This is a genomic window from Bradyrhizobium sp. Pha-3, from assembly GCF_042258325.1.
GTDB classification, from domain to species: domain Bacteria; phylum Pseudomonadota; class Alphaproteobacteria; order Rhizobiales; family Xanthobacteraceae; genus Bradyrhizobium; species Bradyrhizobium elkanii.
On record NZ_CP170151.1, the window covers coordinates 9309299 to 9364577 of the forward strand.

Here is a 55279-nt window from a genome sequence, read left to right on the forward strand (position 1 = left end):
CGCGCCCAAACGCCGGACGAACCTATTAGCACATGATGACGATCATGCCTCAGACGGTCTTCTCCGGCCACCGACAGAGATCATTGATCAGACACACTTCGCAACGTGGACCGCGGGCGAGGCAGGTGTAACGGCCATGCAGGATCAGCCAGTGATGGGCGTGCAGCATGAACTCGGTCGGGATCACCTTTTCCAATCCCAGCTCGACCTCGAGCGGTGTCTTGCCGGGTGCGAGCCCGGTGCGGTTGCCGACGCGAAACACATGGGTGTCGACCGCCATCGTGTGCTCGCCGAATGCCATGTTGAGCACGACATTCGCGGTCTTGCGGCCGGCGCCGGGCAACGATTCGATTTCGGCGCGCGTGCGCGGCACCTCGCCGCCGAACTCGGCGATCAGCTTCTGCGAGAGCGCGATGACGTTCTTCGCCTTGTTGCGATAGAGCCCGATGGTCTTGATGTAGTCGCGCACCCTGTCTTCGCCGAGCTCAAGCATCTTCTCCGGCGTGTCGGCGCCCGCGAACAGCGCCCGCGTCGCCTTGTTGACGCCGGCATCGGTCGCCTGCGCCGACAGCACCACCGCAACCAGCAGCGTGTAGGGGTTGAGGTGCTCGAGTTCGCCCTTGGGCTCGGGATTGGCTTTGCGGAACCGGTCGAACGCCTCGTAGACCTCCTCCGCTGTCCATGGCTTCGGCTTTACGGTCCGCTTGGCGGCCTTCTTGGCCGGCTTCTTTGCCCCGCGTTTGGGCAGCAGCCTTGCCGCTTTTGCGGCTTTCTTCTTCGGTGCGGAGCGAACGCTTGACGTGCTGGCGCGTTGAGAGCGAATGATTTTGGCCATGAACCGGATATACTGATACGTCATGACCGCAGGCAACGACTTTGATCCGGGCGAAGATCTCAGGGCCGATGACCTCGCGGCTGATGCCGCTGAGGCCGAGCCCAAACTGTTCTCGGCATTGCTGACGCCGCACCGCTCGTTGAATCGCACCGGCTTTATGGTGCTGATGTCGTTCGTCACCGCGGTCAGCTTCATCGCCGGCGCGGTGTTCTGGTGGCTCGGCGCCTGGCCGATCTTCGGCTTTTTCTGCCTCGACGCGCTGGTGATCTATTGGGCATTCAAGGTCAATTTCCGTACCGCCAAGGCGAGCGAGGAAATCACCGTCACGCCGTCGGAACTGCGGGTGCGCAGGATCAGCCATCGCGGTCATGTGGCGGAATGGGTGCTCAATCCGCTCTGGGTGCGATTCGAGCAGATCTCGCACGAGGAGTTCGGCATCGAGCGGCTCTATCTGGTCTCCCGGGGCCGCCGGGTCAGCGTTGGCAGCTTCCTGGGTCCGGACGAAAAGGCAAGTTTCTCCAAGGCCTTGACGGCGGCGCTCAACGCCGCGAAACGCGGCCCGACTTACAACCCCATCCACTAGTCGAGCTTATTTTTGAGCATGATCTTGTCGGAAAACCGGTCCCCACTTTTCCGGATCATGCTTGTCAGAAATCGGGTGGTTTGGACGCGCCATGGCTCCTAAATCAGACACCATGATGACACTCGCCATACACGATCAGCGCCTGGCCAAGCCGGGCTTCCAGAGCGCCGCACTGCGCGACTATGACTCGGTTCGGCGCGCCATCGCGTTCATCTCGGAGCACTGGCGCGCGCAGCCGACCATCGAAGCGATGGCCGATGCCGCCGCCGTCACGCCGGATGAACTGCACCATCTGTTCCGGCGCTGGGCGGGGCTGACGCCGAAGGCCTTCATGCAGGCGCTGACCCTGGACCACGCCAAGAACCTGCTGCGCGATTCCGCCAGCGTGCTCGATGCGGCACTCGACTCCGGCCTGTCAGGACCGGGACGGCTGCACGACCTGTTCGTCACGCATGAGGCGATGTCGCCGGGCGAATGGAAGACCGGCGCCGGCGGCATGACGCTGCGCTACGGCTTCCATCCCTCGCCGTTCGGCACCGCGATCGTGATCGCAACGGATCGCGGGCTTGCGGGGCTTGCCTTCGCCGACCACGGCGACGAGCAGACCGCATTCGCCGACATGAAGCGGCGCTGGCCGAACGCGACCTATGTCGAGGACACCGACGGCACCACCGCATTGGCGCAGCGCGTGTTCGATACAAGGTTGTGGCGGGCGGACCAGCCGCTGCGCGTCGTCTTGATCGGCACCGACTTCGAGGTGCGGGTGTGGGAGACGCTGCTCAAGGTCCCGTTGGGCCGCGCGGTCAGCTATTCCGACATCGCCTGCAAGATCAACAGCCCGAAGGCCTCGCGCGCGGTCGGCGCCGCGGTCGGCCGCAATCCGGTGTCGTTCGTGGTGCCCTGCCATCGCGCACTCGGCAAGAGCGGCGCACTGACCGGCTATCACTGGGGCATCACCCGCAAACAGGCGATGCTGGGCTGGGAAGCCGGCCAGGTCGGATTGCATTAGGGTAAGCCGTTCTCGGTCCCGTCACCCTGAGGAGCGCGAAGCGCGTCTCGAAGGGTCGACGGCCCGGCTGGTGGCCGTGCATCCTTCGAGACGCGCTTCGCGCTCCTCAGGATGACGGAACAATCAGGTCGTCTACCCCGCCAGATCGACCTTGGACGCAACGGTGGAATCGGCATTGAGCCGATAGACCACCGGCGCGCCGGTGGCGAGTTCGCGCTTGAGGATCTGCTCCGGCGTCAGCTTCTCCAGCACCATGATCAGCGCGCGCAGCGAATTGCCGTGGGCGGCGATCAACGTGCGCTGGCCGCGCAGCACGCCGGGCAGGATCTCCTGCACGTAATAGGGCAGCGTGCGCGCCAGCGTATCCTTCAGGCTTTCGCCGCCGGGCGGCGGCACGTCGTAGGAACGGCGCCAGATCAGGACCTGGTCCTCGCCCCATTTCTTGCGGGCGTCGTCCTTGTTGAGGCCGGAGAGATCGCCGTAGTCGCGTTCGTTAAGCGCGAGATTCTTCGTGGTCGGCAATCCGGTCTGGCCGATCTGCTCCAGCATCAGCTTCAGCGTGTGCTGCGCACGGGTGAGATCGGAGGTGAACGCGACATCAAACGACAGGCCCTGCGCCTTGAGCTTGCGGCCGGCCTCGTTGGCTTCGTTGACGCCTTGCTCGGTGAGATCAGGGTCCTTCCACCCGGTGAACAGGTTCTTCAGATTCCAGTCGCTCTGACCGTGACGAACGAGCACAAGAAGACGATCACTCATTTCAGATTCCGTTTTCGCTTAGCTGGATTTCATTCCGTCGAGCAGTGTCAGTCGCCCAGCCCCAGCACATCGGCCATCGAATACATGCCGGGCTTCTTGCCATGCGCCCACAGCGCCGCCTTCAGCGCGCCCTGCGCGAACAGCGCGCGATCCTCGGCATGATGCGAGAGCGTGATGCGCTCGGAGGGGCCGGCAAAGATCACGCTATGATCGCCGGCCGCGGTGCCGCCGCGCAACGAGGCAAAGCCGATATCGCCGGCGCGCCGCGCGCCGGTGAGACCATCGCGACCGCGCGCCGAATGCTGATCGAGCGCGATCTTGCGTCCCGCGGCCGCGGCTTCACCGAGCATCAAGGCGGTGCCCGACGGCGCATCGATCTTGGACTTGTGGTGCATCTCGAGAATTTCGATGTCAAAGCTCTGATCGAGCGATTGCGCGACGCGCTTGACGAGCGCGGCGAGCAGATTGACACCGAGGCTCATATTGCCTGATTTCACCACGATGGCGCGGTTGGTCACGCTGCGGATCACCGCATCGTCGGACGGCGACATCCCGGTGGTACCGATGACGTGAACGAGGCCGCGCTCGGCCGCGATCGCGACATTGGCGATGGTCGCGGCCGGCACCGTGAAATCCAGGATGCCGTCGGCGCCCGCCGACATCGACCACAGATCGGCCGACAGCCTGACGTCATTGGCGGGGAGGCCGGCGAGCACGCCGGCGTCCTTGCCGAGCAGCTCCGAGCCCGGCGCTTCCAGCGCACCGACCAGCACCGCCCCCGGGGTCTCGGAAATCACCCGCGTCAGCGTGCGGCCCATCCGGCCGCCGGCTCCCGCAACAATCAGACGCATGTCAGCCATGGCTCACCTCTCCACGCGATATAGCGAGCCAAGGCTGTTCCGGCAACCGAACCGGCCACCCGCAATCAGGGCTGCGGGCCGTCATAGCCCTCGATGATGATGAGGTCGGCGATCGAATGCGGCTGCCGCACCTTGATGTTGGCCTGGTACTCCGGGGAGTTGTAGCAGGCCATCGCGGTTGCATAGTCGGGGAATTCGATCACGACATTGCGGGAGCGGCTCTCTCCCTCGACGCAGTTGAGCTGGCCGCCGCGCACCACGTAACGGCCGCCGAACTTCTTGAAGATCGCAAGGTTGGCCACCGCGTAGGGCTTGTAGCCCTCGTCATTATGAACGTCGACGCGTCCAATCCAGTATCCCTTCGCCATCTCTGTTCTCCCTCTTGTTGTTCAGGCAAGCGCCTGGGCGATTTCGGCGTGAATGGCTTCGGCTGATGCCTTCGGATCGGCGGCTTCCATCACCGGACGTCCGACCACCAGATAGTCGGCGCCGGCGGCAATGGCGCGGGCCGGCGTCATGATGCGCTTCTGATCGCCGGTCGCCGAGCCCGCGGGGCGGATGCCCGGCGTCACCAGGTTCATCTGATTGCCGACGATCTTGCGCAAGGCGGCCGCCTCCTCGGGCGAGCTGACGAGGCCGTCGACGCCAAGCGCCTGCGCCTGTTTGGCGCGCGCTTCGACGAGATCGGAGACGTTGAGGCGATAGCCCGCCGCATGCAGGTCAGTGTCGTCGTAGGAGGTCAGCACCGTCACCGCGAGGATCTTCAGGCCGGAGCCGGCGCGGGCCTCGACCGCCGCCTTCATGGTCTGCGGGTAGGCATGCACAGTGAGAAAGGTCGCGCCGAGCCCGGCGACGCTTTCGACCCCGCGCGCGACGGTGTTGCCGATGTCGTGCAGTTTCAGATCGAGGAAGACCTTCTTGCCGCTGCCTGCAAGCTGCTTCGCCAGGATGAGGCCGCCGGCATAACCGAGCTGATAGCCGATCTTGTAGAAGGTGACGGCATCGCCGAGCCGGTCGATCATCGCCTCGGCGCCGGCGACCGACGGCAGATCTAGCGCCACGATCAACCGGTCTCTTGGAGCGATCCTGACTGGCTGCATGTCACCTCACATCATGCGTTGGGAATGGTCGATCAGCTGCCGCACCAGCGCCCGCATCGCGTCGATGTCGGCCTGGTGCTTCAGATGATCCATATCGTCGTAGGCCTGCTCGGCGAATGACAGCGCGAGCTGGTTCGGGATCACGGTGGCGTGGCACGCCGTCAGGATCAGGCGAAGCGCAGCCAGCGCGCGCGTGCCGCCGAGCCGGTTGCCGGATGCGGCTGAAATCGCGAACGCGCGGCCGTGGAACACTTGACCTCGCACCTCATGCGGATCCTGCACGCGGCTCACCCAGTCGATCGTGTTCTTCACCAGCGCCGGCACCGAGGAATTGTATTCCGGTGTCACGATCAGCACGCCATGATGGGCGCCGATCATCCGCTTCAGATTCACGGCATGCTGCGGCACGCCGGATTTCGCCTGCAGGTCGCCGTCATAGATCGGCAGCGGAAAATCGCCGAGCGAGATGCGGGTGACGTCGGCGCCGGATTGCGCCAGTTCGTACGCCAGCACGGCGGCCAGCTTCGCATTGAGCGAGCCTGACCGAAGCGATCCGGGGATCACGAGGATTTTCAGCGCGGACATCTTGAAATCGCAGGTATTGGGCGCAGGCCCGGCGCGACGGGCGCTGGGTGGTCAGCCCTTGCGATACACCCAGACCCGCGCGGGCGGAAGGTTCATCCAGATCCGCTCGGAGGCCTCTGTGGACACGCCCGGCAGCGACTTCGGAATCGGAGGCACCACCGAATAGGTAAACTGAATGAACGGCGCGCCGGGTGCGAGCGCCAGGAAGGCGTCACGGACCAGCCTCAGGCGGGTCAGCATCGGCTTGGTGACGAGCGGCAGACCGGAGACCACGGCCGAGGCGGGAGATTTCAGCACCTCCCACACAGTATCGCGCAGCGTGTAGGCGTCCCCCTGGACGACCCTGGCCTGCGGATAGCGTTCGCGCAGCAATGCGCAGAAGCCGGGATTGTATTCAACCAGGACGAGACGCTTTTGATCGACGCCGTGCTCGATCAGCGCGTTGGTGATCGCCCCGGTGCCGGGTCCAAGTTCGATGACCGGCCCCTCGGCGTCGCGATCGACATATTGCGCCATGGTGCGGGCGAGCAGCCGTCCGGACGGCATCACCGCGCCCATATGCAGCGGCTTCTCCATCCATGAACGGAGAAATCGAACCTCGTCGTCGAGACGGAGGGGCTTCTTCGACGCACGCACGGACGATTGCAAAGGCATGTCGCTACCAGGCGGGGACCGCACAATCGAGCGGTTGTCAGAAAACAGTCACAAAGACGTATAGGTCGAAGTCGTTACGGTCAAGCATAACGACTGCGGCTAGACGGAGCGATTGCCAAAGAAGTCCTTGACCTTAGAGAAGAAACCCGCAGCCTCCGGCTGGGTTGCGCCGGACGACAGTTTTTCGAACTCCATCAGCAGTTCTTGCTGCTTCTTGGTCAGATTTTGCGGCGTTTCGACCACGACCTGCACATACATGTCGCCGGTCTGGCGCGAACGGAGCACCGGCATACCCTTTGATGCGATGCGGAATCGGCGGCTGGACTGGGTGCCGGCCGGCACCTTCACCTTGGTCTTGCCCTTGTCGATGGTCGGCACCTCGAACTCGCCGCCGAGCGCTGCGGTCACCATCGAGATCGGCACGCGGCAGTGCAGGTCGGCGCCGTCGCGCTGGAAGAACTGGTGCGTGGTCAGCGACAGGAAGATGTAGAGGTCACCCGGCGGTCCGCCGCGGACACCGGCCTCGCCTTCGCCGGCGAGACGAATCCGGGTGCCGTCCTCGACGCCCGGGGGAATGTTGACCGACAGCGTGCGGTCGCGCGTCACCCGGCCGGAACCGGCGCAGGAGGTGCAGGCATCCTCGATCATCTGGCCGCGGCCCTGACAGCCGGGACAGGTCCGCTCCAGCGTGAAGAAGCCCTGGGCCTGCCGGATACGGCCGGCGCCGCCGCAATGCGAGCAGGTCTTCGGCTTGGTGCCGGCCTTGGCGCCGGTGCCCGAGCAGGATTCGCAGGTGACCGAGACCGGGATCTCGATCTGCGCGGTCTTGCCCTGGAAGGCCTCCTCGAGCGTGATCTCCATGTTGTAGCGCAGGTCAGCGCCGCGCTCGCGGCCGCCGCCGCGGCGCTGCCCGGCCATACCGAACAGGTCTTCGAAAATGTCGGAGAAGGATGAAGCGAAGCCGGCGCCGAAGCCGGGGCCGCCGCCGCCCATGCCCTGCTCGAAAGCGGCATGGCCGAAGCGGTCGTAGGCGGCGCGCTTGTCGCCGTCCTTCAGCACCTCATAGGCTTCGTTGATTTCCTTGAACCGGACTTCGCTGGTGGCGTCGCCCGGATTCTTGTCCGGATGCCATTTCATCGCGAGCTTGCGGAAAGCCGATTTCAGCTTGGTCTCGTCCGCGTTCCGCTCAACCTCGAGGGTCTCGTAATAGCAGCGCTTGGTGGACATCCTTCAATTCCGTCCGAAGTTCATCGCGATCGCCGAAGCTTGCGCTCAGGATCGCGTCAAGGATTGCGCCTGTCTGGAAGATGCAGCGATCGCCTTAAAGAAAAATGACCCCCACTCCTCCGAGACGCGGCGCGTGCTCATTGGTGTGAGGGTCATGATCGCAAATCCGCTTAAGCAGACTTCTTGCTGTTCTTGTCGTCATCGACCTCGGTGAATTCCGCGTCGACAACGTCATCCTTGGCAGCGTCCTTGGCCGCATCGGCCTCGGCCTGCTGCTTGTACATGGCCTCGCCAAGCTTCATCGAAGCCTGCGCCAGCGTGTTGGTCTTGGCCTTGATCGCCTCGGCGTCGTCGCCCTTCAGCGCTTCCTTGAGGTCGCTGACGGCGTCTTCGATCGCGCGGCGCTCGGTGTCGGCGATCTTCGAACCGTGTTCGGCCAGAGCCTTCTCGGTCGAGTGAACCAGGCCGTCGGCATGGTTCTTGGCGTCGACAGCCTCGCGGCGCTTCTTGTCCTCGGCCGCGTTGACCTCGGCGTCCTTGACCATCTTGTCGATGTCGGCCTCGGACAGACCGCCGGATGCCTGGATCCGGATCTGCTGTTCCTTGCCGGTCGCCTTGTCCTTGGCCGACACGTTGACGATGCCGTTGGCGTCGATGTCGAAGGTCACCTCGATCTGCGGCATGCCGCGCGGAGCCGGCGGAATGCCCATCAGGTCGAACTGGCCGAGCATCTTGTTGTCGGCCGCCATTTCGCGCTCGCCCTGGAAGACGCGGATGGTGACGGCGCCCTGATTGTCTTCGGCGGTCGAGAACACCTGGCTCTTCTTGGTCGGGATCGTGGTGTTGCGGTCGATGATGCGGGTGAACACGCCGCCCAGCGTCTCGATGCCCAGCGACAGCGGGGTCACGTCGAGCAGCAGCACGTCCTTGACATCGCCCTGCAGCACGCCGGCCTGGATCGCAGCGCCGATCGCGACGACCTCGTCGGGATTGACGCCCTTGTGCGGCTCCTTGCCGAAGAACTGCTTCACGACTTCCTGGATCTTCGGCATGCGGGTCATGCCGCCGACCAGCACCACTTCGCCGATCTCGCCGGCGGTCAGGCCGGCATCCTTCAGCGCCTTGCGGCACGGCTCGATGGTCTTCTCGACGAGGTCGGCCACCAGCGCCTCGAACTTGGCGCGGGTCAGCTTCATCGTCAGATGCTTCGGACCGGTCTGGTCAGCCGTGATGAACGGCAGGTTGATTTCGGTCTGCGTGGTCGACGACAGCTCGATCTTGGCCTTCTCCGCAGCCTCCTTCAGGCGCTGCAAGGCAAGCTTGTCGTTGCGCAGGTTGATGCCCTGCTCCTTCTGGAATTCGTCGGCGAGATAGCCGACCAGGCGCATGTCGAAATCTTCACCACCGAGGAAGGTGTCACCGTTGGTCGACTTCACCTCGAACACGCCGTCGCCGATCTCGAGGATCGAGACGTCGAAGGTGCCGCCGCCGAGGTCGTACACGGCGATCGTGCCGGACTTCGACTTGTCGAGACCGTAGGCGAGCGCGGCAGCCGTCGGCTCGTTGATGATGCGCAGCACTTCGAGGCCGGCGATCTTGCCGGCGTCCTTGGTGGCCTGACGCTGCGCGTCGTTGAAATAGGCGGGAACTGTGATGACAGCCTGCTCGACCTTCTGGCCGAGATGCGCCTCAGCGGTCTCCTTCATCTTCTGCAGAATGAAGGCCGAGACCTGCGAGGGCGAATAGGTCTTGCCATCGGCTTCGACCCAGGCGTCGCCGTTCGATGCCTTGACGATCTTGTAGGGAACGAGCTTCTTGTCCTTCTCGACCATCGGGTCGTCATAGCGGCGACCAATGAGGCGCTTCACCGCAAAGAACGTACGCTCGGGATTGGTCACCGCCTGGCGCTTCGCCGGCTGGCCGACGAGGCGCTCGCCATCGTCAGTGAAGGCAACGATCGACGGCGTCGTCCGCATGCCCTCGGCATTCTCGATCACCTTGGCGTTCTTGCCATCCATTACGGCGACGCACGAATTCGTGGTGCCGAGGTCGATCCCAATGACCTTACCCATGGTTTTCATATCCTCTTTGCTACGGCAGGTTGGTTGGGCCCTGACGGCGCTCCGTACCGAACCCCCAGACGTTCACATACTCGCGATATTGCGACGGTGAGCCTGATATAGGAGAGAGGGTCCTGCCCGCAAGGACTGGACGCAACGTTGAGGCCTGAAAAGACTGACGTTTGAAAGATTGTGTCAGCCCGACTGCGGCGCCGGTTCAAGCCCGATCCAAGTTAACAAATCGGCAATGATGCGGCACGCCGTCGACCGCGAACATCCGCTACACGACATCAGCGCTGTTGAGTGAACACTCACAAACGTCGTATGCGGGAGCGGCGCACAGGCCGAGGGCGCGCTGTTTGGCCGCTGGTGGCCGATCGTCGGAAACGTCGGGAAACTGGAAAGTGCCAGCCAATCGGGACGAAAAGCCCATGGAATCGGGCCTGCAGGCCCGGAGCGGGGCTTTGGCGGCCTGTTGCAGGGTCATCAAAACCGCTAAAAGCGGTCCGACTGAAAGAGGCCATCCAGCCCTGCACCGGCCCCGTTGCGCGGCCACCAAGCAAAACCGGTAGATCCCCCATGACGCCTTTTCGACTTCTCGTTGCGGTTGCCTTGCTGCTTGCTGCCACCTGTCGTGGCTTTGCCGCCGACGTGGTGTTTCCGCCGGGCGCGCATGTCGGGATGAAGCCGCTGGTGGGCCTCAACCGCGCCAAGTCGTTCATCGGCTTCGAGACCGAGGACCAGGGCGTGAAGGTCTTGATCGCCGATCTGCCCGCGGACGCCTACAACGAGGTCGTGAGCGCCTTCAAGGCCAACCCGGCCGGTAGCGGAAACATCAAGCCGGAGAGCCTCGAGACGCCGGCCGGCCTTGCCTATTACACCGTGGAGAGCGCGCGTGACGGCACCACCAATGTGCGGCGCTATTCCATGATCCTGCCGGGACCGACCTTCTCCGGCTATGTCGCGGTGCAGGTGCCGGAAAACGCGAGCAAGATCTACACCGACGACGCCGTGCGGCAGATGTTCGCCACCGCCCAGATCCGCAACGAGGTGCCGGTCGACGAACAGCTCGGCATGATGCCGTTCAAGGTCACCGAGCTCAGCAGCTTCAAGAATGTCCGCATGCTGGCGCCGGGCGCCGCGCTGCTGATGGCCGACGGCGACGACAAGGGCCTTGAGACCAAGCCCTTCATGCTGCTTGGCATCATCGGCTCGGCCCCGGCCACACCAGATGATCGCGGTCGCTTCGCCCAGCAGATCGCCACCACGATCCCCGGCGTGCGCGACGGGCGGATCACCATGTCCGAACCGATCCGGATCGACGGCCAGCCCGGCTTCGAGACGCGCATCGACGCCGTCAGCGGCAAGGACAATACCCCGGTGACCATCGTGCAGTGGCTGCGGTTCGGCGCGCAAACATCGATGCGCATCATCGGCAGCTCCCCGCGTACCGATTGGGAGAAGGCCTTCCCGCGCTTCCGCGCGGTGCGCGACGGCATCCAGCCGCGCGGCTGACAGGCCCGCCAAAAAATCGGACTTTCGCAGCTCCACGAACGGAACTAGCCTCCTCGCACGGCTACCAAAGCGAGGAGGGCGCGATGTTGGATCGACGACAGGTCGTTGCAGGGCTCGGTACGCTGGCGCTTGCCGCGCTGGTTCCAAAGCACCTCTGGGCGGCTGCGATCAAGCCCGACGACGGCTCCGCGCTGCTCGTGATCGACGTCCAGAACTGCTTCCTGCCCGGCGGCAGCCTCGCGGTGAAGGACGGCGAGCAGGTGGTGCCGGTGATCAACCGGATCGCCAAGAGCTTTGCCAATGTGGTGATGACGCAGGACTGGCACACGCCCGGACACATCTCCTTTGCCTCGACCCATTCCGGCAAGAAGCCGTTCGAGACCGTCGACCTTGCCTATGGCAAGCAGGTGCTGTGGCCCGACCACTGCGTCCAGGGCACCGACGGCGCTTCGCTGTCGAAGGAACTCGCGATCCCGCAGGCCGAGCTGATCATCCGCAAGGGCTTTCACAAGGACGTCGACAGCTACTCCGCGTTCACCGAGGCCGACGGCAAGACCACCACCGGGCTCGCCGCCTATCTGAAGGCGCGCAACGTCGAGCGGGTTTTCGTGGCCGGGCTCGCCACCGATTTCTGCGTGGCATGGACCGCGCTCGATGCGCGCAAGGCCGGCTTCGAGACCTATGTGGTGGAAGATGCCTGCCGCGGCATCGACACCCAGGGATCGCTCGCCAAGGCCTGGGACGACATGGCCAAGGCCGGCGTCAAGCGCATCCAGTCCTCGGATATCGCGTAGGACGCTGCCTCGCGACATCCGCATGGCCGAGTCGTCACCCCTTGCATTCGATCTCGCGCAGCGCCTGCCATCGCCGCGCCTGGCGGGCCTGATCGTCCGGATCACCGGTTATCGCGAGACCGCGACGGGCCGGTTCGCGCAACGACAGGCCGCGCCGCTGATCGTCCCGCTGATCATCAGTTTCGGCTCGCCGTTCCTGATCGCGCTGTCGCGCGAGCCCAGTGCGACCGATCGTCAGCTCAGCTTCGCCGCCGGCCTGCATGCCGGGCCTGTCTACATCGAGTCCGACGGGCACGCTGCCTGCGTGCAGGTCGATTTCACCCCGCTTGGCGCCTACAGCTTCTTCGGCGGCGCCGTGACCGACCTGGTCGGGCGCATGGTCGATATCGACGATGTGCTCGGCCATGATGGCCGTCGCCTGCGCGAGCAGCTCGGCGCCGTGGCGTGCTGGCAGCGCCGCTTCGACCTGATCGAGGCGTTCGTGCTGCGCCGCGCCGGCCACATGCCGTCTTTCGAAGTCGCGTTCGCCTATCGAAAACTGGCGCGTTCGGCCGGCGCTATCAGCATCACGGCACTGGCCGACGAGATCGGCTGGAGCCGCAAGCATCTGGCCGGCCGGTTTCGGTCCGAGCTCGGCCTCGCCCCCAAATCGCTGGCGCGCATGATGCGGTTTCACCGGGCGAGCCGGCTGGCACAAAGCGGCACCGCGCTTGGCTGGGCGGGGATCGCGGCGGAAAGCGGCTATGCCGACCAGGCCCATCTCGCCCGCGAATTCGTCGAATTCGCGGGCGAACCGCCAACCGCCTGGGCGCGCCGCCAGGCGCTGACCGGCCGCCGGCTGGTTCACGCCGGCGATGGGCTGGCGGACTGGTAACAAACCTTCAAGCCGACGCCGCGTTGCCTCGTGCAGGATGGCGCCGTCAGCCAAGGAGGTGAGCGACCATGACGCACGACATCGAACCGCCCCGCATCTATCCGACCCTGCGCTGCAAGGACGCCGAGGCGATGACCAATTGGCTCACGACGGTGCTTGGGTTCACCGAACACGTCGTCTACCGCGATGGCGGCGTGATCCATCACGCCGAGCTCGCCTATGGTTCCTCGATGCTGATGCTGGGCCAGAGCCGTGACGACGCATATGGCCGGCTGGTCGGCGACCTCGACAACCGTCGCACGGACTCGATCTATATCGCCGTCGACGATCCCGACGCGCTGCACGCGAAGGTCAAGGCTGCCGGCGCAAAGATCGAGATGGAACTGCGAGACACCGACTATGGCAGCCGCGACTTCGCCTGCCGCGATCCGGAAGGAAATCTCTGGAGCTTCGGCACCTATTGGCCGAAGGCACACGAAAAGCCGCGACCGTGAGCCCGCGCAATCCGCGAGCTCACAAACGGGCAGCCGGAATCGGACGGATCAGGCGGTGATGTCCGCGGTCGGGGCGGCCTTGGCGCCGCCCTTGGAGACGCCGACCAGTGCCGGGCGCAGGATGCGCTCGCCGATCATGTAACCGGCCTGCACGACCTGCACCACGGTGCCCGACGGCACCGACGGATCAGGCACCTCGAACATCGCCTGCTGGAAGTTCGGATCGAACTTCTCGCCGATCGGGTCGAACTTCTTGACGCCGTTCTTCTCCAGCGCGTTGAGCAGTGAACGTTCAGTCAACTCGACGCCTTCGAGCAACGCCTTCAGGCCGGGATCGGCGGCTTCCTTGGTCTCGGCCGGCACCGCATCGAGCGCGCGCTGCAGGTTGTCGGCGATATCGAGCACGTCGCGGGCAAAGCCGGTGATGCCATAGGTCTTGGCGTCGGCGACCTCGCGGCGGGTGCGCTGGCGGAGATTCTCCATCTCGGCCAGCGTGCGCAGCGTCCGGTCGCGCGCCTCGGCGAGTTCCTTGGTCAGCGCCTCTGCCGATCCGGCCTCGGGCTCGTCAGGCATGATGTAGGGCTTCGAGACAACGGGCTCACCCGTCGGCGCCGAATTCTCGGTGTTGTCATTGGCCCGGTTCGGATCGGTCATGGCTTGCCTTCTCGAAAACTCGCGTCGGTTCAAATCTTGGGGATTGCTTGCCGGGATATCGTGCTTTGGGCGGCGAAAATCAAGCGCAACATACCGGCCTCGGGAACTGGGATCTCCGGCTTGGGTGAAGAAAACCCGTCAAATGAAAGCGAAATCGCCCTCCGGTCAGCCGCCCAGCATCTTGCTGACGATGCGCGCGGCATAATCAACGGTCGGGATCACCCGCGCATAGTTCAGCCGCGTCGGTCCGATCACGCCGAGGACGCCCACGATCCGCCCCTGGGCGTCGCCGTAGGGCGCGATGATGGTAGAGGAACCCGACAGCGAGAACAGCTTGTTCTCCGAGCCGATGAAGATCCGCACGCCCTCGCCGCGTTCGGCGCGGCCGAGCAGATCGATCACGCCGCGCTTGGTTTCGAGATCGTCGAACAGCGACTTGATGCGCTCGAGATCGTCGAGCGCATGCAGGTCCTCGAGCAGATTGGCGTGACCGCGCACGATCAGCTGCCGGTCCTCGTTCTCGCCGCCGGACCAGCTCGCGATGCCGGCCGCGACCACCTTTTGCGTGAGCTGATCGAGCTCGGCGCGGTTTTGCGTCAATGCCGTCTCGAGCTCGAGCCGCGCTTCAGCCAGCGTCCGGCCGCGGATCCGCGCATTGAGGAAGTTGGTCGCCTCGGTCAGGGCCGAGGATGGAACACCCGGCGGCAGCGCCAGCACGCGGTTTTCGACCTGGCCGTCTTCGCCGACCAGCACGACCAGCGCTTTCTCCGGCTCCAGCCGGACGAACTCGATGTGCTTGAGCCGCGCATTCGACTTTTGCGTCAGCACCACCGCCGCGGCACGGGTCAGCCCCGACAGCCGCGTCAGGGCTTCGCCAAGCGCGGCCTCGACGGATTGCGCGCGGCCGACGGCAGCAAGCTGGGTCTGGATCGATTGACGCTCGGCCTCGGTGAGGTCGCCGACCTGCATCAGCGCATCGACGAAGAAGCGCAGCCCGAGTTCGGTCGGTAACCGTCCGGCGGATGTATGCGGCGCATAGATCAGGCCGAGCTGCTCGAGATCCGACATCACATTGCGGACCGAGGCCGGCGACAGCGGTAATGCGATCAGGCGCGAAATGTTGCGGGAACCGACCGGCTCGCCGGTCGCAAGATAGCTCTCGACGATTTGACGAAAAATGTCGCGCGAACGCTCGTTGAGCTGGGCGAGCCCGGCATGCGGCGCGATCAGGCCAATCGGATCGTGGTGAGTCACACTCCAGTCCCTCACAATTACTGCATAATTTGTCGATCCGGGAGGCCGATGACAAGCATGCATTCGGCCCCGTGGTACCGGACCCTGCCGGGGCCGAAAACCCTTGCCGCTGCCCCTTCCCCCTCCTACAAGCACGGCCAGCCAATTTTCTCGGATTTCTGGAGGATTTCATGCGGCCAAGCCGCCGTGCACCCGATGAACTGCGTCCCGTGTCGCTGGAACGCGGCGTCGTCAAATATGCCGAGGGTTCCTGCATGGTGAAGTTCGGCGACACCCATGTGCTGGTGACCGCCACGCTGGAAGAGCGGTTGCCGCCGTGGCTGAAGGGCCAGGGCCGCGGCTGGGTCACCGCCGAATACGGCATGCTGCCGCGTGCCACCCTGGAACGCACCCGTCGCGAGGCCTCGGCCGGCAAGCAGGGCGGCCGGACGGTCGAGATTCAGCGGCTGATCGGCCGCTCGCTGCGCGCGGCCGTCGATCTCGAGGCGCTCGGCGAGCGCCAGATCACGGTCGATTGCGACGTCATCCAGGCCGACGGCGGCACCCGCACCGCCTCGATCACCGGTGCCTGGGTGGCGCTGGCCGACTGCATCAACTGGATGAAGACCCGCAACATGCTGAAGACCAATGTGTTGCGCGACAACGTGGCGGCGATCTCCTGCGGCATCTACCAGGGCACGCCGGTGCTCGATCTCGACTATGCCGAGGATTCCGAAGCCGACACCGACGCCAATTTCGTCATGACCGGCGACGGCCGGATCATCGAGGTGCAGGGCACCGCCGAGAAGACGCCGTTCTCGGAAGGCGAGTTCCTGGCGCTGATGGCGCTGGCGCGCAAAGGTGTCGCGCGTCTGGTCGACTTGCAAAAGATCGCGGTGGCGTAGTCAGATTGGTAATGCACCGCCGAATCACCGGAAGGCTCGTCATCGCCACCCATAATCCCGGCAAGCTTGCCGAGATGCGGGAACTGCTGGCGCCGCATGGCGTGGAGGTGGTGTCGGCGGGCGAGCTTGACCTTGCCGAGCCCGAGGAGACCGGCGACAGTTTTCGCGCCAACGCGGCGATCAAGGCGATCGCGGCAGCGAAGGCAACTGGACGGCCCGCCTTCGCCGACGATTCCGGCATCGTGGTCGACGCGCTCGACGGCGCGCCCGGGATCTACTCGGCGCGTTGGGCCGGCGAGGGCAAGGACTTCATGGCGGCGATGACGCGGATCGAGCGGCTGCTGCAGGAACGCGGCGCCACCGCACCGGACCGGCGCAAGGCCCACTTCGTCTCGGCGTTGTGCGTGGCCTGGCCCGACGATCACCTCGAGGAGGTCGAGGCCCGCGTCGACGGAACCCTGGTCTGGCCGCCGCGTGGCACTGCCGGCTTCGGCTACGATCCGGCGTTCCTGCCCGACGGCTACACGCGGACCTTCGGCGAGATGACCAGCATCGAGAAGCACGGCCTGCCGCCGCTCGGACTCGGCCTGTCGCATCGCGCCCGCGCCTTCGTGAAGCTCGCGGAGATCTGCCTTGAGCCACGCTGACCGAGCAGCCTTCGGCGTCTACGTGCACTGGCCGTTCTGCCTGTCGAAATGCCCGTATTGTGATTTCAACAGCCACGTGCGGCATGCGCCGGTCGACGAGGAGCGCTTCGTGCGCGCGTTCGCCCGCGAGATCGAGACGACGGCCGCGCGCGTGCCGGGGCGGCAGGTGTCCTCGATCTTCCTCGGCGGCGGCACGCCTTCGTTGATGCAGCCGCAGACCGTCGGTGCCGTGCTCGATGCGATCGGCAAGCACTGGCAGGTCTTGCGCGATGTCGAGGTCACGCTCGAGGCCAATCCGACCAGCGTCGAGGCGACGCGTTTTCGCGGCTATCGCGCAGCCGGCGTCAACCGCGTCTCGCTCGGCGTGCAGGCGCTCGATGATGCCTCGCTGAAGGCACTGGGCCGCCTGCACACCGCGCGCGAGGCGCTCGACGCGGTCGCGATCGCGCGAAGCGCGTTCGATCGCTACTCGTTCGATCTGATCTATGCCCGCCCCGATCAGACGCCGCGGATGTGGGCTGATGAACTGAAGCAGGCGATCTCGGAAGCGGCCGAGCATCTGTCGCTCTACCAGCTCACGATCGAGGAAGGCACGCCGTTCTTCGGACTGCATGCCGCCGGCAAATTGCAGACGCCGGATGAAGCGACCGCGCGCGCGCTCTACGACGTGACACAGGAGGTCTGCGCCCGCGAGGGATTGCCGGCCTATGAGATCTCCAACCACGCCCGTGCCGGCGCCGAGTGCAAGCACAACCTCGTCTACTGGCGCGGTGAGGAATATGCCGGTATCGGCCCCGGCGCACATGGAAGGCTCGACATCGACGGTGTCAGGCACGCGACCGCGACCGAGCGGCGCCCCGAGGCCTGGCTGTTGAACGTCGAGGAGCGCGGTCACGGCGTCGTCAGCGATGACAGCCTCAACAGCGAAGAGCGCGCCGACGAGTTTCTGCTGATGGGGCTGCGGCTCGCCGAGGGCATCGATCCCAAGCGCTATGCGGCCCTCGCCGGCCGAAAGCTCGATCCGCACCGGATCGCCCTGCTGCGCGAGGAAGGCGCGATCGCCGTCGATGCCGACGGACGGCTGCGCGTGACGAAGTCGGGCTTCCCGGTGCTCGACGCGGTCGTCGCGGATCTCGCCGCCTAGCTGCAGGGCGCCAAAATATCGAAAACAACCCCATGCACAGTAGCTGGCAGGTGCCGGCGCTCGACAGGGCAGCTTGACCGCCTGACGAAAATCAAGCGCCAAAACTCTTCGGCGAGCCTGCGACCGGCGTACTGCCGCCTGATGCCACCTTCATGACCGCAAGGCCGCGCTCATTGGTGCCGTCGGAGCGGAAGCGGAACAAACCGTCGATACCGGCGAAGCCGGATGGATTGGTCAGCGTCTCCGGCGCAAAGCGCTGCGCGCCTTGCGTGCGTGCGAGCGCCGCCATCAGCGCCACGGCATCATAGGCAAGCGTTGCAGTGCGCACCGGCTCGCCGCCATATTTGCTGCGGTAGCGGCCGGCGAAGCTGCGGAAGCCGGACGGATCGGGCGCGGCGTAGAGGCCGCCCTGCAAGACGGGGCTCGCGAATACCCGCGGATTGTCCCACAGCCCGGTGCCGAGCAGCTGGATGTTGCGCAGATTGGCGCCGGCTGCGGTCAAGGCATCGGCGGTCGCGACGACCGAATCACCATCGTCGGCGATCAACAGCGCATCGGCCTGGCCGAGCGCCTGCGCCACGGTTCGCGCCGGCGTCGCGCGATCGGCGCCATATTTCTCGAATGCGACGACGCGGCCGTTCTTGCGGCCGACCGCCTGCTTGAACGCGGCCTCGACCACGTTGCCATAGGCATTGTCCGGCACCATCGCGGCGAACGAGCGCTTTCCGATCCCCGCCGAGTAATCGACGATGCGATTGATGTCGGATTCCGGCAGGAAGCTCAGCAGATAGACGCCGCGCCCGGCCACGCTCGAATCGGTGGAGAACGCGATCACCGAGGTTCCGCGCGGTCGCGTCAGTTGCGCGACGGCCGGCACCGAGCCTGCGAACAGCGGTCCCAGAATGATCTCGGCGCCTTCGGATAATGCCTGCTGGGCACCCTGCGACGCGCCCTGCGGGCTGCCGCCATCGTCCTTGATCAGGAGCTGGATGTTCGGGTTCTGAAATTCCGCCAGCGCCATTTCGGCCGCGTTCCGCATCGACTGGGCGGCAAGCCCGGCATTGCCGAACGCCGACAGCGGCAGGATCAGCCCGATCTTGACCTGCCCGGTGCCGACCGCCTGCGGCTGCTGCTGCGGGCCGGCGGGACCGCCTTCCTGGTTGCCGCCGAGCGGGCTGGAAAACTGGCTCAAGCTTTGCTGCACGCCGGAACAGGCCGTCAGCAGCGGCGCGCCCACGAGGAGGCCGAGCGCGGTCCGCCGGGTGGTGCCCGACGGCGGGGACTTGCGGTGATGCGGGCCTTCCATCGTCTCTCTTCTCTTGGCCGACCGTGATCAGCCAGGACTCCATCCAGCTCTGATGAGGCGGGTGGATTCAGGCATATTCTCGGCGAATAGTTAACTAAAACAAAAGGATTATGGCCCCGCGGCGCCCTTGCCGCGGCCTCCATTTCTCCCGTCAGGCAGCGTTCCGTCACCGCCGTTTGCGGATATGGCGCTAGCGCCGCCATCCCTCTAGAGCTTATCCCGTTCCGATTGAATCGGAACGGGGCTCTAGATTCTCGGTTTGACGCGTTTTCGTCACGCGAACCGGTACCCACTTCGCTCGAAAACGCTCTAGATTGGCATTATGCGCGCAAAAGCCAGTTCCCTCCACCATTCGGATGCCACGACGGGCGCTGCGGCCAGAACCTTTTCGATCGGCGGCCAGCAATTGGCCGCGCCAAGGGCCGCACCCGGGCTCCATCTGGTCGCGACCCCGATCGGAAATCTCGCCGACATCACCTTGCGCGCGCTGGAGACGCTGGCCGGTGTCGACGTCATCGCCTGCGAGGACACCAGGATCACGCGCCGGCTGACCGAGCGTTATGCGATCGCCGCCGACCTCGCGCTCTACCACGAGCACAACGCGGCCCAGGCCCGGCCCAAAATTCTGGAGCGGCTGGCGCAGGGCGCCGCGATCGCGCTGGTTTCCGACGCCGGCACGCCGCTGATCTCCGATCCCGGCTTCAAGCTGGTGCGCGACGTCTGCGCCGCCGGGCATGCCGTCATCGCGGTGCCGGGGCCATCGTCGGTGCTGACGGCGCTGTCGGTCGCGGCCCTGCCGACCGACCGGTTTTTCTTCGAGGGATTTTTGCCCGCGAAGGAGCACGCGCGCCGCGCCCGGCTCAACGAGCTGGCGAGGGTCGATGCGACGCTCGTGATGTTCGAATCGGGCAACCGCGTACAGGATACGCTGCGCGATCTCGCTGCGATCATGCCCGGCCGCGATGCCGCGATCTGCCGCGAGCTGACCAAGCTGCACGAGGAGATCACGCGCGCGCCGGTCGCCGAGCTGGCCGCGAGCGCGGACGCGCTGGAAACGCGCGGCGAGTTCGTGCTGGTCATCGGACCGCCGGCCGATGATGCCGGGGTGATGGACCAGGATAAACTCGACGATCTGCTGCGGGCGCAGCTCGCCCGCGGCAGCGTCAAGGATGCGGTCGCCCATGCGGTCGAACTGTCGGGCCGGCCGCGCCGCGAGGTCTATGCCCGCGCCCTCGAGCTTGCGAAGACCACCGGGGACGGCAATGGCGAAGACTGACAGCGCCTCGCCGGAGCGCGTCGCGGCGTTCCGGACCGGCATCTCGGCGGAGAGCCGCGCCGCAGCCCTGCTGATCGCCAAGGGCTATCGCATCCTGGCACGACGCTTCCGTACCCCCTTTGGCGAGATCGACCTCGTGGTGCGCCGGCGCAATCTACTGGCCTTCGTCGAGGTCAAGGCCCGTGCCAGCCTCGACGACGCCGCCTATGCGGTGACGCCGCGGCAGCAGCTGCGCATCATCAATGCCGCCCAGGCCTGGCTGATGGCGCATCCCGAACATGCCGAATTTGATCTCAGATTCGACGCCGTGCTGATTGCGCCGAAGAGCCTGCCGCGCCATCTGTTAGCGGCATTCGACGCCAGCCCTAATTAACCTCAAGACCTCGCGGGACACGCTTATGAAATTGAAGATCGCCGTCCAGATGGATCCCATCGCGCGCATCAACATCCGCGGCGATTCGACCTTTGCGCTGCTGCTCGAGGCGCAGAAGCGCGGCCACGGCATTTCCTACTACACGCCCGACAAGCTGTCGCTGCGCGGCGAGGAGCTGGTGGCGCCGGTGCAGCCTCTCACCGTGCGCGACGAGGTCGGCGATCACTTCACGCTGGGCGAGCCGAAGCGCGAGCCGCTGAACGGCTTCGACGTCGTGCTGCTGCGGCAGGATCCGCCGTTCGACCTCGCCTACATCACCTCGACCCATTTGCTCGAGCGCATCCATCCGAAGACGCTGGTCGTCAACGACCCGGCCAGCGTGCGCAACGCGCCGGAAAAGCTGTTCGTGATGAACTTCCCGCAGCTGATGCCGCCAACCCTGATCTCGCGCGATCTCGACGAGATCAACGCATTCCGCGATCAGCATGGCGCCGTCGTCATGAAGCCGTTGCACGGCCATGGCGGCGCCGCGGTCTTCCGCGTGATGCCGCAGGACATGAATTTCGGCTCGCTGTTCGACATGTTCTCGGTCACCTTCAAGGAGCCCTGGGTGATCCAGCGCTTCCTCCCCGAGGTGAAGCATGGCGACAAGCGCATCATCCTGGTGGATGGCGAGTTCGCCGGCGCCGTCAATCGCGTGCCGGCAGCGGACGATCTGCGCTCCAACATGGTGCGCGGCGGTGCGGCCAAGGCGACCGAGCTCTCGGATCGCGAGCGCGACATCTGCGCCACCGTTGGACCCTCGTTGCGCGAACTTGGTCTGATGTTCGTCGGCCTCGACGTGATCGACGGCAACCTGACCGAGATCAACGTCACCTCGCCGACCGGCATCCGCGCAATCCAACGGCTCAATGGCCCCGACGTCGCTGCGATGATCTGGGATACCATCGAGAAGAAGCGCGCCGCCAGATAACCCTCCCTTGTGCGCCGCACAGCTGGCTGAAATTTAGCCGGCGTTCGATCGCGCATGCGATCTCCTTATTCTTCTTGCCAGCTTGCGCGGGCGAGGGCAGCATCCGCTCGCCTGCGTCAGGTCAAGCAGCGGATCAACGCGCGGGCAACAACGCGAAAATCTCATAAAAAATGTGGAGGAAGACGTTATGACGCTCAATGTCTCACGACGATCCTTGCTCGCGCTCGGTGCCGGTCTCGGCGCCAGCACCCTGCTCGGGGGCACCGCACAGGCACGCGCGCCGAAGCTCGGCACGCAGACACCCTATTGGCACCGCTTCATGCTCGGCGACGCCGAAGTGACCGTCGTATCCGACGGGCCGCTTCCGCTCGGCGATCCCTCCGGCACCTTCACCGGTGTGCCGAAGGAGGAGGTGAAGAAGATGCTCTCCGACAACTTCCTCTCGCCCGACAATGTCGTGCTCGAGCAGAATTCGCCGATCGTCAACACCGGCGACAAGCTGATCCTGTTCGATACCGGCATGGGCACCTCGCAACTGTTCGGCAAGACCACCGGGCGGCAGCAGAAGAGCATGAAGGAAGCCGGCATCAAGCCGGAGGATATCGACGCCGTCGTGCTGTCGCACGCGCATATCGATCATATCGGCGGCATTGTCGGTGCCGACGACAAGCCGCTGTTTCCGAATGCGCAATACTACATCGCGCAGAGCGATCTCGAGTTCTGGACCGACGAAGGCAAGATGGGCAGCCCGTTGAAGGATTTCATCGTGCATGCCCGCAAGAACCTGCTGCCGGTGCGCGACCGCATCGTGTTCTTCAAGGACGACCAGGAATTCCTGCCCGGCGTGACGGCAATCGCAGCGCCCGGCCACACCGTGGGCCACACCATCTTCATGGTGAGCTCGGGCGGCAAATCCTTCGCGTTCCTCGGCGACCTCTCGCATCACGCGGTGCTGCTGCTGGAGCGTCCGCGGATGGAATTCTCCTACGACACCGATCCGAAGCAGGCGGCGAACTCGCGGGTCAAGCTGCTGGAGATGCTGGCCGCGAACAAAACGGCCGTGATGTCCTATCACTTCGCCTGGCCGGGCTACGGCCACGTCGCCAAGGTCGGCGAAGGCTTCCACTACTATCCAGAGCCGATGCAGATGAACCTGTGACGGACTGATTGCGAAGACGGACTGCCTCGGGAGCGGCCGCCGCCGCTCCCGAATGCATTTGCCGCCCGGTGCAAGGAGCCCACGGGAGGCCCGGCCTATTCCGCCGGCGCGAGACGGCTCTCGGGGTGTGCGCGCATCGTACCTCGCGCGCCAATCCGCGCCCGACGTTTGCGCCACCAGATCACGACGCCCGTCACCGACAGCGCCGCGACCACCAATCCCATCAGCGAGATCAGGATGCGCCCGGGCAAGCCGGCGATCCGGCCGGAATGCAACGGAAACTGCATCTGCACGAACACGTCGGCCGCGGTGCCGACCCATGGCAGCCGCTCGCCGAGCGGACGGCCGTCCTCGCTGTCGTAGTAAAGCTGCGCCGGCCCGACGCCCGCGGCGCCATGTTCGTCGCCCGGCTCGAAGAATGCGACCGCATAGACGCCATGGGCCGGACCATAATTGATCGAACCGATCGGCGTGGTCCAGCCGCGCGCCTTGCCGTCGGCCGCGGCCCGCGCGGCGATCTCCGCATAGGTCATCCTTGGCTCGATCGGGTCGTCGAGATGACGGTATGGTCGCTGCTCGTAGGGTGTCGGGGTGTAGTTGGACACGGTCTTCATCAACGGCGAGAACACCTCGAAATAGAGGTTCAGCGAGAATGCCGTGAACGCGATCACGAACAGCAACGCCCAGGCCCACAGGCTGAAGGCGCGATGAATGTCGAAATTGATTCGATAGGCGCTGCCTGAGGTCTTGATCTTCCAGGCCGGCGCCCAGCGGGTCCAGAAACCCTTGCCGCGCGGGCCCGATATCGCCGACGCCCGCTCCGCCCTTGCGCGCCGCTGCGACGGCAGGGTCAGGTAAAAGCCGACGAAGCAATCGATCGTCCAGATCACGGCGATGACGCCGAGGAAGCGCATGCCCCAGCGATCGCTGCCCCAGAATTCGGGGATATGCATCGTGTAGTGCAGCTTGTAGAGGAACGAGACGAAGTTTTCGCGGGTCACCGGCCAGACCGCGCCCCAATGGCGGCGTCCGAGCTCGACGCCGGTGTTGGGATCCAGAAAGACCTGGTTGTAGTCGAGCGTGTAACGCTTGCCGGTCGCCGGATCGATCCGCGGCAGCACAAAGAACCACAGCGACTCGCCTTTCTCCGGCGTCATGAACATGTGGACAACGCGGGCGCGATGATCGCGCTGCTCGATCAGCCGGGCGAGCTCGACCGACGGGATCGCGGGTCCGGAGCTCGTCACCTCGAACAGCTTCCTGTTGAGCACGTCGTCGATCTCGTGGTCCCACGAGATGATCGCGCCGGTGACGCCCGAGAAGAACAGGAAGGCCGCGGTAAGAAGACCCGCCCAGCGATGCAGTCGTCCGAAGATTGGTCTCATGGGCATTTCAGTAAGTTGTTTTGGTGATCACCAGCGGTAGGTCAGCTTCGCGATCGCCTTGCGGCCCTCCGCGTAGAAGCAGCTGGTGTTGCCGTAGCAGGCTGCCACATAGCGCGTATCGGCGAGGTTGGTGACGTTGAGCGAGAGGCGATAATTGTCCCTGGTGTAGGCGACGAGCGCATCGACGACCGTCGATGCCGGCACCTTGAAGGTGTTGGCGTCGTCGCCGAACGTCGATCCGACATAGCGGACGCCGGCCCCGAACTGGACGCCGGCGAGCGGGCCACCCTGAACGGTGTAATCGCCCCACAGCGAGAAGCGGTTGAGCGGGACCGTGGTCGGCGCCTTGCCGACGTTGACGGGATCCTTGGTGACGACCGCGTCGACATAGGCATAGCCGCCGCGGATATTGACGCCCTCGACCAACGTCGCGGTGCCTTCGAGCTCAATGCCGCGCGACCTGACCTCGCCGGTCTGCTCCGCGAAATAGGCCGGCGGGGCGTAGGTAACGACGTTGGATCGGGTCAGGTCGAAGGCGGCCAGCGTGATCAGCGCATTGACGCCGACCGGCTGGTACTTGACGCCGACTTCGTACTGGACGCCGGACTCCGGCTTCAGCAGTTCGCCGGCGGCGTTGATGCTCAGCACCGGCAGGAATGATTCCGAATAGCTGAAATAGGGCGCGATGCCATTGTCGAAATTGTACATCACGGCGGCACGGCCGGTGAATGCCGAGGCGTCTGTCGACGTCGACGTCTTCGCGAGATTGTTGTCGAGGTCCGTGGTGACGAAATCCTGCCGCCCGCCAAGCAGGAACGACAGCCGGCCGAGCCTGATCTGATCCTGCAGATAGAGGCCGGCCTGCGACTGCTTCATGCCGGTGTCGTCATACGGTCCGTTGTTGGTCCAGCTATTGGTGTAGACCGGCGCGAAGACGTTGAGCTTGCCGGTGCTGTCGCTCGAGGCCATGTCGCGGAACGAGGTGTTGCGGTAATCGACGCCGAACAGCGTCGTGTGGCTCAGCATGCCGGTGACGAACTTGCCCTGCAGCTGGTTGTCGACCGCGAAGGAATCGATCGTCGAGCTGCCACCGGCGCCGCCGCGCGACAGCAGACCCGCAGCCTCGTCGGCGGCCGACGCATAGCCGGTGCCGTAGAAGCTCTTCTGCTCGTTGTGCATCCACGAATAGCGCAGGTTCTGGCGGAAGGTCAGCGCCTCGTTGAAGTCGTGCGACAGCATGTAGCCGACCGAGGATTGCTCGGTGTCGAACTGGTTGAAGCCGGGCTCGCCGACGAAGCGCGTGTTCGGAATGTAGCGGCCGTTATTGGCCCAGACGGTGCCGGACGGCGGCAGGAATTGCAGGCCCCAGCCGGTGCGTTCCTTCTGGTAATTCGCGAGGAAGGTGATCGTGGTGTCCTCGTTCGGCTTCACGGTGACGGCGGGCGCGATGAAGACGCGATTGTCCTTGGTGTAGTCGACCTGGGTCTCGCCATCGCGCGCGACGCCGGTCAGGCGCCACAGCACTGTCCCTTCCTTGTTGGCGCGGCCGCCGATATCGAACTCGCCCTGATAGCGGTTGAAGCTGCCGCCGGACAGCGACACTTCCCCGAACTCGCGCGCGGTCGGCAGCTTGCTGACATAATTGAGGATGCCGCCGGTGCCGCTGCCGCCGAACATCGCCGAGGATGGCCCCTTCAGGACCTCGAGGCGCTCGGCCCCGTACGGATCGAGCCCGAGGAAGTGCACATAGTTGCTGCTCGGCAACCGCAAGCCGTCGAGATAGAGGCCCGGCATCGTCATGTCGAAGCCGCGGATCTGCAAGCCGCCGAAGCGGGTGTCCGAGCCGCCATTCACGTCGCCGCTGACGCCTGCGGTGTAGCGCAAGGCCGCGCCCACCGATTCCGCACCCTGGTTCCTAATCTGGTCCGTCGTGACGACCGAGATCGATTGCGGGATTTCGATCAGCGGCGTGTCGGTCTTGGTCGCCGTGCCCGAACGCGTGGCAACGAACCCGACCACCGGACCGCCGGCTCGCTCTCCGGCGCCGGCACCGGATCGTGCCGCCGCTGGAGGCGTCGCCTGCTGGGATCGAGCCGCGCGATTGGCGCGGCTCGCGCGTGCGGTCGCCGGACGACGAACCGGTTTTGCATTCGCAGTGATCGCGCGCTGCTGAGGCGCGTCCACGCTCACCGGCGGCAGTTCCGATTGCGCGTCGACGCGTTCGATCGTGACTCCGGCGGCAAGGACGGCGGCGGTACACAGACCGATCGTTCGCAGTCGCGGATGTTGACGGGTGGAATGCGAAGCAAGTCGATCGATCACGCGAAGGCGCCCTGATGTCAGCCTGGATGGATTTGTGATCCGGCTCTACAGCGCGGGGCTCGCGAGTACAGACCTCGGCAGTTGGAATAGATCGAGACTGCGCGCGCGATCAGCGTGCGATCGCTGAAACAGCAAGGAAATTGACGACACGCTGCGACAATAAGCGCGATGCTCGTGCGTGCTGGAATGATTCTTGAAAATGATTCTTGCAGTTGTCGACGACGCGAGCTGTGTTCGATCGCGAGAAACACGTGTCATCGCGAGCGACGCCTGACGCTTCCGCACCGGCCGGAAGCGGATGCGCCGCGCGGTGAATTGGTACCGGGCGACCAGCCCTCGGTGTCGCGAATGTTCCTGTAATGTTCTTGCACTTTTCGCCCGGTTCCGCTACCTTCGATTGCGGAAGAATAGGGGCAGCATGGTCCAGCGCGTATCCACCGTCGCATTCGAGGGGATTGAGGCCCGCGCGGTCGACGTGCAGGTGCAAGTCGCGCCGGGATTGCCGGCGTTTGCAATGGTGTAGCGAAAAAACCCCCAAACGGCGAAGCGAATCCCAGCGGCTGGATCCCGACGGCCCGATTAAAGAACAGCCGTCCCACGATCTCGCGGGGAGATAGCTCGAATTTTATTTCTCCTCGCCGTCCGCATCGGACCGCGACATGATCTCCGTAGCAAATTCTCGCCAATCTTTCCCTTGGCGGCGCTCAAGAGCGTAAATCGCGGACTTAACCCCGCCGACCTTCTTCAGAGATTTGTAGATGTCACGTTGACTGACGTGATGGTTCAAGAATTCCAGCGAAAGCCCGACTGGCTTCGATTTGCCCGTATCTCGGTAGACCTCGTACAGGTCTATCGCAAACCTCTCATCATAGCTTAACGAGCGGATCGAAGGTCGTCCCTCCTTTCCGGAAGTGTAGTGAATGTTGGCGAACAGGCTGAGCAACTCGCCCCAGCAGAATGGATTGTTCGGATTAAGTCCCGTGTCGTCGAATGCCTGACGAACCGGATCCATGTGCTTCAGCCTGAGCTGGGAGACGAGTTCAGCGAAGACCTCGCCGACCTCCTCATGTGTCGAAAGATTGACGAGCGGCTCGTGCAAGAATCGGCTCGCTTTAAAGCTGGCAAGCTCGCTCAACACCCGGCGTCTGTATTTCTTCTCGGCCATTGTCTCTCGGATGCTTACGCTGAATTGACACTAAGCCAGCAATCTCCTCGGACGCAATTGGCGGAAGGGGATAGCCCGCCCGCCTAGAAGCAATAGTTCTTTTTCTCCCCCGATTTTAAGAGCGGGTTCGTTCTGCGATCTAATCGAGCGTGAGCCCGGCCGCTGGGGCGGCTGCGCCGAACTGGGAGTCAGAACATTGTACCTCGAACAGGAAGAGTCGCGTCGGCAGGCGGTGGCCGAAGCGAGCCACGAGATTTTCACCGTCGGTCAAACGGAAAGTGTACCCGCTGATCCATCCAATCCCGAACTGGTCGCAGAACGCTTTCTGAAACATCGTGCGGCGAGTGTGCAGGAGGAGGTGACGGGAGACGTGATCCTGCACCAAGGATTAGCCGCGTGCGCTAACGATCGCGAACAGCTACAGAAGCTGCTGAACGCGCTCGTCGGCGCAAAAGTTCTATCCCAAGCTGAAGCTGATGCAGGCCTCGGCGGACGGAAATCGACCATGTCGATGCTCCGCAAGATCGCCGAGCGTGCTGACGTGATCCTTCATCCCAAAATCCTGCCCTTCCTGCAGCCCGGATACTCCGTGCTGTATCAGGTGGCTCTCTTGTACGAAGACTTGGAGGCTAACAATGGAAACGATTGAGCGACTTCACGAGATCCTCGCTGGATGCGACGGAATGGTCACGCGCCAGTGGATCAGCAGCAAGAGAGGCCAGCTCAAGGGCCGAGCGCGGCCGGCCAAAGGACCGTACTTGGTTGTCGACAATGACGAGATCGCGAGCGCACCAACTGCCGAACGTGCTCTCGACGAAGAGACGCCGATCTCGGTGCTGCTCCTGACGCCGCAAAGGGCGGCGGTAACTAGGTTGGGCAAAGGGTACGTCCCTGCCGGCGAGCCTCCGTGCCTACGCATCGGCCATGCCGTCGCGGATGATGCTGTCCTGCTCGTCGTTGCACGAGTTGGCGAGTTGCTCTCACTGTCGAGTTCGCTGGAGTGGTGGAGGTTCAAGAAGTTCTCACGCGTCTATCTTCTGGAAACATCAGTCGGGCCGGACGTGACCAACGTCGCCGCGATTGGAGTATGTGAGCGCGGTGAACTGAAGTTACCTACTCCGCTCGTCTGGCCCACCGAACAGGACCCGGTGAAGCTCGTCGACAAACTTACTGCGGGGATTGCCGGCAGACGAGTGCACTTGTTTGCCGATATGGCAGCGGCCGGCTGGGAAGCAGTCGTCGGTGATGCGAATTGGACTGAAGGACAATCGTCGTGAGCGCTCTCTATCCTACCCTGGCGATGGCTACTCGCGGACGAGATCCGTCTCTAGTTTCGCTAGGAGTGGTACTGTGCGGAGAAGTCGATCCCGCCGGCGAAACGGCGGCGGGAGAGCATGCACGCGGCATTCAGTTCTACTCGGTTACGATCGCGGAAGAACTCAAACCTCGCATCCAAGAAATGGCTGATCGACTCGGCGGACGCTTAAAAGTGATCCACTTGCCGGTCAATCAGATCGCGGCCGACTTCATTCACCTCGCCGCATACCATCGCTGTTTGGCGGTGCCAGAATTTTTGGTCGGCTATCTCGTCATGCACTTGTGCGAAGTGTTGCCGGAGAAAGTGATCTGTCTAGTGTTGGATGCCGAAGTGAGCCAGCAAGTCTGGTCCACGGCCGCACGGATCGCGAAGCGCCACGGCAAGCTGCTGACCACAAGAACGGGCCGAGCCGCGGATTCGATCGGCCGCTGCAAGTAGTTCGCCGAAGTCGACCGGCAACGTCACAAGTGGGGTAGGGTGGAAAGATGTTGGGGGAGATCGAACATCTCTTTCGTGGGCTGCTGCAGGACTCATCGATTAATCGATGGTATCCCCGTGGCCGGACGCTTCAAGACTTATGCACTGCGTGGGCAAAGCGGTCGCGTATCGGGGAAATGCCTGCGGCACCACCATCGCGATTTCGCGCTTGCGTGCGGGAGGCATGCGAACCATATCGACCCTACACTATGGCCGAGGTGCGAACGGCTGCAGCCAGGAAGGACTTTTCCGTCATCTCGCTGTTCGCTGGAGCTGGCGGATCTTGTACAGGCTACGGCCACGCGGGAGGCGAGGTCCGCGGCGTGGTCGAATTCGGCCCTAATGCCGCAGCCGCATACAAGCGCAACAACCCCGACTGCATGGTCGAGCAGCGCGACATCCGCGACGTGCTACGCGACCCAAACGGGGTGGAGGACCTTCTACAGAGGGCTGGCCTGCTACCCGGCGAGTTGGACTGGCTGGACAGCTCTCCGCCGTGCACCGAGTTTAGCCTCGGCGGCGCGGGAATCGGAGATCAGAACCGCCCGAAGTTGCATTCGGGCATGTGGCAGACCCACGTTGCGAGCTTGCCGTTTGAGTATGCAAAGTTTCTGCATCGGACGCAGGCCAAAGGCTCGCTCATGGAGAACGTTGTCGGTCTACAGATCCGTGCACCCGAGCTGCTGCGGCAGATCGTGGACGCGCTTCGGTTTCGGGATGGCGAGCGGCGGTATTACGCGAACTGGAAGATACTCTCGGCCAGCAACTATGGGGTCCCGCAAAAGCGGAAGCGGATCATTGTCCTCTCCGTGAGGTGCGACGTAGCGGAGAAGGTCGGCATCTACTCCGACGAAGACGTGCTCCGGCTCTTTCCCATGCCCACTCACGGCACCGTCAGCATACGATCCGCGTTCGAGGGACTGGAGCAGGTATGGGAGGACGAGGAGCCGTACTTCAAGTCGCTGCGGAGGTCCCAGTTGCACGCTGCCCTTAAACGGTTACCGAAGTGCCCGCCGAAGCACCAGCGGCTGAAGAACGTGAAGACCAACTTCTCACTGACCCGGTGCTCGTATGACCTGCCGGCGCCGACGTTGGTAATTGCAGGACAAAAGCCAGACGGCTTGTCCGGAGCGATTCACCCCGAACTGGATCGGAAGTTTACGATCCCGGAGCTGAAGCGCCTGTTCGGATTGCCGGACGATTTCATCCTGACCGGCACGATCGACGAAGCCGTCACGTGTATCTGCAACATGGTCCCGCCGCTGCTCACGAAGGCTGTGGCAGAGTCCGTGTATGAACAGTTACTCCGTCCCCTGGCCACTCGCGAGCAGCCAACTCGGAGCGAGTGCGCGGTAGGACCAGGATCGCTTCCTCATAGGGAATGCGTCGATTGATCACGGCCTTGAAAACGTAGTCAACGACGCGCTGGTGGTCATGAGTTATCGGCCTGACGTGGATCCTATCCACCAGCTCTTTCGGTCCGAGATATCGATCTGCGTTCGACTGGAAGTGCTCGACCATCGATTCCTTGAGCCGAGACGCTGGCGGGAGCATCAGGATCGCGTGGAAGTGCAGACCGTCGTTGCATGAGCTTGATGCCTTGGTTCCGTTCCATTTGAAGACGGGAAGGTCCGCAACCGCAATCAGGACGGGAAGCTTGTCGACCGGCGCAGTCTTCGGTCGTTTGTGAACTTTGGTCACGAGAGTCGAATAGACTCGCTGAACCTCGTCCTTCATTCGGTTAAGAACAACCTGGCGAGCACCGGCAAAATGTTGGAAGACCAGGGTCACCAAATAAGCGGACCAGCCATCGGCGATCCGATCCGAAAGCATGCGACCGTACCCGTCAATGATTGCTTGACCCGGTTGGTGACGTTGGCTGGCCTGGTTGGATCGGCTCGATCCCAGCTCGGGTAATGATCGGAAGTGTCGGTTGGGATCGTTAGTTGGATCTTGGATCGTTTGATCCGTGTGGTCTCGGTCATTCACTTGGGTATTGGTAATACGAAACCATATGCCGGGCATCGCTGCTCGCATCGTTTAAGTCTCCGGGCGCAGGGATACTCCGATGGCCAATCCACCAAAACGCACAAGCCTGCGTCGTATTTACACCAAGTGGCCCATGCCGAACGGGCATGTCTCGCTTGATCGTAACGCTTGCCTGAAAGATGATGGCTTGCCGGGGAGCGATCTTTGATTGTTCCGGATTCCCGGAGTGAGTCATCCGCTTGGAATAACACGGCGGATTGATTAGCTTTGGTGCGCGTTAAAAGCAGGGCCAAGGATGCCGATTGATCTTCACTACGTATGCAAACGTGGCGACAACTTCAGACGAGTCAGTGGTGATCTCTTCGAGACCGGCAACTGGACTGCCAGCCATCGTCTGGCTGTTCTCGCGGTGGATGGTCGCATTTTCTTGCATCACTCCCAAAAAGATATGGCGTGGCATGGCGGCACAATAGTTTCTTTTCGATCTGCTCCACCACCAGAGCAGAATCGGAAGATCTTCACCTATCGAATGGATCGCGATTATCGGATATTTTGTGAGGCGGCCTGGTCTCGGCAGATTGCCGTCGCAAGATGGAATCGAGACAGAACTAAATTGCTCAATGAAGAGGATTACTTGGACACTTTAGCATCTGGTCTGCATCGGATGCTGTAATTGTCTGTCCGGTGGACAGAGCCCATCTACGTTGGGAACGAGTTCTCTCACACTTCGGCAGCTACCCGAGAGAGACCGCTCGTTCGGATCGCGCAGTTTCGATTGCTCGCTGGCTCTCCTTCCGGGGGAACCCTAAATCGGCTACCCGGGCCTGGGCCATTTCTCGCCTCGGGCAATGGAGGTCGCAAATCTTCAACTGAGGCTGCTAATCCTCTTCCGGGTCGGGCGGCGCAAGATTGTCTATCTCCGGAAACAGGCCCCGTTCTCGCAGCGCGAGGGCTACTCCATCGGGCGTCAATTCACTTTGAAGACGCAGCAACTTGGACTCGGCCCAGTCCAACATTCGCGTCAATTCGCCGGTTGGATTCTCCAGCACAAGGTCCCGTATCCTCGCCCGGCTCAATCCACTCGTCGTGCGTTTTAGTTTGGCTCTGAGATAGCTGCGCAGGTCCAAACTGCATGATACGGTAGAACACTTTGGGTCGAGCACGATAAAGGCGAGTAGGCCGAAAATGATACTCCTCCCCTTCACGAAGAAAGCTCAGGCGAGAGACATCGCCTTAGAGCAACTTCGCCCTTTGCTCGCTTTACAGCGGCTACCGGCAGATTTTTGGAATCAGGCGTACGCGGTATCTTTTATCCTTGGCTACGTGGAAGCTGTGACCAAGATACTCGTGGGGGATCAAAAAGCCACGGTCGACTATGTCAGTGGCGTGCAGACTGGCGTCATGTCCGCGCTTGCACCCCAAGAGATGGAAGCATTTCCCTATCGGGCCGCCAGATGGCGCGGCACGCCGCCGACCGTTGAGGGTATCCGAAACGGTAAGTTTATCGCTATGTTTCTGCATGGTGATAAGAACGCCGACGCGACCGAACTTGCGAAAGAAGCTTTTCGACAAGCGCGAGAGCGAGCACCCGTATTCGACCAATTGGAGTCGCAAACCAACGAGCGTGGCCGAGCCGCAATCATTCTGTGTGAGACCCTGTTTTTCGAGAAGATCAACGGCTCTCCTACCCCGAGCCAACGCCCCGTCGAGCCCACCAAGAAGGTTGAGCCCGAGGTCCCTCCCAGCAAGAAGTGGGAGTCATTGAGTCCCCCCAAGGACACCACTTCTCAAGGCTCTGACTTGTACTCACGGGTCCGCGCCGAGCTCGAAGCCGGCGGTGATGAACTGGGCGTCAGGACTATTGCCGCGCTCGAAGCCGAACGCCGCAACGGCGGCATCAACGATGTGATCGAGGCTGAAATCTTCGCTAAGCTCTTCAGCGACGACCAAGCACAGTTGGGAGCTAACCTCGCCATCAAAGACATCGTCGATGCCAGTATTCACGCTCGGATCGTTCTCAAATTTACGACGAAAGAAATAACTGAAGCTGAGATGTATGCTCAGCTAGACGCCGAGCGCGGCAAGTTCACGAAGCAAGACGTTACCGAAGCTGAGATCTTCGCCAAGAGCATTGGCGAACTTGAAGCGGAACGCGGCAAGCTCACCGGCAAAGATGTTATGGAGGCGAAGATATTCGCCAAGTTCTTTGCCCTGGCTCTCGCCAAGGTCAGCGCTGAGCCATCAGCCAACTCTGCAGCTCCGGAAGGTCCCTCGTTCCGCGTCGCCACAATGGACCCCCACGGACTTCCGCCTTCTCATGGGACCGTATGGCTCGACGGCGACGAACTTTGGTTTACGACCCCATCAAAAGATTTTTCCTTTGATGGGCGCTCGTACCATATTCCCGGCGGCGTCGTCTGCTTCCCCAAGCATAAAGTCGGCCGTGAAGCATTGTTAAAAACATTGCGCAATGAACGCGACCTTTGGGCGCCAGGCGATGAAGCGGACCTAAAAGCACGCTTGATCCAACGCGCTGAGCAATCTCGAGGTTGAGGGGCGGGACATGCCATACTTTTTACGTATCCTCGACGACGGTCGCGCAGAAGTACGCGAATCCAACTCACCTACATTAGATGTACCTTCCCACCTGGCGAAGCTCTGGCTTGATGGCGAGGTCATCTGCCTTCAGTTCCCAGCAATCGAAGACATCAGGATTGCGGGCCGCTCACCTTTGGAAATTGTCAGCCATATGGTTCAGCTTCCGGCAAACGAAACGGGTGTTGCGGCGGTCGAAGCAATACTCCATTTGCGTCGGACTATGATGGAGAAAGGAGGCCAAGCGTTGCTACTGGCATTCGCTGAGCGCGGATCAGACCGCTCCGAAATACTGCGGTTATATCGCGAGCACTTACCCTAAGCCGCATGCTCGGTCTTGCCGTCTAGATTCCAGCAGACGCGGGTAAATGGCTTCATTGCCTCACCGAGTCGGATCGCGTTCGCTTGATAACTCGGTGGCTCTCCTTCGAGGGGAACCCTAAATCGGCTACCTGGGTCTTCATCGGAACGTTCCCTCCCCAGTCGGCCCCCTCAAGTGCGCATCACATTTGCTGGACGACCCTTCGTTGTGCGTCCACGTCCTGCTCGATGTAACGCTGCGTGGTCCGGAGGTTTGTGTGGCCGGCCAAGACTTGTACGTCTCTGAGCGAACCCCCGACTGTCGATATCCTCTGAGCGGCTCTTGTGATGAAAGTCCTGCGCCCGCTATGACTTGAGCACCCGACGAATCCCAGATGCCGGTACCATCTCTGGAACATGTTCACGATGGCTTGGGGCGAAGTGGACAGTCCGCGCTCCGTGCTAACGACGAACGGTCCCGCAAAGTGCATCACTTTGCGCCTATATTCTATAAGCGCCGCTCGAACGTCGCCGTTCAAGGGGATCATCCTGCCTGAGTTACCCTTGCTCGCTACGTCCTGGAGGCAAATCTGGTAGCCGATCTCTCCGGAAGAGTCGTTGGTCATCCACCAGGTTAGGCGAGCGATCTCTTTCGCCCTCAGCCCGGCTTTGACCGACAGTAAAAAGATTAGCCGATTTCGCTCTGGGTACCTGGTGCTTGAAAGGTACGAGAGCACGGCCTCGATCTGGCCCTTGCTCAGCGTCTTGGCTTGCTTCCCGAGTCCCAATTTGCCCTCCTGACTGGTTACTTATGGTCAGCAGGACGCTGGATTGTAACGGGTCAGGCGGGCACGTACATGCTTGGCCAAAAATAATGGGCGACAGGTCAGGGCGTTGCCATAACTGATGATGGAATTGTCCTTCTATCATCAGTTCAGGCTAGGCGCCGGCAGGCTTGCTTCCGCACCGTGAACAACCAATAATTGCAGCCTCAATACTGGGCATTCTTGTAACTAACTTCACTGGCGCCTTGAGCCCAAAATCTTGCGGTCGAACGCTATGTTGGATGCTTATTTGCAAAAGGGCGCTGCGCTGCCGACCGAACTCGACCCGAACGGTCGCCGTCGGGTTATTGAAGATGCAATTACGTCTACTCTGCTAACACCCGTGCGTTTCATGGCTCCGCCCGACGTGGCCAAAACAGTATCTCTGTTGACCGGCTCCGAAATTGAACCACCCATTACTTCCAAGCTGACCCTATGGCCGAAGCATCCGACGGTTTCGCGCGACAATCCGAACGCTTACTTCGTTGAACCTGACGTCGTCGTGGACTTGCGTTACCGAGATCACACAGCTCGAATTGTAATCGAGATGAAGTGGGACGATGTCCTTCATCTCCTCCAAGTGGAAGCCCAACTAGCAAGCGCAGCTTTCGATTTGAATCCGCGAGACAGCGTCCGCCATGTTTGCATCGTTAAGTACGCTGACGTTGAAGTATTTCAATCTAACAGGACTACTGTTCGTCAATGGTCGGGCGTTCTGAGCGATCTTCAGCGAGCGGTCAGTTGGCGGAATCAGATGCCCATATCAGAAACGTCGGCCAGTTGGTGCCGCGACGCGGTCCGGTTCTTAGAAAAGCTTGGTATTGGCAGCTTTGTCGGATTCGAGAAGCTCGCTCTCGTGCCGATCACTCAGCAGTTCACTGCCGCCGCCCTATTTCAGTTTGCATGGGCGGATCTTCGCCCTGTACCGCCGCTCCTTGGGAGCGGTGATTCAAGAAAGAGCCATTTATGTCTATAGTCTTTGCCTCGTTCGCCAACTTAACCAGGGTCACCGATGAGCTGGAGCATCTGCCCCAGTCTGCGCGAGATCTTTTTGGATCTCGCATCGGCTGGGCCGTTTCCTCGTTTTCGTGGGAGAAGCACGAGGAATGGGGGGCCACCGGTAAATGGCTATGTCGCTGGGCGGCTCTCGGCGCTGACGTATCTCAGGAAAGATCGGACAAATCGAAAGTAGTCGGGCGAGCAGTGCTTTGCATCGACCTGTTTCGAGATAGAAAGGCAAGCGTCTCCCGGCCCCAGCTAGCCCACGCCGAAGAAGCGTTGCTGACGTGCGCCTTCATAGGCGGTCAAAAGGCAAAGGACCGTGAGGGCTACGATCCCGAGTACTTGATGTTTGACGTCAATGGGTGGCCGATTGAGCCGGAGCCTTTCATTGCGCGCGCTGGAGGCAGACTGCTTGAGTACGTCGAAGGCAATAAAGGGGGGCTGCCCTGGACGGAACGCTCCTGGCTCTTCACAGTGCCATTAGAGCAGATCGACAATCCGCGCACATTCAGGGCTCAAATCGCAGACCCGTTCTGGCATATATTGGGCAATGGTCCCGACGATGCCTTCGACGCGGACAGTTGCGCGTGCAGCTTTCCCTTGGAGACCAAGGTCTAGGCGCCAAGTTTTGCACTCCACGAGCACACCTTTGAAGCATGGTGGTCAGCCGTCTCATCCGCGTTGGCGGTAAGGGGCGACACGCCCTTGCAAATTAGCGCAGAGTGTGCAATTCTGAACATGTTGCGCAGAGTGAGGAGGCCATGACGAAGATACCCACTATTAGGCGATACCAAGAGGGCGATAGGCTGTATGTGCAAGCGCAACGCATCTGGTTGATCCTTGTGTCATTCGTTAGCGGCCCTACGCGCAAAGCCGACGACAGCAAGACCTTGACGTATGGGGAATTGGCCGAGCTTATGGGGTATCCCGACAGGAGAGCTGGGCACATGCTGGGACGGCAGCTTGGCATTATCGGCGAGGTCTGCCGTTTGAACGATCTTCCCGCGTTAAATTCCATCGTCGTGAATCAGGCCACTGGAGTTCCAGGTGAGGAGGTTTTGCTTCGCGATGGGAGAACGCTAAAGCAGGAGCAACGAGACGTAATGAGGCAGGATTGGTTCCAACTCGGTATCCCGACCACCGGTACGTTTCGCACGGTGTGGGAGTCGATGGGCTGAACACCTCAAGCAATCGAGATCGGTTGAGGGCGGTTCGTCGTGGCAACTACCGCCGGAAGCTCACTCCGGAGCAAGCGGAGATGATCGCGTCGCTTCGCAGCGAAGGACTTGCGCCGCGCCGAATTGCCGAGCGCTTCGGCGTATCTGAGGGGCTAATCAAATACTATTGCCTAAGAAATGGGATTGATCCGCCGAAGAACATTGCTAAGCGTTTGCCGCCTGTTCCGCAAAAGAGTGTCACATACCGCAGAGCAGATGGTCATTTGATAAGGCGCTTCTCCGCAGAGGAGGATCAACTCCTCCTAAAACTCGAAGCACAAGGTTGCAATTATAATGCAATCGCTCGACGACTGGGCAGGACGCGTAACACGGTGATAAGCCGGCTCGCTTGTCTAGCTCGTAGAGATGAGCGCGAATTAAGCTAACAGAGGCTCTTCTGCCGGGCATTACCGCTTATGATTTCACAAGAGGGAAGAGGCTGCTACAAAGCAACTGTTCTTCCTTCTCCAGATCAACTCCATCCAAATCGAACGCGTACGTCGCCACTCTGATATTCTTAACTTGGCCGTGATGGCTAAGTCCTGGATCACCGGGACCAACGTGTTGATGAATCAGAACCACGAGGTCGGCACCATAAGTGACTGCATACGTGATTGCCTGATTGATGTCGTCGCGAGACGGCCGGTCCTTATACTTGATCTCTCCGATCACCGTTCGTCCCGTTGACCCGCAACGAAAGACAACATCCGGCTGCGCCGGAGGAGCGGCTCGGTCATCAAAAAGTGGCCGCTTTCCTTCTTTGTTGCCGTCCAGAACGAGCAAACCGGGGGGCGCGTGCTTTTGCAGGACTCGCCTAAGATACTCCTCAAAGAGATCATCGAAATTCAAGATAAAGCTGTCCAGTAGGACGTCGTCTCCTGCCTTCTCTAGGGAAATTCCCCGACTCGCCAGCAGCAACAGCGCAATTTCGAGGGCACGATAATAATATTCGCGATTGGGGTTTAGACGATGTGTCTCGACCAGCGCCCTGCACACGAGCAGGTCGGACGACTGCACATCGTCGATGGAGGAGGGCATCTCCAGCATTGCTGAATTGATCCGAGATATAAGGGGAGAGGCATGCCGAGAAAAAAGTTGCAGCTTGTGGAGCGCCAACAGGAGCGCAGCTTTGATTACTCGATTAGCAGGCACATTGGCAGTTTGCTCAAATCTTTGGGTATGGACGCGATGAAATTGGCCATGCGCCCAGCCTTTGAGCGTACGAGAAACATTGAGCTTGCCTCGAGGATGACTCGTATATTCCTCCTTTTGTTCAAACTCCTTCAGGAATCCGTTGGTGAAGATCGGTTTGATCGCGTCCCACAAGTTTGCAGCGATGAACTCCACTATGCTTCCACCTGCAAGAGGGTTTGCTAGATAGTGCCGCGAAGCTCCCTCTAGGGACACCAGAGATCTTTGCGAAGCTTCTAGGACCCGACCCAAATTGCTAACGGGTAGCTTTGGTCTGACATCGAACCAGATGGCCGGCGTTAGCGGTATTAGTCCGATGTGCGCACCCGCGGTTACGACTAGGCGGTTACGGCGGAGTTGGAGGAATAACAGTCCGCGCTTCTCTACTTGCGGCCAGACATTAAGACCCCCTTCTCGCGCAAGCAGCTCCGCATCGAGCTCGATTGACTGGCGCGAAAGAAGCGAATGGACGGCCTTGGTGGTCTGGCGATTCAGCAGCATTGGCTAGGCCGGATTCGACTCGACGTTCGCCGGTTCGTTGCTTGCTTCTTCCGTTGCTGCTGCTGCGCCGGAAGTAATCGAGCTATGACAAGCCGCCCAAAGCGCCTCAATCGATTGGAGCGCCTCGGGGTCAAATCTGAATCTCTTTCTGACCAGATGCGAGATTTGATTGTTCCACAGCCTCTGCAGGCCTTGAGCATCCTTTATCGTACGAAAAAATGCGTGACCAAGCTCCATGTGTGTCTGCAAGCCAACGAAAAAATCGATGGTCGGCTTGATCAACGCGTTCGGAGCTTTGTTATCTCGAAGGAAGTCCCGCAGTTTGCTTGCATCAGGCTTCAGGGACACTTTCGCCCAGCGTCTATCCATAGCTGCATCGATCTCGTCGACGGATCGATCTTCGGGATTCATCGTTGCCAAAAAGATGAGATTGCGCGGGACACGAACTCGTCTTCCTGATGGAAGATAGAAATCGCGATCCCGAAGCGAGCCCTCCATGTAAGTCATCGTCTCTCCAAGCACTCTGGCGGGGTCAGCTCGGCTAAACTCGTCAATCACAAGAACAACCGGTTCGTTCTCGTTCTTCGCGATCTCGGCCATCTCAAGCATGTGCTTGTCAGCAAGACGGAATGTACGCATACGACGAAGACCGCCTGATTGATGCATGCGCGCGGGCACGGCGAGCTCTATGATTGTGTTGCGTGAAGATCAGGCGGCCTGCTGATCGGCAGGCTTGTCGCCTTGGCGCAGGAGCTTCCATTCCCAGGGTAGCAGTTCGTGCAGACGCGAAGCGGGAAGATCGGCGATACGGGCGAGGACGTCGGCGAGCCAGGCCTTGGGATCGACGTCGTTGAGACGACAGGTCGTGATCATCGTCAGCATGATAGCGGCACGGTCGGCACCACGCTGGCTGCCGGCGAAGGTCCAGTTGCGCCTTCCCAGGGCGATGCCTCTCAATGCGCGCTCAGCGCAATTGTTGGTCAAGCAGATCCTGCCATCGTCGAGGAAGCGGGCGAAGTTGTCCCAGCGCCTGAGCATGTAATTCATCGGCTTCAGGACCTCGGACGAGCGAGAGAGGGTTTCGCGCTCACGCAACAACCAGGCGTGCATGTCCCCGAGGAGCGGCTTGCTCTTTTCCTGGCGCACGGCGTGCCGCTCTTCGGCGCCGCAGCCGTTAATGGCGCGCTCGATCTCGAACAACACATCCAGGCGCCTGACCGCCTCCAGCGCGATCGGAGAGACCGGTTTACCTCTCTTGCCTTCCCGGGCATTCTTCTCGATGTCAGCCAGCTCGAAGAAGCCCCGCCGCGCATGGGCGAAGCAAAACGCCGGCGTAATCGGCAGCACCTTCTTTTGCGGGTCGAACAGCGGCTCGAAGCCGTTGTAGCAATCGGCTTGCAGGATACCGGCGAAGGCGGCCAGATGCTTCTGGGGATGCTCGCCTCGTCGGTCGCTCGAGGCGTAATAGACCGCCGCCGGCGGCGCAGGCCCGGCAAAGGGCCGGTCATCCCGCACATAAGTCCAGATCCGCCCGGTCGTGCACTTGCCCTTCGCCAGGATACGGATGGTGGTGTCATCGCCATGAAGGCGCTCGGCAGCGAGCACATGGCGTTCGATCAAGTGGAAGAGCGGCATGACGGCGAAGGTCCCGTGGCCGACCTGGTCGGCCAGCGTCGACAGCGGCAAATCAATCCTCTCGGCCTTGAAGCGCGCACTCTGGCGGTTGAGCGGGATATGCATGCCGAACTTGTCGAACAGGATCGTCGCCAGCAATTGTGGGCCGATGAAGCCGCGCGGCGTGGCATGGAACGGCGCAGGCGGCTGGCTGATCTTCTCGCAATCGCGGCAGGTGAACTTCTCGCGCACTGTCTCGATGACCTTGAAGCGACGCGGGATCTCCTCCAGCGTCTTGGTCACATCCTCGCCGATCTTCGCCAGCCGCGATCCGCCGCAGCAGGCGCAGCTCGTCGGAGCGTCAATGACGACGCGCTCGTGTTCGATGTCGTCCGGCCAGGGCTTGCGCACCGGCCGCTTGCGCGTGAAGGGGCGGACGTTCTGAGTCTTCGCCGCTGCGGCCTGCGCCGCAAGCTCATCCTCGCTCGCCGTGGTGACGAGGTCTTCGAGCTCCAGTTCCAACTGCTCGAGCAGCCGCGCCGTGCGCTCGGAGCGCTGCCCGTACAGTTCGCGTTTGAGCTTCTCGATCCGCAGCTCGAGATGCGCGACCAGCGCCTCGTTGTCCGACAGCTCCGCCTGCGCGCTGGCAGCCACCGCCTCAGCTCGCAACCGCGCCTCACGCTCGGCCTGCAGCGCCGCCAGGGCACTCGCAAGGTCCGATGGAAGATCGTCCGGCTTCGATGTCATGAAGCCATTGAATCAGATCAAGCAGAAGATTCAAACTGTAAAACGGCTATCCGACCCGCGTCGGACGCTGGGTTTCTTGAGGGTTGCGCCAATCGATCCCGGACAACAGATAGCTCAACTGCGCCGGAGAGATCGTTACCGATTCACCGGCAACCGATGGCCAGATGAACTTTCCTCTCTCGAGTCTTTTGGTAAACAGGCATGCTCCCTGGCCATCGTGCCAGATCACTTTCACAAGATCGCTGCGCCGACCGCGGAAGACGAACAGATGACCGCTGAGCGGGTCTTTGCGCAGCACCTCCTGCACTTGAAGTGCCAACGACGGAAAGCCTCTGCGCATATCCGTGTAGCCTGTCGCGAGCCACACTCGCACGCCGCTCGGAACCGGAATCATCGGCGCACCAGGGCATCGAGAACTCGTCGCAGCGCGTCTCCATCAACGTCACCATCGACCCGGATTCGGTGTCCGCTACCGAGATCAATCTCGATGATGCCCTGGCTCCTCCGTCGACGCGCCGGCGCCGTCGTCAATGGCGCTTCGGCCACATCCCGCGGCGGCACAGACGGCCCAATCTCGACCGGCACTAACGGCGCTACACTCGTTTCACCGTGCTTGCAAAGCTCTTTGCGCCACCTGAACAGCTGGCTCACATGAAGGCCGGCCATGCGAGCCACCTCCGAAACGGTGGCTCCGGGCTCGAGCGATGCTGCAACTAGCCGTTCCTTCTCATCCTGCGACCACCGACGCCGCCGCTCGACCGATGTGATCACCTCTGCCCGCGAAATCGTCATAGCGCTTCTCCTAGGATTACCCCTAGGACCTGCAGCGCTCGCGTCCGTCAAACAAGGCGGCCCTCAACGGAGGGATACGACGGAATCCTTGCTTTCCATCCGGAACGTAACCCTCGACGAAGTCTTCATACTGATAGGAGGGATGAAATTGGACTTCGCGAATGCGGCGTTCAACGCCACCCGTTAGCTTGATCGCAATTTCCCGCGCGTAGAAGCTCTTGCCGGTCCCAGGAGCGCCCGTCAGCAGAACCCCGCCCCACCCGTCTTCGTCGATCAAACGTTTCACTTCTGTGAGGATCGCATCGTCGTCCTTAATCACCGAAATTAGCGGCGTGTTTTGAGCATGCGATTGTGGAACGTAGTTCGATGATACCAATAGCTCCGCAGTTTCCGCAGAGGGTATCCTTTGGAAAATGTCCTCTTGGACCTCAGGCAGAAGCTCGCCGATGATTGCCGCAATCGTCGCAAACTCCTTGTCCGATAACAACTGAACTACTTGGGATGCGTAGTTGTTGAGACCAACGATAGCCGCATCGGACAAATCACGGGCGTACGTGGCAGGGGAAAAGCTTAAGAGCTCGCTCTTCTCGACGCTGCGCGGTAATATGAAAACGTCATCGAGAACGATTTCGAATCGTTTTCCTTTCAGCTCCGTTTTTTCTTTGCACCGGGCGAGAGCGCGTATACCCTGCGTCCAATCGGTCGCAGCGCCCTTGTTGTTGTCGCTGCCCATCCAAATCCAGACCAGCGACGATACGTCGAAGTCCTTGGGGACTTGCGCACAAGTAAAGCTAATAGCTGGCGCGTACGGCCCCGAGGGGGCTTGCGAGATCTGGCTCAGTATGTCCGAGCTTGATTGCGCGAGGCGGACGAAGGCGGGGCGGGGCAAGCGGCGCTCCTGGTCGGTTGGATGGGCTCAATCCATCCTCCTTTACCAGATTCTCCAACCCTTCGCGGAATGGTTGAAACAGCGTGCGACCGACAATGTCAGCGCGCCTCAGAATGCCCGCGGCGGCATTCGAGGTAAGAAAGTAGCGGTCTTCGGGAATTTGCTCGTCCAGCACGTCGACAAATCGAGAGGCAATGATTTCAGACGGCGCGGGCGCGGTTGCCCCTTCAAGAATTTCGTTCTTCCAGGCTATTCCGCATCCCTTCCAGCGATACGCAAATTTGCCGCTCTTTACTTGCGGCATAATCCGGTCAAACTGAAGCATTTCGCTGTGTTTTCTAAGGTCTGGCGCGGTTTGAAGCGCCTCGATCTTGAAGTCCCCAGCTTTACCTTTGACCTTATCGGATACCAAGGCCGCTATTCGGTTTGCAATCCATTCGACCACGGGTACTGCAACCGCGTTCCCAACGGCTCGGTACCGGTCAGAATCGTATCCACGAGCCGGCTCCGGATACTCATCCTTTGGCAAACTCCATCCGGCCGGGAAACCTTGCAGTCGCTCACTCTCAGATGCAGTCGGACGTCTAACTCGATTGGGATAGGAAATGTAGGACCTAGCCCAGTCATTGCCTGTATGTCGTCCGGATGTCGCAGCAACACAGTACGCGATCTCTGGAACAATCGCTCCGGTTTTGTGTCGAGTTGCAGTTAAGAAACCCGCGCGTTCGCTGGGTGGCTTCATCCCCTTTGTCGGCTCAAAGAGAGCGCCAATTGCACGACGATAGTCGTCACGCCATGCGACCATAAACACTCTGGAACGAGATTGAGGCGTGCCGAAATAGCGCGCATTGAGAACGCGCCAACTAACAGCATAACCAGCCCCAGTTAGCTCACGGAGGATGATCGCGAAGTCGCGGCCCTGATGCGAGTTCAATAATCCGACAACGTTCTCCAGAAGGATGATCTCGGGTTCTTTTGCCTGAATCAGATCCATCAAACTGAAGAACAAGCTGGTGTGATTGCCCTTTAGTCCGCTGCGGCCATGGTTCCCGCGAGCTAAGGAAACATCCTGACAGGGGAAGCCAGCTGTCCAGATAGTAGCCGATGGAAACTCACTTGGATCGATAGCGGTGATGTCATTGAATAGCTTTGTTGTAGGCCAGTGTCGTTGCAAAACTGCTTGGCAGAACGACGCACTTTCACACTGCGCCACCACGCTTGCGCCCACTGACTCAAATGCTCTGTCAAAACCACCAATGCCTGCGAACAGCGAAGCAACTCTCAACGGAGGGGGCGTTTTTCGAATTGACCTGGATGGATCTTGCGTGAGACGGGACAATTGGGCGCCCTTACGTGACATTTTGATCCTGACTTAAGAATCGCAAGCGCTCGGACACCTAAAACGGCGCCGAGCGCAAGTACGAGGTTGGAGTGATTTGAATCTAGTTGCGTTTATTTGTCTCTAACGGATTTGACCTTCTTAACAGCCGTTTGAGTTCTGTTATGCCTTGCTCAATTTGACATTCCCACACGATCGCGACCTTCCAACCTCGTTCAACGAGTGCGCGATTTGACGCCATTTGACGCTGACGATTCTTGGCGAGCTTGGGACCCCAGTAGTTCACATTGCTTGACGGGGTTCGCCGCCCCTTTTCGCAGTCGTGTCGATGCCAGAAGCAACCATTCACTTGAACAGCGATTCGAAAGCGTGGGAGCACAATATCCGGGCTTCCGGGCAGGTCTCGGCGGTGAAGTCGGTACCTATATCCCGCAATGTGCAAGGCTGTGCGCACCGCACGTTCTGGACGTGTGTCCTTCCCCTTGATGGCCCTCATCATCCTCGAACGAACGGCCGGTTCGACCTGATCCATGAGCCCCTCTCAATCGAGAATCGAGCTAATGAACATATAGCGAACATCTCGGGCCGGTAAAGGAAAAAGCGCGTGGTCGAATCGCCCAGCTGTGTACAGGTGCGGACCACCGATTAGGATCGGGCGGGTTTATCCAACAGTCGGAGAACCCGCATGCCGATCCTTAAGTCACTTTCGTTCACTGCGCTGCCCAAGGCCGGCAACGATCCGGTCCAGATGCGCAGGGCCAAGTTCATCGCCAGGCTGGAAGAGCAGAAGCTGCTTCTGGACGATCCCAACCACGTTCGCGTTGTCCAGCGTTGGACCAAGGTCAACGGCGAACGTCAGGCCACGACCAAGCAGCAGGCCGTCCGACCCTGGTGGAAGGCCGACCCGTTGGGCCAGGTGATCATGTCCGTGAAGTTCGGAGCCAAACCCATCGAGTTCGAGAAGGGCAAGGCGGGCATCGTGGTCGGCTCAAAGGACAAGCTTCCCGCCGTCATCGATGCCTTGATCGGCGCGGTCCGAGCCGGCGAACTCGATGACCTCTTCGCCCACGCCGCCAAGACCGGAGTGATCGGGAAGCCCCGGAAGGCCGCTTGACAAACTCAACCGCTCGGCGGGCATCCGAGTTATGCTCGCCGGGCGGTTCTAACGAACTCAATCATGATTGGTCACGTCTTCTGCAAGGCATGTTACGAGATGGACGGCGTCTTAATGAACGCTGTCGTGGGCCATTGCTGCCTAAATCATCGAACCGGTAAAGGTCTCACTGCGCTCGTATGCGCTCATTGCCTGGAGGCAGGGCGAGTTACCCGAGTCACCTGCCGGACATTCAGCCGGATTCAGCCGAAAGAGACGGCCTAACATGGATCCGCCGACGCGGATTCGATCTCATCCGCCAGGTCTCACCGGGCACGACCGACTGATGATCTTTTTGCCCTGCTATTCGTCCGTGCCCAAGGATCACGCAAGCGTGGTGACCCCAGCGCTCTTGCCGGAAGCCGGCCCATAGAGCCATCGATTGCCCCCCGGAGCAGCTGCAGGAAGCCGGGCCCAAGTGACCGGAGGGCTCGGCAGGGGCGGGCACCACCTATTCAGTTTTCTTCCGAGACGTCGGTCGGCTCGGGCGTCTGAAAAACTCAACCGGGTCCACTTCCAGGACATCGGCTAGCTTCCCGATAATCTCCAGGCCCACCCAGGTCACAGCCCGCTCGACCCGGCTCATGTAGGCCCTGTCTATCCCCGCGTCGTGCGCCAGCTGCTCCTGGGAGAGCTTCCGGCTGTGCCGGATGCGTCGGAGGTTGGTCGCAAAAAGTTGGCGTAGGTCCATGTACGGACCCAATCGCCTTGTGGTTTAGTGACCCACGGCTTTAAAGCCTCAAACTGAAGTTCGCCCCGCGACGGCCGGTATGAATGGCTCACACCACAGGGAAGGTCATAACCAACGATGTTCATCTTTCGCCATTTCTTCACGCTGATTTTTCTCGTCGCACTTGGATTGGCTGGTCATGTCGTGTGGTTTGCAAACACGCATCACGGCTCCAACCCGAGGATTGATTACTGGCCTCCCTATTGCGTGGCAGCCCCCATAACGACCGACGTGTGCGCCTTGGTGCTTAGCCTCGCAAACTATTCTGGTCAGTACGAGTATAGCTTCGGCCACTACACACCTGCTGGAGCTTCCATTCGTCAACTCGTTCGCATCAAGGACGGCCTCCCTATGGCCTTGCCGGTCGCGCCAGGCACTCTCGATGACCCCGACAGCGACGCGTCAAAGGCTCGAATTGCAGCATGCCTCAAGGAGGCGGATGAACTGCAGCGAGGCTTACGTCGGTTAGACAGCATGCGTCGGTTGGACTGCCGCACGGCCCCGGGATTCGCAGAGATCGTCGAAGGCGTGGAAAAGAAGCAGGCTGTGGAGGTCGAAGCAAAGAACCGTCTTTTGCAAGAACAGCAACAACGCCAGTTGGGAGAAGAAGTGCAGCGAGCGAATGATGAAATACAGCGTCGGCGTACTATGCAGGATCCCCGACGCGGGTTCTGGACGCGATGAACGCCAACAACACCAGGTTGGCGCAAGGGCGGCCGGTAAGACCTCAATCGGGGGAATGGAATGCTGAACCAGACTTTTGGCGGCCCGGGCGGCTGGAGTGTGCTTGAGGTCGTCGCGGTCTTAGTGCCGGTTCTCGTTTTTATCTGGATCGTCGTGACCGTGATGTCTCTCCACAAGAGGGATGTCTACTTCTGGAGTCTCGGCTCTACCTGGACCAGCATCGTCGCTTGCACCCTCGCGCTGGTGATCGCGTCCCTTAGCGCCTGGAGCACGCTGCATGACCCGAACGCTCCCTTTTTCCAACTGCCGATCGTAGCCGGAGCCGTCCTCTACGCGGTCGCGTTCTGTTACGCGATCTTCTACAACTACAATGCGACCAAGTCTGCGTTGCTGGCGATCAGCACCAGCCTGCTGCAACAGCTCGCCGTGCTCGGCGTGATCTTTCTCTTCCTCCGGTGGCAGGGTAACGAGGTAAACCGCCGATGACGGTGCCAGAGATGTCGGCTCGGATCGACAGGCGATCGTTCTTCGGGGCATGGTAGCTCACGCTCTCGGCGCGACGGCCCTCGCTTCCGAAGATCCGGTATTCGTCGTCCAATCGAGGAGCACGCCAAGGCCTATGCCGCGCTGGACGAACTGGGACGGCAGAGGCTTGCGCGTTCAGCCCTCCTGCCTTGATCTTCACAAGCCGGTGGCACGGTTTCGGTGTGCGCTGCCGCACAGTATGCATGCCTAGCGAAGCCTGGCTGGAGAAATGTGAGCCAGATCGATAGACGTAGCGAGCGAGACGCGAGGCGGGTTCTTCTTTCCGCTCCAAACGATGACTTGTTCGTCATAGCTCAACGGATCGCGCGTCGTAGGATAGACGGCCCTACCGGGGCCATTCCGTAGCCAGACCTCGAAGTAGCGACCGTCCCCCTTTTGATGACGCAGTGCCTTGTGTCCTTTTGGTTGTATCAAAAGGGACGCGACTAAAAGATCTTCGATCAGCACCTTTAGATGCGAGGCTAGTCGCGCTCGGACCTTGAACATCTCGGAAGCTTCCCCGCGCTGAGCGCGCTCGACCAACTCTCGGACCTCCTCCTTGCTGCGATGAGTTTGGTCTTCCCGCGAAACGGCTCGCTCTTGTTCGTTTTCGTAAGACTGACAACGCTTCAAAAGCTCGGCCTTCCGCGCTTCTTGCTCCTTGAGCTTGACAGTCACGAATTCAATCGGACCTCCGGTCGCCAGAACTGCAAAGGTCTTTTCCATGAGTTGTTCGACCTGAGCGAGTTCGCCCTTGATCGCTGCGATATCGGACTCAAGCCTCAGCTTCGCGCTTTCCGCCGCTTCGTTCGTTAGGCCGTCCAGGTCCACCTCCTCCACGAACGCGAGGAACGAAGTCTCGAAATCTCGATACCGCCATCGGATGCCGGGACAACCAAGCTTGCGCAGTACGCCGTCACAGACGAGATAGGTCCCTCCTTTGCGGCCGGAACCCTTGTTCTCCAGCTTCATCGGCGAGTTACAGTAAGCGCAGACAGCTAATCCGGAAAACAGGTTGGTGAACGCTGTGCCCTTCCGGCCCTTCCCCGAGACTCGCCTTTCTGATTTTGCTAACTGAACTCTATAGAACAGCGCCTCATCGATGATCGCCGGGTAATAGGACCGGCTCGGTTCGCCGTCAGGAACTCGCTTTCCGGCCTCTCTGCGGTGGGGTTGAAACTCACCCAGCACAGCACGGTTGCAGAGGATCTTTGTGACGTACGACGTATGCCAGCCATTTGGGCTGTCGAAGGTCGGCACGCCGCGCTGGTTCAAGTCCGTCGTGATGGAATAGACGCCCATTCCAGATGCGGCGTCTTCAAAGATGCCTCGCACTATCTCAACGCGCTCCGGAATCGGCTCGTAGCAGGTTCGGTCCTCCGCGAGTGTCAACCACGCGGGGCACCATTTCGTCATGGGTACCTGCGAAGCGGCGCGTGTCCGCTTATTTTTCCACGCGGCCCCGATTCGCTGACTCTTGATCTGCGATTCCTCGTGCGCCCGAGCCATCACCACAAGCGAATAGATCAGGTCGCCAAGATCATTCGTACCGGCCGGATACAGCCGGCCGTCGGCGAGCGTAACCACATTGATCCCGCCTTGGATGATGCTGAGAAAGAGGGACTGGGCTTTCAGCAGTTCCTGCCGGGTCAGCCGATCAAGCGACTCGACTAAGAGGTAGGAACCGGATTTCACGGCTCCCGACCGGACGGCGTCTAGAAATAGACCCAGCTTTCCACCGCGAACGTTGGCGCCCTTAAAGGCCGATACCCCGAGATCCTCGTACTGAGCGTCCTCGGCTAATTCCAGCCCATTGGCCTCGGCATATGCCCTGGAAGCCTTCAGCTGACGGCGCTTTCCGTCGCCTTTGAGCTGCGGCCCCGTAGAAAGCCGCAAGTACGAATATGCCCGCTTGTTCAAAGAATAGCCCGCCCCACCCTGAGTAAGGTCGGGATCTACCACCTTTGGGGGTTAATTAACAACGCTATTGCGATCGTCGGCCTGCCCGACAAGGCGGTGTCGGAAGCCCGCGAACGCGTGCGTTCGGCGCTCGTCGCCTCCGGCCTCGCGCTTCCCGCCCGCCGCATCACCGTTAACCTCGCACCCGCCGACCTGCCCAAGGAGGGCAGCCATTACGACCTGCCGATCGCGCTCGGCCTGATGGCGGCGATCGGCGCGATCCCGCCGGATGCGCTGAACGGCTTCACCGTGCTCGGCGAGCTCGGGCTCGACGGCTCGATCGCAGCCGTTGCGGGCGTACTGCCCGCGGCAATCGGCGCCAATTCGCGCGACGAGGGATTGATCTGCCCGGCCGCCTGCGGCTCGGAAGCCGCCTGGGCCAGTCCGGACATCCAGATCATCGCGGCACACTCGCTGATCCAGATCGCCAACCACTTCAAGGGCACGCAGGTGCTGTCGCGCCCGCAGCCGAAGGTGCATGAGCGCGAGGAAACGCTTCTGGACCTGCGCGACATCAAGGGCCAGGAGAGCGCGAAACGCGCGCTCGAGATCGCCGCCGCCGGCGGGCATCATCTGCTGATGATCGGCTCGCCCGGCGCCGGCAAATCGATGCTGGCGGCGCGACTGCCCTCGATCCTGCCGCCGCTGTCGCCGTCGGAGCTGCTCGAAGTCTCGATGATCGCCTCGGTTGCCGGCGAGATCCGTGACGGCGCCCTGACCGCGCGACGCCCGTTCCGCAGCCCGCATCATTCCGCCAGCATGGCCGCGCTGACCGGCGGCGGCATGCGCGCCAAGCCCGGCGAGATCTCGCTCGCGCACCAGGGCGTGCTGTTCCTCGACGAATTGCCGGAGTTCGATCCGCGCGTGCTGGATTCGCTGCGCCAGCCGCTGGAGAACGGCGAGGTTTCGGTGAGCCGGGCCAACCACCGCGTCACCTATCCGGCGCGCTTCATGCTGGTCGCGGCCATGAATCCGTGCCGCTGCGGCCATGCCTATGAGCCCGGCTATTCCTGCAAGCGCGGCCGGCTCGACCGCTGCACCGCCGACTACCAGACGCGGATCTCCGGCCCGCTGATGGATCGCATCGATCTCAGGATCGAGGTGCCCGCCGTGACCGCCGCTGATCTGATCCTGCCGCCGCCGGCGGAGGGCTCGGCCGAGGTTGCCGCCCGCGTCGCGGCCGCGCGCGACATCCAGCTCGCGCGCTATGCGGCTGCCGGCATGCCGCATGTCCGCACCAATGCGGAAGCGCCGAGCTCGCTGCTCGAGACCATCGCGCAGCCCGACGCGCATGGACAGAAGCTGCTGCGCGAGGCTGCCGACAACATGCATCTCACCGCGCGCGGCTATCACCGCGTGCTGCGCGTGGCGCGCACGCTCGCCGATCTCGACGGCGCCGACACGATCGGCCGGCTGCACCTCGCCGAAGCGCTGTCCTATCGTGCATTGGCCGACGATTTGCGCCGCGCCGCCTGACCGAACCTAAGCCCTGTCCCGATTCGTGCCGCAATGCCCCGCGTCAACGCGGCGGTAACGAGTTTTGTTTACGCTCCGCAAACCATAAGCACCGCGATCGGCGGCAAGCTTGGGTCGAGCGAGTTGTGTCATGTTGCGTTTGAAGATTTTGACCTCGGTGGTCCCCCTTGCCGTGGCCGCGGTCCTTGCCCGCGCCGAGTTCCTGCCGGGCCCGCGGCCCTGCATCGAGGTGGGTGGCGCCACGATGCAGATCGCATCGATCCCCTGGCTGGCGCAGCTTCACGTCAGCTTCACTGACGACCCCAGACAGGCCACCGTCCGGGTCCAGATCGCCGACAGCGCCGACGCCGCCGACTTCACCGTGATCGACGACATCGACGATGCCGAGGCCGGCGCCTGCGAGCGCAGCGCGGCGCCGCAGCTGATCGGGATTTCCAGCGAAGCCTCGGCAACCGGCCCCGTCATCTATCTGACGCATGATGACGGTCCGTCCGACTACCGTGTCTTCGTGCAGTCGAAGACGTTCTCCGTGCGCGACGCCGCGGCCCTGATCGTCAGCGCCCGCGGCGGACACCGCCGCCTCGAAGCCGCATCGCCCGCGCCTGACGCGCGCGTCCCGAACCGGGTCATGGCAGAGTTAACCCCCCGCTAACCTTGTTCTGAGGGCAGCGCGAAATGGCCACCAATTTCAAGCACTTTGCAAGCTGGCCGACGCATCGTCAGCGCCAGATCAAGCTGTCTCAGGGTCACCATTGATGGGGCGTTTCTTCCGGATCAAGTTGCGCCTTCGCCGCTTCCTCCGGCGCCATTCCTGGGTCGCGACGATCGTCCGTTCGTTCACGATCTTCTCCGTCGCGTTCGGCAGCGCCTTCGGGTTCATTTCGGGCGCGCTCTCGCAACAGAGCGGCTACGATCCCAATGCATTCGCGATCGGGGTCAGCTTCCTGTTCGCGCTCGCCTGCCTCTGGATCGTGACGCTCGGCATCCGGCTGCGGCTGATGCGCAAGCGGCTGCGCACCATCGCCATGCACAATGAAGCGATGGCCGACCGCAACTGGGAACTGCAGGAGGCCGAGCAGCGCGCCTCCACCCTGTTCGAGGCGCAGGACGATTTGATCGTGCTGCGCGACCTCGACGGGCTCATCACCTATGCCAACGACGCCTATTGCGAGCTGGCGCAGGTTTCCCGAAGCGAATTGATCGGCAGCACCGCAACGCTAAAGGTGCTTGAACAAGGCGACACCGCGCTCGAATCCAACGGCACGCGGGTCTACGACCAGAAGATCGAGGGCCCGCTCGGGCCGCGCTGGATCGCCTGGCGCGAAGGCCTCGTGCGCAACGATGCCGGCGCGCCTGCGGAGATGCAGAGCGTCGGCCGCGACGTCACCGACCGTACCGAGAGCGAGCACGCGCTCGCCGAAGCGCGCGATCAGGCCGACGCCGCCAACCGCGCCAAGTCGCGCTTCCTTGCGATGGCGAGCCACGAGATCCGCACTCCGCTGAACGGCATCATCGGCATGAGCGGATTGCTGATGGATACGCAGCTGACGCCGGAGCAGATGACCTACGTCAAGGCGGTCAAGACATCAGGCGACGCGCTGCTCGCGCTGATCGAGGAGCTGCTCGACTATTCCAAGATCGAGGCCGGCAAGATCGATCTCGAACACCGCGCATTCGCGCTGTCCGGCCTGATCGAGGACATCACCGAGCTGCTGGCGCCGCGCGCGCAGACCAAGGGCATCGAGATCGCCGCCTATGTCGATGAACGGCTGCCGATGCAGGTGACCGGCGACGCCGCGCGGCTGCGTCAGGTGCTGCTCAACCTCGCCGGCAACGCCATCAAGTTCACCGCGACCGGTGGCGTGGCGCTGATCGTCGAGCCCGGCATCTGGCCAAACGAGATCAGCTTCCTGGTTCGCGACACCGGCATCGGCATCGCGCCGGAAGCGCAGCAGCGTATTTTCCGGGAGTTCGAGCAGGCCGACGACCGGATCGCGCGCAGCTATGGCGGCACCGGCCTCGGCCTCTCGATCAGCGACCGCATCGTCAAGCGGATGGGCGGCCGCATCACGCTCGCAAGCACGCCGGGCGCAGGCTCGACCTTCGAGGTGTCGATCCCGCTCGTCGCGGCCGATACCGGCGAGGCCAACGGCTTCGCCGCGCCCGACTTGACGGGACAGTCGATCATGCTGGTGGCGCCGCACAGCATCGAGGTCTCGCTGATCTCGCGGCGGTTGCAGCGCTGGTGCGCGCAGACCTGCATCGTGTCGGATGCCAATGTCGCAGAGGCGTTGCTGCCGGAGCGGAGCTGGCACGCCGTGCTGATCGACCACACGCTCGGCACCCCGGCGATGGAGGCGTTTGCCGACGCCGCCCGCATCCACGCAACCCATCGCATCGTGATGTTCACGCCGGCAACGCGGCAGGATCTTTCGGCCTCCGAGTCAGCCATGTTCACCGGTTACCTGGTGAAGCCATTGCGCGCGTCGTCGCTCGCCGCACGCCTGACCGCGTCGCCGGAAATCGCTGCGCCGAGCCTCGCGATCGAGGCGGCCGCCGAGTCCGCGCCCACTGCGCCAGCATCCGCGTTGCCGGACAAGGGGCTCTCGATCCTGGTCGCCGAAGACAATGAGATCAACGCGCTGTTGATGCGCTCGCTGCTCACCCGGCTCGGCCACAACGTGGTCATCACCACCAATGGCGAGCAGGCGATGGAATCCTGGCTGTCGGCGACCTCAGCCGGCACGCCCTATGATCTCGTGCTGATGGATATCCAGATGCCGCGCCTCAACGGCATCGAGACCACAAAGCAGATCCGCGCCCATGAAGCGGCACAATCCGTCCGCCGGACCCCGATCCTGGCACTGACGGCAAATACGCTGGTGGAGGACCGCTATGCTTGCTTCGAAGCCGGCATGGACGGTTTCCTGATCAAGCCACTCGACCGCGAGAAGCTGGAAGAAGCGCTCGCGGGCCTCGCCGCCGCGCGGCATATCGCGGCGTAGCAGCGAAAAATTCCGCGTCGTCCCGGCGAAGGCCGGGACCCATAACCACCGAAGCTAGTTTTGCGCCCGCTGAGGCCACAGCCCTGCAAATCACAGACACCTGTGGCTATGGGTCCCCGCTTTCGCGGGGACGACAGCTGTGATGTGGCGCGTTCGCCGGGATGCGGTGCCGACTACAGCCGGCGCAGCGCGACCGATTGCACCACGTGGTCGGCGCCCTTCTTCAGGATCAGCGTCGCGCGCGGGCGGGTCGGCAGGATGTTGTCCTCGAGATTGGCGAGGTTGGTGCGCTCCCAGATCGCGATCGCGGTCGCCGTCGCTTCCTCGTCCGACAGCGGCGCATAGCGGTGGAAGTAGGACCTCGGATCGGTGAACGCGGTGTCGCGCAGCGCCAGGAAGCGCTTGATGTACCACTCCCGCAGCACGGCCTCGTCGGCGTCGATATAGACCGAGAAATCGAAGAAGTCCGAAACGAACGGCACCGCCTTGCCGTCGCGCGGCAGCCGCCCGGTCTGCAGCACGTTGACGCCCTCGACGATCAGGATGTCAGGCTGGTCGATCTCGACCCATTTGTTCGGCACGATGTCGTAGGTCAGATGCGAATAGACTGGCGCGCGCACGCGGCGCCGTCCCGCCTTGATGTCGCTGAGGAACGACAGCAGCGTCGGCAGGTCGTAGCTTTCCGGGAAGCCCTTCTTCTGCATGATGCCCTGCCGCTCGAGCACGGCATTCGGAAACAGAAAACCGTCGGTCGTGATCAGATCGACCTTCGGCCGCGGCGACCAGCGCGCCAGCAGCGCCTGCAGCACGCGTGCGGTGGTCGACTTGCCGACCGCGACGGATCCGGCGACGCCGACGATGTAGGGCATCTTGCGGTCGCGGATGTTGAGGAACTGGCGCTGCGAGTAATACAGCCGCTGCGTCGCATCGACATAGATCGAGAGCAGCCGCGACAGCGGCAGGTAGATGTCCTCCACCTCCTGCAAATCGAGGCGGTCGTGCATCGAGCGCAAGCGATCGAACTCGCCGGGCTCGAGCGTCATCGGTGTGTCGTCGCGCAGATG

At 62.0% G+C, this 55279-nt stretch carries 55 protein-coding genes and 2 pseudogenes (1 of these 57 only partly in view); 30 read left to right on the plus strand and 27 right to left on the minus strand.

The features are described 5' to 3' along the window. Positions 1-49: 49 nt before the first annotated feature. Positions 50-835: an endonuclease III gene (gene nth, locus ACE10X_RS44350; RefSeq protein ID WP_038382693.1), complete on the minus strand. Its 786-nt coding sequence runs from the start codon at positions 833-835 to the stop codon at positions 50-52. Positions 836-857: 22 nt separating this feature from the next. Between nth and ACE10X_RS44355 the strand changes: the two genes are divergently transcribed. Beyond that, a complete protein-coding gene (locus tag ACE10X_RS44355) occupies positions 858-1418 on the plus strand; it encodes a DUF2244 domain-containing protein (protein ID WP_038382685.1) in 561 nt (186 codons plus the stop codon). A gap of 112 nt (positions 1419-1530) precedes the next feature. Then, entirely contained in the window at positions 1531-2427 is an 897-nt protein-coding gene (locus tag ACE10X_RS44360) for a bifunctional helix-turn-helix domain-containing protein/methylated-DNA--[protein]-cysteine S-methyltransferase (RefSeq protein ID WP_038382686.1), read from the plus strand. A gap of 132 nt (positions 2428-2559) precedes the next feature. Here the strand turns inward: ACE10X_RS44360 and ACE10X_RS44365 are convergent, their stop codons facing one another. The 8 genes from ACE10X_RS44365 to dnaK form a co-directional block, all read right to left on the minus strand. Beyond that, the gene (locus ACE10X_RS44365) at positions 2560-3183 is read right to left on the minus strand and encodes a 2,3-bisphosphoglycerate-dependent phosphoglycerate mutase (protein ID WP_028341753.1); all 624 of its coding nucleotides are present in this window, start codon (positions 3181-3183) and stop codon (positions 2560-2562) included. Between the two features lie 47 nt (positions 3184-3230). Next, positions 3231-4043 (minus strand): 4-hydroxy-tetrahydrodipicolinate reductase, encoded by an 813-nt coding sequence (gene dapB, locus ACE10X_RS44370; protein ID WP_038382694.1) that lies wholly within the window; start codon positions 4041-4043, stop codon positions 3231-3233. Positions 4044-4108: 65 nt separating this feature from the next. After that, the gene (locus ACE10X_RS44375) at positions 4109-4411 is read right to left on the minus strand and encodes a DUF1330 domain-containing protein (RefSeq protein ID WP_028335765.1); all 303 of its coding nucleotides are present in this window, start codon (positions 4409-4411) and stop codon (positions 4109-4111) included. A gap of 21 nt (positions 4412-4432) precedes the next feature. Further along, positions 4433-5143, minus strand: a complete 711-nt coding sequence (gene pyrF, locus ACE10X_RS44380) for an orotidine-5'-phosphate decarboxylase (protein ID WP_038382695.1) — start codon at positions 5141-5143, stop codon at positions 4433-4435. Positions 5144-5149: 6 nt separating this feature from the next. Next, positions 5150-5728 (minus strand): NADPH-dependent FMN reductase, encoded by a 579-nt coding sequence (locus tag ACE10X_RS44385; protein WP_038382696.1) that lies wholly within the window; start codon positions 5726-5728, stop codon positions 5150-5152. Positions 5729-5779: 51 nt separating this feature from the next. Further along, positions 5780-6382 carry a class I SAM-dependent methyltransferase gene (locus ACE10X_RS44390; protein ID WP_028341757.1) on the minus strand — a complete coding sequence of 201 codons (603 nt, stop codon included), beginning with the start codon at positions 6380-6382 and terminating at the stop codon, positions 5780-5782. A 99-nt stretch (positions 6383-6481) separates the two neighbouring features. Further along, positions 6482-7609, minus strand: a complete 1128-nt coding sequence (dnaJ, locus tag ACE10X_RS44395) for a molecular chaperone DnaJ (protein WP_028341758.1) — start codon at positions 7607-7609, stop codon at positions 6482-6484. A 170-nt stretch (positions 7610-7779) separates the two neighbouring features. After that, the gene (gene dnaK / locus ACE10X_RS44400) at positions 7780-9681 is read right to left on the minus strand and encodes a molecular chaperone DnaK (protein WP_026192053.1); all 1902 of its coding nucleotides are present in this window, start codon (positions 9679-9681) and stop codon (positions 7780-7782) included. Positions 9682-10248: 567 nt separating this feature from the next. Between dnaK and ACE10X_RS44405 the strand changes: the two genes are divergently transcribed. From ACE10X_RS44405 to ACE10X_RS44420, 4 genes are all read left to right on the plus strand, one after another. Then, entirely contained in the window at positions 10249-11184 is a 936-nt protein-coding gene (locus tag ACE10X_RS44405; protein WP_028341759.1) for a hypothetical protein, read from the plus strand. Positions 11185-11267: 83 nt separating this feature from the next. Further along, positions 11268-11978, plus strand: a complete 711-nt coding sequence (gene pncA, locus ACE10X_RS44410) for a bifunctional nicotinamidase/pyrazinamidase (RefSeq protein ID WP_038382697.1) — start codon at positions 11268-11270, stop codon at positions 11976-11978. Between the two features lie 22 nt (positions 11979-12000). Next, positions 12001-12852, plus strand: a complete 852-nt coding sequence (locus ACE10X_RS44415) for a helix-turn-helix domain-containing protein (RefSeq protein ID WP_304557391.1) — start codon at positions 12001-12003, stop codon at positions 12850-12852. A gap of 68 nt (positions 12853-12920) precedes the next feature. Beyond that, positions 12921-13346: a VOC family protein gene (locus tag ACE10X_RS44420; protein ID WP_028341762.1), complete on the plus strand. Its 426-nt coding sequence runs from the start codon at positions 12921-12923 to the stop codon at positions 13344-13346. Between the two features lie 48 nt (positions 13347-13394). Here the strand turns inward: ACE10X_RS44420 and grpE are convergent, their stop codons facing one another. Both grpE and hrcA read right to left on the minus strand, forming a co-directional pair. Then, on the minus strand, positions 13395-14000 hold the full coding sequence (gene grpE / locus ACE10X_RS44425) for a nucleotide exchange factor GrpE (RefSeq protein ID WP_038382701.1): 606 nt from the start codon (positions 13998-14000) through the stop codon (positions 13395-13397). Positions 14001-14165: 165 nt separating this feature from the next. Beyond that, entirely contained in the window at positions 14166-15254 is a 1089-nt protein-coding gene (hrcA, locus tag ACE10X_RS44430; RefSeq protein WP_016841498.1) for a heat-inducible transcriptional repressor HrcA, read from the minus strand. A 170-nt stretch (positions 15255-15424) separates the two neighbouring features. Between hrcA and rph the strand changes: the two genes are divergently transcribed. From rph to hemW, 3 genes are read left to right on the plus strand one after another with little or no spacing between them, the layout of a single operon-like run. Further along, entirely contained in the window at positions 15425-16138 is a 714-nt protein-coding gene (rph, locus tag ACE10X_RS44435; RefSeq protein ID WP_016841497.1) for a ribonuclease PH, read from the plus strand. Positions 16139-16149: 11 nt separating this feature from the next. Further along, positions 16150-16785, plus strand: a complete 636-nt coding sequence (gene rdgB, locus ACE10X_RS44440; RefSeq protein WP_375763885.1) for an RdgB/HAM1 family non-canonical purine NTP pyrophosphatase — start codon at positions 16150-16152, stop codon at positions 16783-16785. Next, positions 16772-17929 carry a radical SAM family heme chaperone HemW gene (hemW, locus tag ACE10X_RS44445; protein WP_038382703.1) on the plus strand — a complete coding sequence of 386 codons (1158 nt, stop codon included), beginning with the start codon at positions 16772-16774 and terminating at the stop codon, positions 17927-17929. Before rdgB ends, hemW begins: the two co-directional genes overlap by 14 nt. 91 nt (positions 17930-18020) lie before the next feature. Here the strand turns inward: hemW and ACE10X_RS44450 are convergent, their stop codons facing one another. Next, complete coding sequence (locus tag ACE10X_RS44450) at positions 18021-19235, minus strand: penicillin-binding protein activator (RefSeq protein WP_375763886.1); 1215 nt, start codon at positions 19233-19235, stop codon at positions 18021-18023. A 322-nt stretch (positions 19236-19557) separates the two neighbouring features. Between ACE10X_RS44450 and rsmI the strand changes: the two genes are divergently transcribed. The 4 genes from rsmI to ACE10X_RS44470 all read left to right on the plus strand — a co-directional run bounded on the left by rsmI (position 19558) and on the right by ACE10X_RS44470 (position 23016). After that, positions 19558-20511, plus strand: a complete 954-nt coding sequence (rsmI, locus tag ACE10X_RS44455; protein WP_038382706.1) for a 16S rRNA (cytidine(1402)-2'-O)-methyltransferase — start codon at positions 19558-19560, stop codon at positions 20509-20511. After that, the gene (locus ACE10X_RS44460; RefSeq protein WP_038382707.1) at positions 20498-20884 is read left to right on the plus strand and encodes a YraN family protein; all 387 of its coding nucleotides are present in this window, start codon (positions 20498-20500) and stop codon (positions 20882-20884) included. The genes rsmI and ACE10X_RS44460 overlap by 14 nt, the downstream gene beginning before the upstream one ends. Before the next feature lie 25 nt (positions 20885-20909). Continuing rightward, positions 20910-21857: a glutathione synthase gene (gene gshB, locus ACE10X_RS44465; RefSeq protein ID WP_038382708.1), complete on the plus strand. Its 948-nt coding sequence runs from the start codon at positions 20910-20912 to the stop codon at positions 21855-21857. Between the two features lie 187 nt (positions 21858-22044). Further along, positions 22045-23016, plus strand: coding sequence for an MBL fold metallo-hydrolase (locus tag ACE10X_RS44470; RefSeq protein WP_375763887.1), 972 nt, complete (start codon positions 22045-22047; stop codon positions 23014-23016). A gap of 95 nt (positions 23017-23111) precedes the next feature. On the opposite strand, the gene fsrB is transcribed toward ACE10X_RS44470, so the two are convergent. Further along, a complete protein-coding gene (fsrB, locus tag ACE10X_RS44475; RefSeq protein WP_304557393.1) occupies positions 23112-24401 on the minus strand; it encodes a siderophore utilization protein FsrB in 1290 nt (429 codons plus the stop codon). A gap of 27 nt (positions 24402-24428) precedes the next feature. After that, positions 24429-26420, minus strand: coding sequence for a TonB-dependent siderophore receptor (locus ACE10X_RS44480; protein ID WP_038382738.1), 1992 nt, complete (start codon positions 26418-26420; stop codon positions 24429-24431). Positions 26421-27141: 721 nt separating this feature from the next. Here ACE10X_RS44480 and ACE10X_RS44485 point away from each other — a divergent pair. Further along, positions 27142-27243, plus strand: a pseudogene (locus tag ACE10X_RS44485) (ATP-binding protein); the annotation flags it as partial. Between the two features lie 105 nt (positions 27244-27348). Here the strand turns inward: ACE10X_RS44485 and ACE10X_RS44490 are convergent. Next, a complete protein-coding gene (locus ACE10X_RS44490) occupies positions 27349-27888 on the minus strand; it encodes a hypothetical protein (protein ID WP_375763888.1) in 540 nt (179 codons plus the stop codon). 196 nt (positions 27889-28084) lie between these two features. On the opposite strand from ACE10X_RS44490, the gene ACE10X_RS44495 reads away from it, so the two are divergent. The 7 genes from ACE10X_RS44495 to ACE10X_RS44525 all read left to right on the plus strand — a co-directional run bounded on the left by ACE10X_RS44495 (position 28085) and on the right by ACE10X_RS44525 (position 34589). After that, complete coding sequence (locus ACE10X_RS44495; protein WP_375763889.1) at positions 28085-28537, plus strand: hypothetical protein; 453 nt, start codon at positions 28085-28087, stop codon at positions 28535-28537. Then, positions 28524-29165 carry a hypothetical protein gene (locus ACE10X_RS44500; RefSeq protein ID WP_375763890.1) on the plus strand — a complete coding sequence of 214 codons (642 nt, stop codon included), beginning with the start codon at positions 28524-28526 and terminating at the stop codon, positions 29163-29165. The genes ACE10X_RS44495 and ACE10X_RS44500 overlap by 14 nt, the downstream gene beginning before the upstream one ends. After that, complete coding sequence (locus tag ACE10X_RS44505; RefSeq protein ID WP_375763891.1) at positions 29162-29644, plus strand: hypothetical protein; 483 nt, start codon at positions 29162-29164, stop codon at positions 29642-29644. The genes ACE10X_RS44500 and ACE10X_RS44505 overlap by 4 nt, the downstream gene beginning before the upstream one ends. Positions 29645-29892: 248 nt before the next feature. Then, positions 29893-31077 (plus strand): DNA cytosine methyltransferase, encoded by a 1185-nt coding sequence (locus ACE10X_RS44510; RefSeq protein ID WP_375763892.1) that lies wholly within the window; start codon positions 29893-29895, stop codon positions 31075-31077. Between the two features lie 890 nt (positions 31078-31967). Then, a complete protein-coding gene (locus ACE10X_RS44515; RefSeq protein WP_375763893.1) occupies positions 31968-32345 on the plus strand; it encodes a hypothetical protein in 378 nt (125 codons plus the stop codon). A gap of 512 nt (positions 32346-32857) precedes the next feature. Continuing rightward, a complete protein-coding gene (locus ACE10X_RS44520; RefSeq protein ID WP_375763894.1) occupies positions 32858-34225 on the plus strand; it encodes a hypothetical protein in 1368 nt (455 codons plus the stop codon). Between the two features lie 10 nt (positions 34226-34235). Continuing rightward, entirely contained in the window at positions 34236-34589 is a 354-nt protein-coding gene (locus tag ACE10X_RS44525; protein ID WP_375763895.1) for a hypothetical protein, read from the plus strand. Positions 34590-34770: 181 nt separating this feature from the next. Here ACE10X_RS44525 and ACE10X_RS44530 read toward each other — a convergent pair whose 3' ends face one another. Continuing rightward, positions 34771-35304, minus strand: coding sequence for a tyrosine-type recombinase/integrase (locus ACE10X_RS44530; protein ID WP_375764665.1), 534 nt, complete (start codon positions 35302-35304; stop codon positions 34771-34773). Positions 35305-35626: 322 nt separating this feature from the next. On the opposite strand from ACE10X_RS44530, the gene ACE10X_RS44535 reads away from it, so the two are divergent. The 3 genes from ACE10X_RS44535 to ACE10X_RS44545 all read left to right on the plus strand — a co-directional run bounded on the left by ACE10X_RS44535 (position 35627) and on the right by ACE10X_RS44545 (position 37571). Continuing rightward, positions 35627-36367: a hypothetical protein gene (locus ACE10X_RS44535; protein ID WP_375763896.1), complete on the plus strand. Its 741-nt coding sequence runs from the start codon at positions 35627-35629 to the stop codon at positions 36365-36367. After that, a complete protein-coding gene (locus ACE10X_RS44540) occupies positions 36358-37011 on the plus strand; it encodes a hypothetical protein (RefSeq protein ID WP_375763897.1) in 654 nt (217 codons plus the stop codon). The genes ACE10X_RS44535 and ACE10X_RS44540 overlap by 10 nt, the downstream gene beginning before the upstream one ends. Before the next feature lie 329 nt (positions 37012-37340). After that, positions 37341-37571, plus strand: coding sequence for a hypothetical protein (locus ACE10X_RS44545; protein WP_375763898.1), 231 nt, complete (start codon positions 37341-37343; stop codon positions 37569-37571). Between the two features lie 453 nt (positions 37572-38024). Here the strand turns inward: ACE10X_RS44545 and ACE10X_RS44550 are convergent, their stop codons facing one another. The 8 genes from ACE10X_RS44550 to ACE10X_RS44585 form a co-directional block, all read right to left on the minus strand. Then, positions 38025-38957 (minus strand): hypothetical protein, encoded by a 933-nt coding sequence (locus ACE10X_RS44550; RefSeq protein ID WP_375763899.1) that lies wholly within the window; start codon positions 38955-38957, stop codon positions 38025-38027. A gap of 348 nt (positions 38958-39305) precedes the next feature. Next, complete coding sequence (locus ACE10X_RS44555; protein ID WP_375763900.1) at positions 39306-39980, minus strand: AAA family ATPase; 675 nt, start codon at positions 39978-39980, stop codon at positions 39306-39308. Positions 39981-40010: 30 nt separating this feature from the next. Beyond that, complete coding sequence (locus ACE10X_RS44560; protein WP_038380666.1) at positions 40011-41663, minus strand: IS66 family transposase; 1653 nt, start codon at positions 41661-41663, stop codon at positions 40011-40013. Between the two features lie 46 nt (positions 41664-41709). Beyond that, positions 41710-42057: an IS66 family insertion sequence element accessory protein TnpB gene (tnpB, locus tag ACE10X_RS44565; protein WP_018272694.1), complete on the minus strand. Its 348-nt coding sequence runs from the start codon at positions 42055-42057 to the stop codon at positions 41710-41712. Next, positions 42054-42455 (minus strand): transposase, encoded by a 402-nt coding sequence (locus ACE10X_RS44570; RefSeq protein WP_038380667.1) that lies wholly within the window; start codon positions 42453-42455, stop codon positions 42054-42056. The genes tnpB and ACE10X_RS44570 overlap by 4 nt, the downstream gene beginning before the upstream one ends. Positions 42456-42477: 22 nt before the next feature. After that, entirely contained in the window at positions 42478-43188 is a 711-nt protein-coding gene (locus tag ACE10X_RS44575; RefSeq protein WP_375763901.1) for an AAA family ATPase, read from the minus strand. 58 nt (positions 43189-43246) lie between these two features. Then, positions 43247-44704 carry a DNA cytosine methyltransferase gene (locus ACE10X_RS44580; RefSeq protein ID WP_375763902.1) on the minus strand — a complete coding sequence of 486 codons (1458 nt, stop codon included), beginning with the start codon at positions 44702-44704 and terminating at the stop codon, positions 43247-43249. 82 nt (positions 44705-44786) lie between these two features. Further along, complete coding sequence (locus tag ACE10X_RS44585) at positions 44787-45215, minus strand: very short patch repair endonuclease (protein WP_375763903.1); 429 nt, start codon at positions 45213-45215, stop codon at positions 44787-44789. Positions 45216-45368: 153 nt separating this feature from the next. Between ACE10X_RS44585 and ACE10X_RS44590 the strand changes: the two genes are divergently transcribed. Then, positions 45369-45797 (plus strand): DUF6641 family protein, encoded by a 429-nt coding sequence (locus ACE10X_RS44590; protein ID WP_375763904.1) that lies wholly within the window; start codon positions 45369-45371, stop codon positions 45795-45797. 490 nt (positions 45798-46287) lie between these two features. Here ACE10X_RS44590 and ACE10X_RS44595 read toward each other — a convergent pair whose 3' ends face one another. Then, entirely contained in the window at positions 46288-46527 is a 240-nt protein-coding gene (locus tag ACE10X_RS44595; protein WP_375763905.1) for a helix-turn-helix domain-containing protein, read from the minus strand. Between the two features lie 117 nt (positions 46528-46644). Between ACE10X_RS44595 and ACE10X_RS44600 the strand changes: the two genes are divergently transcribed. Both ACE10X_RS44600 and ACE10X_RS44605 read left to right on the plus strand, forming a co-directional pair. Next, entirely contained in the window at positions 46645-47250 is a 606-nt protein-coding gene (locus ACE10X_RS44600) for a hypothetical protein (RefSeq protein WP_375763906.1), read from the plus strand. A gap of 60 nt (positions 47251-47310) precedes the next feature. Then, positions 47311-47736, plus strand: a complete 426-nt coding sequence (locus ACE10X_RS44605) for a hypothetical protein (protein ID WP_375763907.1) — start codon at positions 47311-47313, stop codon at positions 47734-47736. Between the two features lie 246 nt (positions 47737-47982). Here the strand turns inward: ACE10X_RS44605 and ACE10X_RS44610 are convergent, their stop codons facing one another. Next, a complete protein-coding gene (locus tag ACE10X_RS44610; RefSeq protein ID WP_375763908.1) occupies positions 47983-49695 on the minus strand; it encodes a recombinase family protein in 1713 nt (570 codons plus the stop codon). Between the two features lie 63 nt (positions 49696-49758). Here ACE10X_RS44610 and ACE10X_RS44615 point away from each other — a divergent pair. From ACE10X_RS44615 to ACE10X_RS44625, 3 genes and pseudogenes are all read left to right on the plus strand, one after another. Continuing rightward, positions 49759-51210 (plus strand): annotated as a pseudogene (locus tag ACE10X_RS44615) (YifB family Mg chelatase-like AAA ATPase); the annotation flags it as partial. A gap of 130 nt (positions 51211-51340) precedes the next feature. Next, a complete protein-coding gene (locus ACE10X_RS44620; RefSeq protein ID WP_051002781.1) occupies positions 51341-51862 on the plus strand; it encodes a hypothetical protein in 522 nt (173 codons plus the stop codon). Between the two features lie 103 nt (positions 51863-51965). Further along, entirely contained in the window at positions 51966-54215 is a 2250-nt protein-coding gene (locus ACE10X_RS44625; RefSeq protein WP_038382735.1) for a PAS domain-containing hybrid sensor histidine kinase/response regulator, read from the plus strand. A gap of 173 nt (positions 54216-54388) precedes the next feature. Here the strand turns inward: ACE10X_RS44625 and coaA are convergent, their stop codons facing one another. Next, on the minus strand, positions 54389-55279 hold the 3' portion of the coding sequence (gene coaA, locus ACE10X_RS44630) for a type I pantothenate kinase (protein WP_026192056.1). The gene runs 66 nt beyond the window's last position; only the last 891 of its 957 coding nucleotides appear in the window; its start codon lies off the right edge, out of view; the stop codon is at positions 54389-54391.

Excerpts from the sequence above, each read along its gene's own strand:
- nth (WP_038382693.1), bottom strand. The coding sequence starts at position 835 with ATGGCCAAAATCATTCGCTCTCAACGCGCCAGCACGTCAAGCGTTCGC.
- ACE10X_RS44355 (WP_038382685.1), top strand. The coding sequence starts at position 858 with ATGACCGCAGGCAACGACTTTGATCCGGGCGAAGATCTCAGGGCCGAT.
- ACE10X_RS44360 (WP_038382686.1), top strand. The coding sequence starts at position 1,531 with ATGATGACACTCGCCATACACGATCAGCGCCTGGCCAAGCCGGGCTTC.
- ACE10X_RS44365 (WP_028341753.1), bottom strand. The coding sequence starts at position 3,183 with ATGAGTGATCGTCTTCTTGTGCTCGTTCGTCACGGTCAGAGCGACTGG.
- dapB (WP_038382694.1), bottom strand. The coding sequence starts at position 4,043 with ATGGCTGACATGCGTCTGATTGTTGCGGGAGCCGGCGGCCGGATGGGC.
- ACE10X_RS44375 (WP_028335765.1), bottom strand. The coding sequence starts at position 4,411 with ATGGCGAAGGGATACTGGATTGGACGCGTCGACGTTCATAATGACGAG.
- pyrF (WP_038382695.1), bottom strand. The coding sequence starts at position 5,143 with ATGCAGCCAGTCAGGATCGCTCCAAGAGACCGGTTGATCGTGGCGCTA.
- ACE10X_RS44385 (WP_038382696.1), bottom strand. The coding sequence starts at position 5,728 with ATGTCCGCGCTGAAAATCCTCGTGATCCCCGGATCGCTTCGGTCAGGC.
- ACE10X_RS44390 (WP_028341757.1), bottom strand. The coding sequence starts at position 6,382 with ATGCCTTTGCAATCGTCCGTGCGTGCGTCGAAGAAGCCCCTCCGTCTC.
- dnaJ (WP_028341758.1), bottom strand. The coding sequence starts at position 7,609 with ATGTCCACCAAGCGCTGCTATTACGAGACCCTCGAGGTTGAGCGGAAC.
- dnaK (WP_026192053.1), bottom strand. The coding sequence starts at position 9,681 with ATGGGTAAGGTCATTGGGATCGACCTCGGCACCACGAATTCGTGCGTC.
- ACE10X_RS44405 (WP_028341759.1), top strand. The coding sequence starts at position 10,249 with ATGACGCCTTTTCGACTTCTCGTTGCGGTTGCCTTGCTGCTTGCTGCC.
- pncA (WP_038382697.1), top strand. The coding sequence starts at position 11,268 with ATGTTGGATCGACGACAGGTCGTTGCAGGGCTCGGTACGCTGGCGCTT.
- ACE10X_RS44415 (WP_304557391.1), top strand. The coding sequence starts at position 12,001 with ATGGCCGAGTCGTCACCCCTTGCATTCGATCTCGCGCAGCGCCTGCCA.
- ACE10X_RS44420 (WP_028341762.1), top strand. The coding sequence starts at position 12,921 with ATGACGCACGACATCGAACCGCCCCGCATCTATCCGACCCTGCGCTGC.
- grpE (WP_038382701.1), bottom strand. The coding sequence starts at position 14,000 with ATGACCGATCCGAACCGGGCCAATGACAACACCGAGAATTCGGCGCCG.
- rph (WP_016841497.1), top strand. The coding sequence starts at position 15,425 with ATGCGGCCAAGCCGCCGTGCACCCGATGAACTGCGTCCCGTGTCGCTG.
- rdgB (WP_375763885.1), top strand. The coding sequence starts at position 16,150 with ATGCACCGCCGAATCACCGGAAGGCTCGTCATCGCCACCCATAATCCC.
- ACE10X_RS44450 (WP_375763886.1), bottom strand. The coding sequence starts at position 19,235 with ATGGAAGGCCCGCATCACCGCAAGTCCCCGCCGTCGGGCACCACCCGG.
- rsmI (WP_038382706.1), top strand. The coding sequence starts at position 19,558 with ATGCGCGCAAAAGCCAGTTCCCTCCACCATTCGGATGCCACGACGGGC.
- ACE10X_RS44460 (WP_038382707.1), top strand. The coding sequence starts at position 20,498 with ATGGCGAAGACTGACAGCGCCTCGCCGGAGCGCGTCGCGGCGTTCCGG.
- gshB (WP_038382708.1), top strand. The coding sequence starts at position 20,910 with ATGAAATTGAAGATCGCCGTCCAGATGGATCCCATCGCGCGCATCAAC.
- ACE10X_RS44470 (WP_375763887.1), top strand. The coding sequence starts at position 22,045 with ATGACGCTCAATGTCTCACGACGATCCTTGCTCGCGCTCGGTGCCGGT.
- fsrB (WP_304557393.1), bottom strand. The coding sequence starts at position 24,401 with ATGAGACCAATCTTCGGACGACTGCATCGCTGGGCGGGTCTTCTTACC.
- ACE10X_RS44490 (WP_375763888.1), bottom strand. The coding sequence starts at position 27,888 with ATGGCCGAGAAGAAATACAGACGCCGGGTGTTGAGCGAGCTTGCCAGC.
- ACE10X_RS44500 (WP_375763890.1), top strand. The coding sequence starts at position 28,524 with ATGGAAACGATTGAGCGACTTCACGAGATCCTCGCTGGATGCGACGGA.
- ACE10X_RS44510 (WP_375763892.1), top strand. The coding sequence starts at position 29,893 with ATGGCCGAGGTGCGAACGGCTGCAGCCAGGAAGGACTTTTCCGTCATC.
- ACE10X_RS44515 (WP_375763893.1), top strand. The coding sequence starts at position 31,968 with ATGCCGATTGATCTTCACTACGTATGCAAACGTGGCGACAACTTCAGA.
- ACE10X_RS44520 (WP_375763894.1), top strand. The coding sequence starts at position 32,858 with ATGATACTCCTCCCCTTCACGAAGAAAGCTCAGGCGAGAGACATCGCC.
- ACE10X_RS44525 (WP_375763895.1), top strand. The coding sequence starts at position 34,236 with ATGCCATACTTTTTACGTATCCTCGACGACGGTCGCGCAGAAGTACGC.
- ACE10X_RS44535 (WP_375763896.1), top strand. The coding sequence starts at position 35,627 with ATGTTGGATGCTTATTTGCAAAAGGGCGCTGCGCTGCCGACCGAACTC.
- ACE10X_RS44540 (WP_375763897.1), top strand. The coding sequence starts at position 36,358 with ATGTCTATAGTCTTTGCCTCGTTCGCCAACTTAACCAGGGTCACCGAT.
- ACE10X_RS44545 (WP_375763898.1), top strand. The coding sequence starts at position 37,341 with ATGCTGGGACGGCAGCTTGGCATTATCGGCGAGGTCTGCCGTTTGAAC.
- ACE10X_RS44560 (WP_038380666.1), bottom strand. The coding sequence starts at position 41,663 with ATGACATCGAAGCCGGACGATCTTCCATCGGACCTTGCGAGTGCCCTG.
- tnpB (WP_018272694.1), bottom strand. The coding sequence starts at position 42,057 with ATGATTCCGGTTCCGAGCGGCGTGCGAGTGTGGCTCGCGACAGGCTAC.
- ACE10X_RS44570 (WP_038380667.1), bottom strand. The coding sequence starts at position 42,455 with ATGACGATTTCGCGGGCAGAGGTGATCACATCGGTCGAGCGGCGGCGT.
- ACE10X_RS44575 (WP_375763901.1), bottom strand. The coding sequence starts at position 43,188 with ATGGGCAGCGACAACAACAAGGGCGCTGCGACCGATTGGACGCAGGGT.
- ACE10X_RS44580 (WP_375763902.1), bottom strand. The coding sequence starts at position 44,704 with ATGTCACGTAAGGGCGCCCAATTGTCCCGTCTCACGCAAGATCCATCC.
- ACE10X_RS44585 (WP_375763903.1), bottom strand. The coding sequence starts at position 45,215 with ATGGATCAGGTCGAACCGGCCGTTCGTTCGAGGATGATGAGGGCCATC.
- ACE10X_RS44590 (WP_375763904.1), top strand. The coding sequence starts at position 45,369 with ATGCCGATCCTTAAGTCACTTTCGTTCACTGCGCTGCCCAAGGCCGGC.
- ACE10X_RS44595 (WP_375763905.1), bottom strand. The coding sequence starts at position 46,527 with ATGGACCTACGCCAACTTTTTGCGACCAACCTCCGACGCATCCGGCAC.
- ACE10X_RS44600 (WP_375763906.1), top strand. The coding sequence starts at position 46,645 with ATGTTCATCTTTCGCCATTTCTTCACGCTGATTTTTCTCGTCGCACTT.
- ACE10X_RS44605 (WP_375763907.1), top strand. The coding sequence starts at position 47,311 with ATGCTGAACCAGACTTTTGGCGGCCCGGGCGGCTGGAGTGTGCTTGAG.
- ACE10X_RS44620 (WP_051002781.1), top strand. The coding sequence starts at position 51,341 with ATGTTGCGTTTGAAGATTTTGACCTCGGTGGTCCCCCTTGCCGTGGCC.
- ACE10X_RS44625 (WP_038382735.1), top strand. The coding sequence starts at position 51,966 with ATGGGGCGTTTCTTCCGGATCAAGTTGCGCCTTCGCCGCTTCCTCCGG.